We start from the raw sequence: 55,641 nt of genomic DNA on the forward strand, positions 1-55,641 counted from the left end.
GACGACCATGAAACGTGGCTGCGGCGTGAGCGTCTTGATTTCAGCCAGGATGCGCGCCAGCGTCGTCGTCGTGTCGGAATAGAGATGATCGTCTTCAACCTCTGGATTGCCGATATGAAGATCGGTGAGATGGATGAAGGTTACGGGCTCTGACATGGAGGGCTCCTGGATCGATTTTATCGACAGTGGTTTGCGGGTTCACAGTGAATTGTCACGCCACCAATTTTGGACTTGCGTGCGGTCGTCGACATCGATAGCGTCGGCTTATGACAAATGAATGAAGGTTCATTCAGTTTATGGATATGAGTCTCGACAAACGCAAACGGATCATTGCCGCCGCTTCACGGTTGATCGTCCGCGATGGCCTTCAATGCTCCATGGCGGCTATTGCTATTGAAGCTCGCGTCGCAACTGGGTCGCTTTACAACTACTTCGCCTCCAAGGACGAATTGGTTCGCGAGATTTACGCAGATATTGCCCAGGTTATGTATGAGAAGCTGGCGCCGGAGATGGCGGCGGACCTTCCACATGAAAAGCGCATCCGCCAATATCTGGAGCGCTATGTCGACTTTATTTGGGAAGATCCAGAGCGGGCGGCTTTGTTCGATTATTTGAACAACAACCCGGTCCTGACGCTGGAACAAACCGCTGATTTGTTCCGGGATTTCCTTGAATATACCGATGCGGTCATTCTCGCCGCGCAGGAAGCGGGTTCGGTTCGTTCAGGATCGCCAAAGCTCCTTGCAAGTTTTGCGCGCGGTGCGATCCGTCATACCCTAAAACGAAGACGTCCGAACCCGCTTCCCCTTGAGCCTGAGGAAAGGCAGTTGATTATCGATATGTGCTGGAGTGCCTTGGCGGGCGGAAGAAAGGCGTAGCCATTCGAAAGGTCAACTATCCATGTCGGGTTCAGCACGCCTCTATTTTCTGTCTGTTTCCGTTCCCTGTTCTTGATCTTCGGTTGAATGCCTTAATCGTAATCCACCAAAATCGTGTCCGAATTGGCCAAGAGATGATGAACGATTTTGACGGATTTCGCTTCATCTTCGATGCAAGTGGAATTATTTCTCTTGTTGGATAATCGATTCAATCCCGAACCAGATAGCATCTTTGTATGGGCGACATAAGCGATAAGCGTCGTCCTATGTTTGTTTAAACATCAGACAAACGAATATCACTGTCATGATTAAATGCCGCAATTTTTTGCTGTTCAAGTTAATTGACGACGTCAGCTCGCGGCCGTCTCGCGGTTGTATGATTGCCAGTCAGAACCCAGCAGCCTCTATCAGGACTGCTTCACGCGAAGTGCGAGAGTTTTTAAAGCACTTGAACGTTCTCTGCGTAAATATTGATCTTCTGAGTAATGTTTATTTCTCTCAACGCTTCCACCGAGGATCGGACATAAAGCCAGGTTTCTCCAGAAATCTGTCGCATTACTTGTGTGTACAAACTCTAAACTCAGGCGGCGCAATTGTATCTGGCGAATGCTCAAAACCGTCCTGATAAGGGCATCTCCCGACACCGACTGCTTCTCCTTGTGGACAGTCATCAAGGAATGTCCGCCAACTTTCTCGCCCGGATACCGGCAATTGCTTCGTCGGCCAGACAATGGAGCTCCTCTGCAGTGACGCCATCTCTCGCCTGAACGGAAAGGCCTATTAGCACGACCATGAGATGCCCGGCCAGTGCATCCGCTATTTCGGAATCGAGCCAGCGCACCAGTTGGGCTGCGATCGAATTTCGTATCGAACGGCGCCGTTGCGCAACGTCACTCGCCAGCTCGCTATGCTCGGGTGCACACTCAATCATCCCCGACGAAATCATGCAGCCTCGTTCCCGTGACGCATCCGTAATCGCCCGAACACCGGCATGCAGAACTGCGGCAACCGCATCGTCTAGGTTCGCCGCCGACTTTGCGGGCTGATCGAGCGCACCAGACGAAGCCGTATAACGATCGAGCGCCTCCCTATAAAGTCCAGCCTTGCTGCCGAAAGCGGCATACAGGCTCGGTGGGGCAATCCCGATCGCAGCTGTCAGATCGTTGATCGATGTGCCTTCATAGCCCTGACGCCAGAAAAGGCGCATTGCTTTTTCCACCGCCTGGTCTCTTTCAAACTTACGTGGACCGCCACGCCGCTTCTTTTTTTGCATAGCGTTCACTAAAGAATGCAGAGACGAAGATTGCAAGCAGATATAGTGGCGTGTGACATAATCCGAAAACCGATATCGACGTTATCTAATACCTATTGCGCCGAACGTCTGCATTCGGTTCAGGGGATGCTGGTGCCGGTAAGCACGATAGGCGGCAGCCGATCCTTCCATGACGTTCTGAAGTTTTCCACGAACCTCTGTGAAAGCGCCTATTTGACGTCGGCTACCGCATTGCAGTTTGTAGAGATCGTCCTTGGATCACGCCGATTGATTGTCAGCGGCCATCAGGGATCGAGTCTCTGAAAGCTATCAGGTCATGGTTGAAGCGACGCGCTTCTTCGATGAAGGGGGCATGGCCGGACTTCGCGTAGATTTTCGTCTGAATGTCTGATTTGAGTGCGCGAACTCGAGCAATGCTTGGATTGACCTGAACAAGATCGTCCTTGCCGCCATATAGCAAAAGGACGGGCAAGCGGGCCTTGGGCAACCCCTCGGCTGCAGACACAGTCATTGATGGAACAGCGCGTGTCATGACCCAGGAAGCCATCGCAGCATTCGACAGAAGCCGCTCAAAAGCGACCGTGTCAGGCTGCGTTTCAAAGCACAGTTGCAGAAATGCCCGGATTGAATCGAGATGAGATTTCAGATCGGCTGACGCCAGCCCCGCATAGACCGCAGGATGTGGCGTAATCAGTTTCTCGTTAAGTTCAACCACCCCATCAACATATACGATGCCGCCGATGCCGCTATCCCCGTAACTGGCGAGGTAGTTTGAGAGGACAACCCCGCCCAAGGACCATCCAACCAGAACAGGTTTTCTGGCGCCGCTGGCCTTCAACACTGCCGCCAAGTCATCCGCCCAACGACGTCCATCGTGATATGCTTCCACATCGTCCGGCTTTCCCGACAATCCATGTCCCCTCATATCATAGGTAATGAGGCGATATTGCTGCAGTGTTGTGCTGGTTACTTGCTTATCCCAATTAAGATGGCTACCTAAAAGTCCGTGAATGAAGACTATGGGCGGTCCATCAGGATCGCCGGTTTCTTGAACCGCAATAGATACCCCATCCGGGGCTTTGACCATGTAGTTCTTCTCGGCTGCTAGTGCTGTCGAAGGAAGGTATATAGCCAATAAGGCAACCACCCACACCCGTTGCAGAATTTTCAAAATTCGTTCGCTTATCATCTCGGCATACCTTTTTGTGGGATCGATGTCATATCAGCATCTTTTCCAATTGGCTTAAGCGGCCTTCGCCGCACCACGTCCTAATGTAGTGTTCACTACAAATAATAACGCAGCCCGATCTGTCAACTTGTTTTTAGCGTTCACTACATATAAGCGTTGCAAGACGCGCCAAGCCGTCCCTGCGATCGCCGCGCGCCATAACTATTTCTGTCACCAACCGCACGACGATTGAACTAGCCCCTCGCCGAGTCCAAGGGGAAAAGGCAGAATTGTCAGTCGGTGCCGCGCAGAAGAAAGGAGAAGCGGCGCTGAGCGCCTTATTGACGGCAGTTCTTTTAAACGGGCATCTCAAGAAAGAAGGAGGTTCGCTTGTCTTGAAGGTATTAAACCTTCGATTCCAACGCTGCATAGAACTCTTGACTAAACTCTATTGACACATCGAGGAGAATGGAACGACGAACATTGAAAATGGGGCAGGAAGGCACCTCTCGTCCCGCGTATTCTCCAATCCTTTCCACTCCAGCCATTAAGCGCATCACATGACCTCGCCAATCTAATGTCGGGTGAGAAGGACTGTCATTCTTAACCAACAACTGCGACAGTCTGCATCAAGTGCTTCAGCCGATCATTAACCGCTGGAACTTCACGCGCGATGGGGAGGCGCGCAGCGCGAAAAGTTTTAAATGCTATGGCTAAGCGCATAAAATCGAATATCACGCCTTTAGCTGACGGCAACGCCAACATGAAAGGAATTTTGCCATGACCAGTCGTTCAGAAATCTTCGAATATGCTGAGAAAAAATACAATACCAAGCCCGACTATCCGTTTGCTAAATTTCCCCACTACGCCGTATTGCGACATGGAAGCGATGATCGTTGGTATGGGCTTGTGATGGACGTCCCGAAGGAAAAGCTCGGCCTCGATGGCGAGGGAAGCATCGACGTGATCGACATCAAATGTCACCCAGAAAAAGTTCATGACTTCAAAGCGCGACCCGGATTTCTACCGGCCTATCATATGAATAAAGAACACTGGTTGACGGTGCTTCTGAACGGCACGGTTTCGAAGAAAGAAGTGCTGGAACTGATCGACGAAAGCTATGCCCTTACCGTGTAGTGCCACCACTTGGCGCGGCTACTGTCTCCAGTTCCCGTAAAACCATAACCTGTCGGGCCCGTCATCTAATTTGCCAGTCAGACCCGTGACCTAAGTCCTTGTTGAGCGGATGGGCAACAGCAGGTCGCGCGCGTTTGTGGCAGTTTTTGTCGTTATGCTGAGTTGCGGCGCATGCCTGAGAACCAACATTGTCGAGAATTGGCATTGGTTTACTTTCACGCTGACACAGTCAGCGCCAAGAGGTTAATCAGCAGAGGTGATAGGTATTGATGCAGCCTGAGTGAAATCAGGGATTATTCCGAGAATGAACGCCGTGCGCTTGATTATCTCTGCAGCCACGGGTGTTGCATTTGATGCCGCCGTTATAACCATCCCGGGCCGCTGAGCTTTTGGATCATCGACAATGACCAGTAAGACATATTTGGGTTTTTCCATTGGAAAAGCCGCGGCAAACGCGTTGAAATTATGATGTTTTGCATACTTTCCATTTATCACCTTTTCAGCGGTTCCCGTTTTCCCGCCGACCCTAAAACCAGCAATATTGGCTCTTCTGCCTGATCCCTTGATGGCATTAAGTCGATAAAGATATCTCATTTTTTCGCTCGTATTTCGAGAAACGATGCGCCGGCCTTCGGCTGCCACGCCTTGTTTTTTCAAAAAAGTGGGCCGGTGAAATATTCCGTTATTGAGTATTGCACCGATGCCAACTGCTGTTTGCAGCGGAGTTGTCGCAAATCCATGTCCAAATGATGCGGTAATGGAGGTTGGCTGCGTCCATCCGCGCGGAGCAATTGGCGTGGCCACTTCGGGTATTCGCGCAGGTTCGAGCGCTCGCCCCCACAGGATGCGGGACGAGCGGACGCAACCGCCCGCTGAGATGATCTGACGGAAATTGGCTGGCAGCTCTCTGATGAGGAGTACGGGGCGTGAACTGAATCAAGGCATGGTGATGAGGCCCCCATCCCAAGACAGCTTCATCGACCTGTTTTGCGCTGCTGAGGCCATCACGTCTCGCGCTGCTTTCCTCGCGGGCACAAGACCCTAGCGAAGGCGTGCGGTCGTTCAGCGGGCACCCCAACCCGAGGTCCCAACGTCACCACAGAGGGATCGTTGTGTCGCGGAAATAGCGTTCGGCGACCAAAGTCCGAAACGCGGATCATCCTTCTGCATCACACCCGCCTTATCCTCTCAGCGAAGAGCTACCTCGGACTTCCCGTCCCTGAGGGCGTTTTCAAAGGGAATTTTCCCACGCTCTTCGAGCCATTCCTCAAGCGAAGTCAGTTGACCAAATTCCCGCTCGATGGCTGGAATATCCGCGGCCCCTGCGAGCAAACCACTGTCAAGAAGCTCCGAAAGACGGTTGAGGAAAGGGTTTCTCGCAAGCAAGTCTTCAGAAAAGCGCTTATAGACGATCACTTTCCCGGCAGCTTTTGTGAATGCCTGTTCGACTTCCTTGCCGGTCACAGACGCACTGGCCAGCTCGATCGCCGTTCCCGCAAAACGATCCGGAGCAACCAGAATTTCGGCGTTAATCCGGCCGAGGTCGTCCACGGTGATCATCTGCATGGACTGCTCCGGCCGCATGAAGAAGGTGAATTCGCCCTGAGGCAGCCCCATGCCTGGCAAAAGCATCATCTCCATAAAGCTTGCGGGACGAGTAATCGTACTCGTTATCGGAAGGCTTCGCACATATGCTTCAATTTCGGACTTGCTGTCGAAATGCCCCACTCCCGTCGGGCCTTTCCCCGCTGCCCCGCCGGAAGAATAGACGAGATGTCGAACGCCCTGCCGGAGTGCGCTGTCCGCAATCGCCTTTCCTTGCGAGACTTCCTGCGCGTCAGTGACCTCACCTGCCGGTGAACTGGTCTGGACACTAAACACGCTGGCGATTCCAGCCATCGCCCTGTCAATCGAATCCGGATTGAACAGATCACCTATTGCCAGGGAAATACCTTCGGCCGCCAGAGCCTTGGCCTTGGCGCTTTCAGGATTGCGGACAAAAGCCCGCACCCTTCGCCCCTTCGCTTTCAGTGCGCGCGCAACCGCTCCGCCTTGTTGTCCGGTCGCGCCAAAGACGAGAAATTCCGAAGTGTGATCCATATTGGTTACCATCCGTAATTAATGACGGTTATCAAATGATACTGATTGCAAATCGGCTCAAGACGGCACATTCTTGATCGTCAGTTACATCATCATAACCATTGAAGGAGCCTATCTGTGCAGCGTGAAATCAATGGCCGCCCTGTTATCGAAACCGCACGTGGGCCCGTATTGACTCCCTGCGCACCTGGCAGCGTTCTGGCCCGTCTCGGCTGCAAATGGACTATTCTCCTCGTATCCATGCTCGCGCTTTCGCCTGATGCACCCATGCGGTTCGGTGCGATCCGACGCGGCATTCCAGACATTTCCCAAAGGATGCTGACCCTCACGCTTCGTAGTCTTGAGCGCGACGGTCTTGTTGCGCGTCACTATTATCCTGAAGTGCCGCCGCGGGTTGAGTATGAATTAACGGCCCGGGGCAGATCCGTGCTGGAGCCGTTGGCGGCCTTCACGGGCTGGATCAGGGATACCTGGCAAGACATTGAAGCCTCGCGTAAGGAATTCGATGATGTCAAACGAAGCGGAACAAGCGCTAATTAGCCTTCGAAGTGAAGGCGAGCGGCTGCGGACGGTTCCCATAGGCACCGCAAGACCACGCTGGTCGCGGGTCTGCGCATGTCCGGCCAAGCATATTCGCCACCCGGCGGTTCACTCCCTCGCTCTCGAGTATTCCTTTCTTTCCGTCGACGGTGGAACCGACGTGACGATGGCTGGCTTCAACCGGGCAATGCCGGAGGATGCAGAACGGGTCAAGTCACCGAGCAACACCCGGGCAGAAAAAGGGCTGGTGGATATAGATCGCAAATGCTCGGGCGCCTCGGCTTGGCTAAGCGCGTGCCGCGAGGGTGAAGAGGGTGCTGCCCGCTTTGCGGTTTCCACAAGAGCACGATCGTTCCGCCAAACGTCACCTGTTACCTTGCGGCAGATGTTCCATCTTGCGCGGAATAGCTTTTACCGTCTTTTTGTGAACTCCACGTCAGGAAGGTCTCTAGTTTCATGCTATCCGTCCGCGCCTTCTCAATCAGCGGCCTGAGGGTGTTTTTGACGAATTCTTCCATTGTTGTGGGCAGCGCCGGACGATCAGCGTGGAACTTTACACGCCCATCGTTAAGAGCGGCCGCGGTGTTCCTGTCATAGACCCACCGATCGAGTGTTCCGAACCTCTCCCGGAATACTGTTTCGACCTCCCGATTGCCCGGATCGACGAAGCGATAGTCCACCTTTCTACCGAGTGCCCGGCCGATCATCGCGGCGATCTCGGGCATCGTGTGATCGATCCCCAGTTGCTTCACCGATCGGTGCTGCTCGGTCGGCGTGTCGAACTCGTTCGCCGCGCAATTCGCGATGTCCTCGATGGCAACCCAGGGAGTTTTGACGTTGGGCCCAAGCGTCCAGCCAATCCTGTGGTACTGCGCGATCGGGTCGACCCATCTGGCCAGGTCCTGCATGAACCAGCCGCCCTGCAAGTGCACCAACTTGATGTCGCGCAGCCGGTTGAGGATCTGGTCAAGGATATGGAAGCCCTGGAAATGGCCGGTATTCCCATTGACGTCGGATCCCATCCCGGTCAGGTTCACAGCCAGTTTCACAGAGGAATCCCGAAGTGCATCGAAAAACCGAAGCGCTACCGTAGGATAGTGCCCATGGAAGTCCTCCGATCCCCAAAGGGTTTTGACCATCAGGAACGCAGCGTCAGCGTCATCGAAGAACGTATTAAGCTCACCAGTACCCGTGTCGAAGCTGCCAATGAATGGTTCTGCTCCTTTCGCGACAAGTGCATCGAGGCCGAGCCCTCCTCTCGAGAGAGCTTTGACTGAATGGCCTTTGGCCAAAAGGTTTTCGGTAAGTCTGGCGCCGATCCTGCCGGTCGCGCCAACCACGGCGATACGCATGGTTTATCTCCTGGAGTTGTTTGGTCAGGATCCTAGAGGATTGCGTTGCGAACAAAATTGGAGATAGTGCCATATGATCTCTAAATTAGGCCAATTTTCGAATGAGCGACCTCCCTGCAGTATTGCTATCGATCTAAGCCTCCCGCATGGGCCAGCGATGGCGATCAGCGTGGACTTCGCCGAATATGAGGCCGAGGGACACCAGCATCAGCACCGACAGGGTCAACTGGTCCTGGCGCTGCACGGTGCGGTTACCTGCAGAGCGGAAAAGGGCGTCTGGATTGTTCCGCCAAACTGCGGAGTCTGGATTCCAGGCGGCGTTCCTCACAGCAACCAGGTCACGTCCAACGCTCGTATAACATACCTGTTTGTAGAACCAGACGCGGCCATGCTTCCGACTGAATGCTGCACTCTTTCGGTATCGCCGATGCTTCGGGAGATGATACATCGGGTAGCGAGACTGTCAGAAACTGATGCGCGCGACGCTCATCGCGACCGCCTTGTGCGGGTCATGCTCGATGAACTCGCGCTGATGCCGCGCGAGAGGCTGGAACTACCTGTGTCTGATCATCCAAAGATCGCCTTGATCGCTACAGCACTTTTGGCAAACCCGAGCGACCGCCGTACCCTCACCCAATGGGCTGAGCATGTCGCCGTCAGTGAGCGAACGTTGAAGAGACTTATGGTCCTGGAGACAGGATTGAGCTTCGGCCGTTGGCGGCGCCAGCTACATCTCGTCATTGCGTTGCGGGAACTTGCCGGAGGGGCAACAGTCCAGCAGGTGGCAGGCGACCTGGGATACGAATCCACGACCGCCTTTATCATGATGTTCAGGAAGGCGCTTGGGACCACACCAACGCGCTACTTTTCCGATCGGCTTTTGAGCGCCTAGCGCGTGAGACCTTGCCCATCCGAAGGCTCTAGCAGTAAGTCTTCGTGATCTCGGCCTCGCGTACGGCAAGTATCCTGGATCCATGTTTATCCAGTTTTGAGGTGTCTCCAGCGGAGTTCGGCTGATCTATAGCCGGGCGGTAGCGGGAAGTTGTGCGGGCAGCCATTCCGGCTGCACAGCACCGCATCATGACGCGGGTTGATTGCCTGCCGAACCCTACAGGTGTCATCCGGCCACGGAAATCTACGCGACCGGGCGTGATCGCGCGTCGTCCGAGCGACGATAAGCGGCTGATGCCTGTTGCGACCGACAGTATCTCGCTCACGCTGGTTCCTTGCCCATGCTCGTGTTGGGCCAGAACAGCATCCTCAGAGCCGCGCTGCCACGGTCGCTTGGTCGCGACCGTGAACTCGTGCGGATCGACAGCCAAGCCAGCCTCATCCTTCAAATCACCACGGAGGTGGGTTCGGTGGTGATATTACCCCTTAAGCCGGGGAATGACATTCAATCCGCAATTCCGTCAATCAGCGTCGCAACCTGTAAACGAAGCCATTCTGCAGCTGGCTCGCGGTCTGAATGGGCCGACCAGACCATCGCGATTGGGTTGACCGTGACGTCCAGTGGTACGGGACTTTCAGTCAGTCCAAACGTGGACGCGAAGCGCCTGATAATACGGGTCGGTAAAGTAGCCAGCAGCGGCGCCATCCGTGCCGCAGCCAGCACGGTCAGGAACTCGGGTGCTGCCATAGCCACGTTGAGCTTCACGCCGAGCTTGTCGAGCGCGTCGTCAAGGCATCCTTCAATTGAATCTTTTTGGGACACCAGAACGTGCTCTGCATTGAGATACGTGTTCCGGTCGATTGGCCCATCCAGATCCAGCAGGTCTTTATTGTAACAACACATTATAGACTGTTCGAACAGCTGCCGGTGGCGATGGCGATTGTTGCCCGAGCCATAGCAGCCAACGCCGAGGTCGATCACGCCCTCGTCGAGCATACGGTGAACCTGCTCGGGACTTGCCGCCCGCGCCAGCAACTTAATTCCTGGTGCTATTTTCCTCAAGCTCGCGGTCAACTCTGGCATCAAGATGACTTCCAACTCACTCGAAAACCCGATGCGAAACGTGTGTCGCTCCTGCGACGGATCAAATGTCACTTCCGATATCAGCGCGTTATGGGCTTGCGTGAGTATCTGCTGGACCACGGGAGCAAGTGAGTGTGCTCTCAGCGTCGGCTGCATGATTTGGCCCGTTCTGACGAACAGTTCATCTTGGAACAGAAGGCGCAACGTCGCGAGATTGTGGCTCATCGCCGGCTGTTGAAGCTTCAGGCGCGCGGCGGCTTTCGTCACGCTTCTGTCCCGCATCAGGGCATCGAAGGCGACGAGCAAATTGAGGTCAAAAGACCACAAATTGAAATGATCGATAGAGGTTATTTCATTCATCGATTTGATTACTAACCTTTTCCGACATTAAAGTCCAGCTTCTGCGGCGACAAACACACCCGTTCAATTGGAGGTAATATGACACTCCTGCATAAGGTCCACCGTATCGGTGAAGTGACAATCCAGAAAGTCCTGGAGCAACCGCTTCAGAATGTTCCAAAAAGCTTCGTTTACCCAACCGCAAAACCAGAAGATTTCGAGGGTATCGCGGCACGCCTCGCCACGGAAGACCTCGAGGACAACCGAGATGATCTGGTACAAAGTGTCCATACTTGGGTGGTCCGCACTCCCCGCCACCTTGTGCTAATTGATACCGGCTCCGGCAATCACAAGCAACGCCCGCTCAATCCTCTTTTTCATGAGCAGGATATTCCGTTTTTGGAACGGCTCCGGGATGAGGCCGGCGTGAACCCGGCTGACGTTGACTACGTGTTCAACACCCATCTCCACGTAGACCATTCGGGTTGGAACACAGTGCTGGACAATGGACGCTGGGTACCTACGTTTCCGAACGCCCGCTATGTGTTTCCACGAAAAGAGGCCGAATACTACGGCAGCACCGCCAGTCATAACGACGTAAATATTCCGAGCCGTGGCGTGTTCGAAGACAGCGTTCTTCCTGTAATCGAGGCCGGCCTCGTGGACTTCATCGGACCGGATGGCGCAGATTATCTTGATAATTTCAAGTTTATCCCGACCCGGGGCCATAGCATCGGACATATGTCAATCCAACTGACATCGGGAAATGAAACGGCGATCTTTGGAGGCGATGTGCTCCACCACCCTATCCAGGTCCTCAAGCCACACCTCAACACGGTCTTCTGCGAGTTCCCCGAGGATGCAACCGCCTCACGAGAGAAGATCCTCCGTACACTCGCAGACAATCACGCGCTCTACTGTGCAACTCACTTTGCGGGTTCGTCCGCTGGTTACGTGACGCGTGCGGATCACGGCTACACTTGGTCCTACGCTTGAAAGGAAGCGATCATGTCACACAACACAATCGACCTCGAAGAAATCCTGTTCGAGGACTATCACATCGCCTGCGATACACCCGGCATCGCCCTATACTTGCGCAATAAGCGGCGCCGCGGGGTTGAACGGTTCGGTCCGGAAAGGACCATCGTCATGGTGCACGGTGCAACCTTTTCCTCAGGCAGTCTGTATGACGTTCGACTTGGGGGTATGTCCTACATGGACTTTCTCGCGGCTCGCGGTTTTGACGTCTTTGCCGTCGACGTGCGAGGCTATGGACACTCTACTCGACCGCCTGAGATGGAGCAGGATGGAGCCCTCTCGACACCTGTGGTTAAAACTGAAACCGGGGTTGTTGATCTCGGCCATGCGGTTGATTTCGTTTTGCGGCATCGCGGGCTGGACCGTGTGAACATTTTTGGTATGTCTTGGGGCGGGACCGTCGCTGGTGCGTTCTCTGCGAACAACCCCGAGAAAGTCGTCAAGCTCGCGCTGCTCGCGCCGCAATGGCTGAGCGACAAGCATATTCCAATCGACACGGGCGGAGAATTGGACGCCTACCGACTTGTTCCGGTCCGCGAAACGAAGGCGCGCTGGCTTTCGACTGCACCTGAACATGCGCGGGATAGCTTGGTACCTGAGGGATGGTTTGAGACTTGGGCTGAGGCGACACTCGCCGAAGATCCGTGGAGTAGCGGAAAGTCGCCAGATCGTCTTCGAGCCTCCAACGGCCCTATCCAAGACATCCGAGACTACTGGCGACAGGGCCGGCCTTTTTATGACCCGGCTCGAATTGCCGCCCCAACTCTTCTGGTGCATGGCGAATGGGATATCGACGTCACGATCGATCTTGCACTTTCCATCTTTCAGAAGCTGACGGGCGCGCCATACCGGCGTTGGGTCGAGATTGGCGAAGCCACACATCTGGTACTCATGGAGAAGAACAGAATGCAGGCCTTCGAGGCCAGCGCATCGTTCCTGTCAGAGAGTTACGCGCCAGAATGAAACTGGCAGGGCAGACGGGATCGGCTAGCGTTGCCCATCTGCGCCAAGGCTGCGTCACACCGCATATCGCACAGAAGGCGTGTTATTCAGCAATCGACCGCCACACCACCCGGCAAAGGGCTTGGTCCCTGAAACAAAACAAGCGGATCGAGGAAGCCTTCAGCTGGGCCAAGACAGTCGGCGGCATGACTCAGACCGTCTATCGCGGCCTAGAACGGGTCCGATCCCGCTTCATCGTAACGATGGCCACCAACAACTTCGCCAGTCCCTCTGTTTGCTCACTGCATGAGGCAGAAATAGGCCGCTGGCGCGCATCGCCCGCGCCAGCGGGCATGACATCGGGCAAGCTCACCCAGATAAAGGAAACAGTTCCCGATCAGGGATTATGTTCGCAGCCTGCTAGAGCTGATTCCTTCGGAATTCCTTGACAACATCGAGAAAAGCTCGCAGCGCCAATGGAACGGCTCGATGTCCGGGATAGTAGATCGCGACGTCTTCCGGAGTGTGCATCCACCGGGCCAACACCTTTCGCAACCGGCCGTCGAATAAGGCCGGCTCGGCGGCCCAATCCGCCACATAGCCGATGCCAAGACCTTTTATTGCAGCGTCGACCATCAGTTCCTCGTCATCGAGGACGACGGGACCGCTTGTGCTGATGACCAGTTCCTGGCCGCCCCGTTCGAACTCCCATCCGTACAGCTTGCCGCTCGGCATACGGTGACCAACGCAATGATGGCGTTGCAATTCGTCGGGCGTTTCCGGCTCGCCGAAGCGATCGAGGTAGGCCGGCGATGCGACACAGACGAAGGCCAGCGGGTGCCCCAACGGCACAGTGATCATGTCCTTTGGGATCGACTCAAAGAGACGCACGCCGGCATCGAACCCGCGGGACACAATATCGATGAGCCGCCCGTCGACGACGATATCCAGGGTTACGTCCGGATGGCGTTCCGCCATCTGTGGAAGAATTTCGCGGACGAGAAACCCGGCCACTAATCGCGGTGCGTTGATACGGACCGTTCCTGCTACATTGCCCCGGAACCCCGCTACGCTGTCTAGCGCATCATCAAGCGATGCGAGCGCTGGCTGAAGGCGGTCGAGCAGCAGGAAACCGGCTTCCGTCGGCGAGACGCTTCTTGTGGTGCGGTTCAGAAGGCGCACGCCCATTCGTTCCTCGAGTGCGCGCATCGCGTGGCTCAATGTGGAAGGCGCAGTGCCGATCTCATCTGCTGCGCGGCGGAAGCTGCGATGCGTAGCAACGGCCACAAAGGCGGTCAGATCATTGAGTGATGGCTGGGACATTAATGGGTATTTTGCATCAATTCATGCCGATTTCAATGACTAATATGCACAATGACAATGTTCTATTTCTGCCTCATATCCGCGCATTCAAAGACAGAAGGATTTATGAGATGCCAACACGTGACGCTATATTCCCGGCCAATCGTCATGCCTTGTATGATGTTCATCGATACTCCGCAGCCATTCGCTCCGGCGATCTGCTCTTCGTGTCAGGTCAGGTTGGAAGCCGGGAGAACGGTTCGCCCGAGCCGATATTCGAGGATCAGGTTCGACGGGCCTTCGCCAATCTGCGCGGGGTCCTGGCGGCCGCGGGATGTAGTTTCGACGACGTTGTTGATCTTACCACTTTCCACACGAACCCGGACGAACAGTTTGAAACGGTGCTGGCCGTTCGAGCGGAAGAGATTGGTGAACCTCCCTATCCAAACTGGACCGCTGTCGGTGTCAACTGGCTTGCCGGCTTCGATTTTGAGATCAAGGTTATTGCACGCATCCCTCAATCAAGTGGCAGACAGGCAGTGGACGTGCTTTGATCTTGTGCCTCTCGGATCGTTCAATCGATGGCATGTGCCGCTACGTGTGCGTGCGCTAGGCGGGGACCATATTATCAACGGTGTTGTTGCACGAATTTCTTCTGAGTTTATGGTCCGTAGCAATTTATGTTGTCAGGCTACGGTGATGCCCATAAATTCAATTCTGATCGGCGTAACGAGATTCGTCGACAGAAGTATCGTGTCACGAACTGGTCCTCCTATAATGAAGCCTGCGTCGCTGCGGCGATTTGACGGTCTAGGTGAGTTATGAGATTTCAAGCCTTTGGTCTGCATCCGGCGAACATCTCGGGGTGGTCAGCGTAAGTATTCAGATCTGGCAATTACGATGTGCCCGAGCTTATCTGCATATCCCCGGTGGCTTTGGGAAGAGCGCCGGGGATTTTAAATAACGCGGCGGATCAGAGCCACAGTTCCAAATCCGCATGCCAATGCAATAGCGACAAATTGGACAATTGGTATACCGTCAAGCCAAGATGCATGCTCCGGGGCGTGAGCTGACATCGCCACTGCGTCCTCCCCTTCAATCAAGAGCGAGTGCAACTGTTCGTACTTGTGAAAATCAAGATTATCCCTCACGGCCCCTCCCCTTTCTGCCGTTAATTTTTACCATCGGGGAAAACTGGTCACCCTTAACTTTCGTCCATCTGCAGCGAATAGTTCACGAATGTGAACCGACCAGGGCCGATTGATTCAGAACTGTCGTTAGAAAGCTTGAACGATTTCAGCGACCTTCGTTCAATGAGTACACAGCAATATCACCTCTACGTGGAACGGACAGATGCAGGCAGAAATATGGCGCGCTACTATGCCATGTATATCTCTTATTCTCTGTTCGGGGAGCCTTGTCTAACGCACCAGTGGGGTCGAATTGGAACCACTGGGCAGATCATGCTACAGCATTTCGAACATGAAACAGAGGCAGTCCAGATGTTTCTGATCCTGGCTCGAAAAAAGCAAATGCGGGGTTACAGATCCCGAAGATTCAGCCACCATAGCTCAGGCTAATTTGAGCCGATCTGCCAATCGAGCCATGAGATCCATTCGTTCGTGAAAAATTGCGACCACCAAGGCAGCTGCACTTTCGCGCGGCAAGCAAAAAACGTAATGATGTTCGCAATGCGCCATCCGCAACAACGGAAATAGTGCGCTCAAATCCTTAAAAGTACCTTGGCCAGCTGCAAGGTTGGCAATTCCACGTTCGAGCTTGCCGATATAGCGCCGAACCTGTGTATCACTCCATTGCTTGCGCGTGTAGCGGATGATATGGCGCATATCCGCTTCCGCCTCTACCGTAAGGACATAGGCCGTCAAGCGCGATTCCCGTCCAGTTCATCATCCAGAATTTGGCCGATGCTCTTGGTAGATACATTGCCCGCAAGACCATCGCTGATGCGTCTTCCCAGCACGGTTTTAAGTTCCTGCCATGCCCGATCGGCATTAGCATCACCTGGAAACAGACGTTCGAGGGCGTATTGTTTAATAGTCTTGCCCTGCAAGGCCGCCAATGCCTTAAGGCTTTGATGCTGCTGATCCGTTATGTCGATTGTCAGACGGCTCATGGGCTGCCTCCATATAAATACACAAACCCACATTAACACATTTGCGCGGAGGTTGCCACCTCCCATTCTTTACCAATCATTATAATGATCCCGTAGCTTCACCGAACCGGCTTTGCTACTACAACTGGAAGTATACCGTTGCAAAGATAGCGCCCGGTCCATCGACAGGGACGTCGTCCATCGTTGATTTTTCCGCCTTTGCATTTGCATATGGTATGCAAGTGCTATGAACGCACTTGCGCAGTGAGGTGCCACTGATCGGGAATAAATCATCTTATAGGCTAAAACGGATGACAAAGTGTAACGATTGATCTGCAATTTTCTGGTCCACTCTTGGCACTTTACGACACATGACCAGCAAACGCAGTTCCCAGGCGTGCTAATCAGCGCTAACAGTGAGCATAGCGGAAATCCCCGCCATAGACGCCGCTATGAAAGTGACTGACAACCAGTATTACAGGTCGGAGCGAAGACACGGCCAGTCACGTATATGATCTGAACAAGATCAATTTCTTCGCGGAGAGGCTTGCTAACAAGATCGGCCCCCTCCGGGCGCGTCATGAAGCCTTATTCCATGTCAGGTATATCGCCGCACTGAAACAGAACCGCAGGCGGTCCATATTCTCCAACGTCGGGATGTGCTTCGCGGCTCCACGCGACCACACCGACATGTTTGCCCTCCAGCGATTGTGCTGCACGTAGTGCACGGCCCTCTGTTTCAAATGCCATGGGTTCGAACGCCGGAACCAACTCGCCGTCTCCATTACGGTCGAATGCCGCAACCACGATAAGCCGCGCATTGGTCATTTAATTTTACTTTCCGTCGGTGTTCAGGTCCAACTCCGGATTATTGTCCGCATTGGTCTTGCTCTTCGTTTTTGAGAGCCTGCCAGTCTTAGGTTCTACTGGGCGGTCAGGAGTGCTCGTAAACTTAATGGCCATAATCGTTTCAAATCTCAATTAGGGATGTTGCTATTTTGTTCTCGTACCGCTTGTATGTCAGATATTTTTGCACATGTCCAACGTTTGCTAAAAACACCGCATTGGTCAGCACCAAAAAGAGCTCGCGGTCATGTATATATGCGCATGAACCTTATCATCCCAATAATCCGTCAAATATTACAAATCGCGGAGGGTTGGATGATGGTGCAGCCGACGCGCTGATGCTCGTCGTCGGCATTGTCGCACTACGAGAACGCGCTCAAGAAATAAGGTTGCATCATAGCGAACTTGTAAGCTCAACGCTACCTGCTTTTGCGCCCGGCCTTTTTCAAGGGTGGCGGCGTAATGCTCTCCATCTCATGGCGTTGTTTTCGCAAGCGGAGCGTCTTGGCAACCCGCTCGTCGGCTTCCGCATCTAGAATAGTACGCACGGCTTTATTGGTGCGTGAAGCAACCGAATCCCGAGAGGAAGATATGGGCTTGAAAAGAGTATCTTTCGTAAGGGGCCATCTTGGGGCAATTGTTGCAATCCTTTTTAAAGGTAAATAAAAAAGGCCAAGCAATGCTTGGCCTCAAAGCTCATTTCTTTCGACAGTGCCAGTACATCCGTGGTCAAAGGAAAGAAAATCAGCTGTTTAAGCGGCTTGCAGGTTGCAGGCCGACATCTTGCCGGACTTGCGGTCCTGTTCAAGATCATAAGTGAGCTTCTGGCCTTCATTGAGCGAATGCATACCTGCGCGCTCAACTGCAGAAATATGAACAAATGTGTCCAAGCCGCCCTTGTCAGGCTGAATAAATCCAAAGCCTTTTGCTGCATTAAACCATTTAACTGTACCGGTGTTCATAGGAACCCCTTTCAACGTAAAATTAATACCCGCGTTTAAATAAACGCAGTGATGAAACGATTTTTTAAAGGGAGTTTTCGTTCAGCGCACGGTGCTAATCGTACAGGGAGCAAATCTCATCAAGAAAATTTCGATATCACCATCTAGCAATTCTAGATATCTTTGTCAATTTGTATTATTTGATAGCCTTATAGAGGGGAAAATACCTAAGCTTCAAAATATTTTCGTTGTTTTTACAGAGAAAGAACAACTGAAGTTTTATTTTTTGAGAGGCCCGATGCGGGCTCCCTCAAATGATAATTGTTAAGCTGTACCGTAAGCGGACGAGCCATCAGATTGAGGGCCTGCATTCGTTTCCATGTCGCCCAGTACTCCAGCCATAAAATTCCGCAATACCACCACCGACTCATTATAATGAGGCCCCGGCAGTGGCTTCATTCTGGATGTCAGGTAGCCAGCTTTAGTAATCATCTGCTTTAGTATGCGATGGTTTGAGTGAAAATCGACATTACAGATATTGGAAGACATCGCGTCCTCCTTTCAAATTGCGGGCAAGGGTAATTCAACCCGCGCCAGCGGAGCCCGTATTCAGTCAAATCGCTGACAACTAAGGGTGGACGGATAGTGCTTGGATAGCAAGCGAACAATTAAGGTGACTTAGGGGCAGCAAACTCACTGTCCTGACGCAAACGGAGTGATTTCCTCCACGCAAGGCTGATTTCCCTTAAAAAAGAGCCACGCAGCATCGCGGTGCGCGGTTGGAAGTCATATGTCATCGCCGAGCAAATTTTATTTAGAGGGAAACGAAAATCAAGCCATGATTCACTTGCTATTTTTTTTCTCTGCGGCGTCCAGGCGAGCCAAAAGCTCCGAAAACGTGTCTTCATTATTGTTGGAGCATGTCACCCTCAACCCCTCTTTCAATGCCTCTGCTATAGCTTGCGATGGGAGATCACGGCGTCTCACGCCCGCCGCAAAACGTCTTGCCGAATGGTATAGTTTTGTCCGGTCTGTCATGCACCCAACGCCTTTATCATTTTCAGCACAACAAACTGGCGGCAGCTATGTTCCATTAACGGGCAAACCGAAATAAGTATTCTGCAAATGCCGTCGGTATCTGCTCGACTCGGAAAATTGTATAGCAGGCCGAAAATCCACTTCGGAGCCGCAAGACAACTTAAAATTAAGACATTCTAAGATTTCTCGCGAAAGTTGATCGCGTTGGTGCTATACTGAAAATCCAACGCATAATTATGTGCGTTCGATCGTTGAAGATCGGATACCTTCATGAACAAATTTGAATGGCTAAAGCCCGCACTCGGCGGAGCATTGGTTGGTGCTATTGCGGCAACAGCTATCGGCTTTTCCGTCGGCGGTTGGGTCACACAAGGCACTTCTGAGCGCCTGATTGCATCCAACATGACCGACGGGGTGGCGCTTGCCCTAACGCCTTACTGCCTTGAAAAATCGAAAAACGATCCGGCCGTTGTGAACATCCTGGCTGATTTTAAGGCCACCCCAGCTTACTCTCGCCGTACTTTTATCGAGAAGACAGGGTGGGCAACACCATTGGGAGCACAGCAACCCAATACCGCGCTCGCTACTGCGTGCGGCAACGAACTTGCCAAGGCGCTTTAATGTGGCCGGGAAACCGAACGAGGAGGCTATAATGAATAAACAACTTATCCGTAGCATTAATTTGGAATCTGTTTCTGTACGTCCATGGCACGATGAGGACACGACAGCCAGCAGAAGCGATCTCAGAAATGCTCGTGAACAGATGACTTCTCCATCTAAAGATTGGTCGCAGCTTGCGAACATTCTCCGTCGTTCTTGCGGCGGTTTTTCGCGTTCCCGGTCGCCGCGCCAATCGTTGCCAAGGAGTAAACGCAGTGGCGAATGACACCACAGCTCTGGAACGAAAAGTTCTGGCTCACGAGCAAATACTTCAGGTTCTAATCGGGCATCTAGCCGAAACTGAACCCAAATTTCTTGAACGACTTAAAGCAGTATTCACGCATCATCATATTCTTGGCTCCAATGAAAAGAATTGCGTTAATACAGCGCAGTATGCGGAAAAATTCATTCATGAAATTGAGAAGATGCAAAAGTATAAAGCAACGCGTTGATGTTCTTCGGCTTATGATTATCTAATACAAGTTTTGAGCAGATTATTTCTATATAAATAAATATCACAAGTCTGCTTGCGATTTAATTCGAAAAGGCGCACTGTTTATTATGCACAGCAAATGAAATTGGCGCTGTTGCTTAGAGAATACAACATCCTGTCCAAAAAAATGAAGGGCGCGCACGATGTCTTCTGCTTCACACTTGCATTACTTTGGCCCTGACGATTTTCCTTCGCTTCGTGCTTTTTTGCAACGTTCTGGCTATTCGCTCGAGGGGTTCGAAAAACCAGAGGCTCGCCTGGAAGCCGCCAAACACCTTTGTGAAATTTTCAGCGACGGAAGCCATGATCCTGTGCAGATGCTGGACATGCTTTTGGCAATCCGCGCCCAACGTCTATCTCAATCTAATCAAAGAGAACTGGAAGCCTGGGAGAATGAGGGTGGCTATACGGCCCCGCAAGTCACTGCAAAATCCTTGGTCTTGCGATGGCCTCCTCGAAAGCGGCTCCGATTGAGGTTGGCCCATGGCTGATAATCCTCGTTTCCTGACGTAGGGCTAAATACGGCGACTTCGAGTGGGGATCGAGAGGCCTGTTTCATGAGTGGCTTATCGGGCTGGTATCGTCTTAATGACACATGATCAATCTAGCGAGGATAAAATGTCAGCCCAAAAATCTTTGGATCGTAAATTGGGCGTGTATCTGATCGCGTTTCTCATCATATGCATCGACATCGGATTGGTCGCGTGGGTGCTCGGTTCCTACGTCTATTAAGTACTGGTATGCGAGGTCCTAAAACGTCTGCTTTCCAACTATAATGAAGTCAGCATTTCCATGTATTCCGACGTTCCTTACATCCACGTTCAGCAAACCGTTGCCTTTTTCAGATGATAACTGAACAAGATCTCCTAGATAAGCTTGCCGGAGAATATCCATGCTTGCCCACAAGACGCCCTTTGTAAACGTCTTCTCACCTTCCGTGAGTATGGAAATACTGTAGCCAACAGAACCCAGGTTCTTTCCTTCGCAATACAAATTGCCTACTGAACTAAATGTAGACGTTGGCATGATTGTACCCCGATACGGGCTGGCCTCCTCACCAAGCACAGTGGGAGACACAGCTATAATTAATGCCGCTTGGTTTTGATCAAGTCATTCGCAGGAGTAGGAAAGCGACCTGCAACAACATCTGTAGACGCAGTTTTCTCCTTGGTCTTATCTTTCTTTGGCTTTCTTATTTCTCGGTTACTTCTTTTCTGACCACGGGGCATTTTGAAAACTTCCTGTTTTTGAGGAATTAACTAATTCTGTCATACCGGACCAATCCAGTGATGGTTCAAATCACCGCTGGAGATACTTCCACATTCTCACGTGCATATTGCCGAGAAAGCTGCGACATCGCTCGCGATGGTGAGCGTCCACATTGAAATTCGTGAATGAGTAGCCTTGCTGCTGATATGTGAGCGGCACGGTTTTCTGCTGTATCGTAAAGCCGATAGCCGGCGCGGCGCAGTATTTCACGCATCATTCGAAAGTCGGTAGGTCCAAAGTAGGGCTTGATAATTTTGGAAGACATTTCGTCCTCCTTGTATTGGGGCTGGAGTATGCACTCGCAACCGACAGCGCCCGTTTCAAAAGCTGTCGAGACATGCACCATGCGCTTTAAATTTGAGCAAAGCAACTGAGGCTAAATTGCGACAGCAGATCGGCTCAATCATTGCATAAGAAGCTACTTCATGTCCTCCACGGTGATGCGATAGGAAGTTTGCCGAACCCGTGAATAAACCTCGTGAGCAGCATTGTATATCAGTTTCCGTGAGGCGTCGAAGGCAGCAAGAAGCGATGATTCCGTCGCTGCAATGGTGCCACTTTTCTCCAGGGCGGTTTTATCGATTAGAAATGGAACGGAGGTCATTCCATCATAGCCGACAAATCGCACGCCCACCTCAAACTCATCGAAACTTCTGCTCGCGTTTGGAAATGAAAGGGCCATTACTTTTCGTTTTTTACCGCCTCGCCTTCGTCATCCCAACGATCAACGGCTTTTGCTATTCTGCGATGTTTCTTGATGAATTGTCTCAGGGCGATCTCTAGCCGACCCTCGTCACGTGTTCCCTCCTGAAATCGACGTGCCAGATAACGTGCAGCATCAGTGCGCAAATCTTGTGTGTCACCGGGTTTGCGAGCCTCCCTTAGAAGTCGCGAAATCATAGTAATGTTTCTGGAATTCAACGCGATGGAAGACATTTCGTCCTCCTTTGTTGCGGGCCAGGCGTTCGAAACCTGAATGACAGCGCCCGTTTCAATTGCTGTCATGATAATCATCATGCTCTTTGTGTAGGGAGAAAGCAATTAAGGCGGCAATGCACCCGTTGTTAGCTCAGAGTGGCGTAGCTTGCCGCTTAAAATGGCGCTGCTGGTCAAATGGTTGGCTCCCATTTACATCTGAAACGTCTAAAGCCTACAATACGTTGCACGACCCAGAATGCGGAGACCGACCTGATCAGGCAGGCGAGCAGTGACTTAAGTCGACAAATGTCTTTCAATACTGCCATCACGCCAGCCATTAACAAAAGAGCGACCGTTACGAAGGCGATTTGCCCCCTTCCACGCCAAGTTTAAATGTAAGGAGCGCCAAAGACATGTCCTTCCGCGGAAGAACTATCTAGCGCAATGCTCCGCTCAAACCGAACCGACCGACGCAGCAAAAAATGGAATGCAAAGCTGATTGTCCAAGGATACCACATTGAAAAACGAGCGGCACCCCGCCCGAATCCGATGATTTCTGACGCGACGAACCTGATGCTGAGAGCGATGAGGGCTCCCCGGGGAACCTGGACAATGCCGAGCGTCGCACAGGCAGGTGATCGGATGCGCGGCAGTAAAGGTGGTTATCATCAGCAGAAGCCTGCGCGGACTGTCAATCTGCAACGACAAAGAGAACATGGTCAACACCAAGCAGTATGTATTCAATGCCTGGGAAGAAGTAGGGGCGCGCGATCGTCCAGGCGTTCGGTGTTTAACCCCACCAACGCCTAGGAAACACTCGGGGTCAGGCGATTGCCGCGACTTTCCAACTCCGTCGAGTTAAAGCGAGTGGCAAAGAAACCGAACAGGATCAGCGTGATGTAGGTCAGTTTTACTCGCTGATTGGCCGATGCTGCGCAGGACATTCAACTCGGGAATATTTCTGAAGAAAACCGCCATAAAGAGCGGCGCGCCGAACACGAAACTCGGGCGGCCGATGAAAATGCACAGACGGGAGATGGGTGTACTTTTGATGGGGTGCGTTGACTGCAACAGTGAAGAATAAATGCGACAACCGTAATCGATCAGCGACGAAAATCATCCGTCTTCCCCAATATGAGCCAAAACGCCGCGAAAGATCGGGCATACCTTGGCAAGCAGTGGGAAGGCTGCATTGGTCTGCCCGCCAGCAAGAGCGCGTAATGTAAGCCACTGAATGGCTGAACCGGTTCTGACATGTGCGGGCTTTGCTGCACATGGTTGTTACAGATGCAATCCTTTCCCGCAAAACGGAACAACCGATACATTTTCGAGAGCCTCTGCGATTTCCGCTCGCAGGCTATCGACTAGTTCTACCATCTCTGCATGCCGTTGCGCGTTACCAGGTTCAAAGCCGCCCTGACATGCTTGACGCAACTGGTCTGCGGTCGCGAAGTCGCTGCAAAGCTCACGAAAGCTCTCGTTATGGCGTGCGAGGACGTCAATCACATCTGCTTGTAATGGAAACCGGCTTTTAGCGAAGCTCACGTCAAAGCACATTTGAATCTCTCTGATGCGCAGTTTCAATGACAGCGCCACCTTCATCCTGCGCCTTTAAGTAAGCAGTGCAAGTATATAACTGTAAGTTACGCCTCGGAGCACTATCCATCGATCGCGCCATTGAGTTAGCTCTATGGACGGCGCACATAACATACGGTAGATTGGTCCGGAGGATTGGACAAGAGTAGTCTTGGCAGTCGCGTTACTCGACGGGGGTGGGGAAAAGACTATGCAGGCGTCCGTACCACCCGACGATCAGTCGACGCCTCACCCTCCTCTCGATTCCGGCCTGATCAGAGCCCAGCTCGAACGCATCCTTGCGAGCCCGGAATTTCCCAGTGTTGGCCGCAGCGCAGCGTTCCTCACATATGTCGTGCAGGAAAGTCTTGAAGGCCGCGGTGATCGGATCAAGGGATATACGATCGCCGTCGAGGTGTTCAAACGGTTCGAGGGATACACCCAGGACGACCCTGTCGTCCGGATAGAAGCAGGGAAGCTGCGACGCGCGCTGGAACGATACTACCTGACCGCCGGTCGCGATGACCAGATACGCATCGATATACCCAAAGGTGGTTATGTGCCGACCTTCACGGTCGTCAGGTCACCGCCTGACATTGACCAGTCGCGAACCGTCGTTGCTCCCGCAATATTAGTCTCTCGCCCCCGCATCGACTGGCGTATCAAAAGTGCGGTCCTTGGACTTGCGCTTGCCACAAGCGTCGGGGTTGGCCTGTTCGCTGCCATCCAGGGGTTTACGCGCCTATCCCCGGCCGACCATGACGAGCCGACGCTCGTCGTAGCCCCTTTCGCGAATCTGGGCGGCGGGCCCCAAGCCGGTCTCTATACGGCCGGACTGACAGAAGAGCTTCTGACGGCTCTTCCCCGCTTTAAGGAAATCAGGGTTTTCGGGCGGGAGACGTCGAAAAACCTGGCGGCCGACGTCGCGATCTCGCAGATCAGGAATGAACTTGGAGCGCGGTTTCTATTAGCAGGCGGCGTGCGCATGTCGGGCAGCCGTATACGGGTCACGGCGCGTGTCCTCGACACGGAGAATGGTACGATACTCTGGTCGCAGGACTACGACGACGACACACAGTCGGGGGATTTGTTCGATATCCAGTCTGACGTCGCCAACAAGGTGGCAACAGCCATTGCACAGCCTTATGGCATCATGGCGAAAGCCGATGCCGCGAACCCACCGCCGAACGATCTTGGAACCCGTCAATGCGCGCTAAATTTTTACGAGTATCGAGGAGAATTAAGTGCAGAGCGGCATGCGCGTGTGCGCAGTTGTCTGGAAACGTCAGTCTCACGTTTCCCGTCCTTCGCCACCGGTTGGGCCATGCTGTCGATTATCTATCTCGACGAAGATCGGTTCCGTTTCAACACTAGGGTGGGCGGTCCGCCTCCTATCGTCCGCAGTCTTCAGGCAGCGCGGAACGCCGTTCAGCTCGAACCAGACAATGTGCGGGGCCAGCAGGCGCTGATGACGTCCCTTTTCTTCAACCAGCAGGTAGCGGAAGCGCTGCGCATCGGAGAAAAGGCCCTGTCCATCAACCCCAACGACACTGAACTCCTCGGCGAATTCGGCACACGCCTAGCGATGAGCGGTCAATGGAAACGCGGCTCTGAGATGCTTGACCGTGCGCTTGCCCTCAATCCTGGCGGCAGTGGATACTATCAAGGCACCCGAGCCCTGGCCGCCTACATGCTGCGCGACAAGGCGCGCGCAGTTATGAACATCAAGCAGGCCGACCTTCAGAAGTTCCCATTGTTTCACGCTGTGGCTGCTGTAATCTACGTCGACGCCGGCTTGATTGATGACGCCCGTCGGGAAGCAACAGTTTTCAATCAAATGCGTCCAGATTTCGCACCGAACATCGTCGCCGAACTTAAGGCACGGAACTTTACCCGGGAGGACAGTGCTCGATTGATCGCTGATGCCCGGAAGGCTGGGCTTCCAGTACCTGCGGAGCCAGACATTGCCGCGCTAGCGTCGACCGCTTCCTCCTCAGCCCCCTGAGAGAGAAAAAACCGACAGAATATACGAGAGGTTACGTTTAAATCTTTCATTCCTTCTGTAGCGTCGACCTAAATCAGGTTTCCACAGGCGGTTTGGCATGAGAAAGATTGAAGCAATACGAGTCGGACCGTTGGTCGCGTGCGCGTTCTACATTGGCTCGCTGTGTGGCTGCGCAAGCCATGTCAAAGACGTAATTATTCCCGTTGCTGAAAGCGCTCCGACTGCCAGCAAGGTCAATATGCTTATCACCACCACCCGCGCCCGGTCTTCTGTGCCCGGCGAGATGTTCAACGGAGCACGCGCCGCCGCACCATCCTTTGCGGATCTGACAGTCTCGATACCACCTGAGGATATCCGCAAGGTCGGAGAGGTAGCGTGGCCCAAACGGCTGCCGTCGAACCCGGCCAAGGATTTCGCCACGTTGAAGGCCGATGAGATCTCGCGTGAGCAGGCGCAGCACTGGCTGAGCGCATCAGTCCGCAAGAATGGGGACGGGAGCGTCCTCGTCTTCATCCACGGGTTCAACAACCGCTTTGAGGATTCTGTCTACCGCTTCGCCCAGATCGTCCACGATTCAGGCGTAAAAAGCGCGCCCGTGCTGGTGACTTGGCCATCCAGGGGTGAATTGCTCGCATATGGTTACGACCGGGAAAGCACCAACTACACTCGCAACGCATTGGAACAGCTTTTCCAATATCTGGCCAAGGACCCAGAAGTGAAGGATGTCTCGATCCTCGCCCATTCGATGGGTAATTGGCTGGCGCTGGAATCATTACGGCAAATGGCGATCCGCAATAAACACTTGCCCGAGAAATTCAGCAACGTGATGCTCGCCGCGCCGGACGTCGACGTCGATGTCTTTCGCCAGCAGATTGCCGACATGGGCAAACAGCATCCACAATTCACTCTCTTCGTCTCCCGCGACGACAAGGCACTCGCCTTTTCCCGGCGGGTCTGGGGCGGCGTCTCCCGGCTGGGATCTATCGATCCGGAACAGGCTCCCTACAAGCAAGAGCTCGCAGACAGCAAGATCAGGGTTATCGACCTCACGAAGATCAAGGTCGCAGACGGTCTCAACCATGGCAAGTTCGCCGAATCCCCCGAGATCGTCCGCCTAATCGGAGCGCGTATTTCACAAGGCCAGACCTTGACTGATAGCCGTCTTGGCGTCGGGGATGCGATCGCGGTTGCTACAAGCGGGGCGGCTGAAATTGCGGGCGACGTTGTGACCACTCCGCTCGTCGCGGGCAGGCGTAAGTAACAGTAACCTACTTATTAATCACTCGGCTTTCGGACAGTCTCGTATCGTCCCCATCAACATGGGGACCCGGCTGAAGGATTCTCGCATGAATAACTTGTTGTCGTCTGCAGCTTTGATTTCGCTGACGCTCCTGCTCTCGGACTTTGGATACACAGCCGACCTGACGTCGCTGTCCCCAGACGCGAAGGTTGAAAGTACACCCGATGGGTGGCGGTTCACCATCACCCCGTACTTCTGGCTGGCAGGAATTTCTGGTAATGCCGCCTCAATGGGACTTCCCGAGGTTCATTTAGACCCGTCGTTCGGCGATGTGTTTCAAAATATCGATTTTGCCTTCATGGCGGCAGGAGAAGCGCGATACGGCCGATATAGCATCGTCGGAGACGTTATCTACACGCAACTTGGGGCCGTCGCCACAACGCGCCACGGCATCTTTGCCGATAGCGTGGACGTCACTTCGAAGACTTTTGCAGGACTGCTCGGCGCCGGCTACGCAGTCCTCGATGACCCCACGGGGCATCTTGATGTCGTCCTCGGTACGCGAATCTGGTCAGTCAACAACACGGTCAGTTTCAATGGTGGCCTTCTTGGTGGACGTGAAGCGAAGGACGGCGCGACTTGGGTCGACGCCATAGCGGGCATTCGCGGCAACTACTTCTTTACACCGAACATCTACCTGACCGGCTGGAGTCTCGTCGGTACGGGTGGTGCCAACCTCGACTGGGATGTACAGGCGGGGTTTGGCTACAAGTTTAACGACACTGTTTCTGCGGTCGCGGGTTACCGGGCTCTCGGCGTCAACTACAGCAACGACGGTTTCATCTTCGACGTCATTCAGCAAGGACCCATCCTGGGCCTTACCGTACATTTCTAGAGAGGCGGCATGAAAGTTGTAAAACGAAGCCTCTGGATGAAGACCGCATTAACGCGCCTTCCGGGTGAAGGAGCAATTAAGCGAGCTCCTATCTATTCGTCGCTTACCAACACCCGCCGGTGCGCCAACTGGGGCAACATCGCACAAGCAGGATTCGAAGGATGGAAACGCCTCGCCCGTTGGCGTTCTTCTTTCGCGAGTGACACGAGGCAAGACCTATTTGAACAGCCGCGCGACCAAAACCACCAATTCGAACAAAGGGAGTAAACCGATGAGAATCTTCAAAGCGTTCGGCGACGCCATTGCCGCGATCGCAGTCCTTATTATTACAGCTGCACCGTTGGTTGGAGCGATGCCGGCCGAAGCCCGGCGGGCAGTCGCCGCGTGCGGCCCCAGGGGCTGTGGTGCCGCAGCCTGCGGGCCACGGGGATGTGCAGCTACTGGCACTCATCGGCCCGCTCATGGTGCGGCGCGACGAGGTGTCGTTGTGGTCCAACCACATCGTTATTGGCGTCCAGGTGGTGCGATCGCCGCTGGCGCCGCAATCGGTTTCGTTGCAGGCGCATCCGCAACAGCAATCGCAGGCAACCCACCGCAGCCAGGTCAGTGCTGGTACTACACGTCGCCTGCGAAAACGACAGGCTTCTGGGACGTCTGTCCTAAGTGACGCGCATAATGAGCATCTAGGGTGAGTTTCAATGCCTCGCCGTAATCACCTGGATCTCACCGCCGGACGAAACGCCCCAATACGTCCGGCGGAGCTCCACGACCAAACATCTTCTGCATGCCGATACCCGCAATTGATCTGAAGGAATGAACCCGTTGCGCTTCGCTTTGACAGCCTTATTCGCATGGATCACCCTCGCCGCTCTTGGATGCACCGGTTGGGCGCAACAGGCCGCACCCGATCTGCCGCCCGCCAAGGCGCAGCAGTTCCTCGAACTGCTAAACGACCCGGAGCTGAAGGTTTGGCTCGAAGGGAGAGCTGTACCTCCACCTCTGCAAGGCGGCCCGTCGGTTAGCGACGCTGTTACTCAATGGGAGGGCGCACTTCACAGCCGGATCAATGCACTGGTTACCGCCTTCCCCCGTATCCCGAGCGAGGTCGCCAACGCTGCGGGTATCGTCTCCCGCGACGTCAACGCCGGTCAACCAGGTTTGGTCATCGGCCTATTGATAGTACTGGTCGCCGTGGGTTTCGGTGCTGAATGGATCGCGCGACGGATGCTTGATCGTGCGCGTAACCCAGTTGACGATATAGCGGTAGGCGGCGTACTACCGGATTTGATCTGCCTGCTTACCTTCGCGATAACGAGTGTTGGCACGTTTCTGGCATTCGATTGGGCGCCTCTGCTACGCAGGGTCGTCTTGCTGTTGCTCATTGCTTTCATAGTGTTTCGAGCAGTCCGCATCCTCGCGCGCGGGATAGTTCTCCTCGCAGCTGGCAACGCCGCGCCAAAACAAGTTGCACCGATTGCGACGAGCGGTTCGGCGCAATCGTTCTGGCTTTCCCGAACGTGCTGGATCGCCGGTGTCTTCCTTTTTGGCTGGGCCATTGTCAGTCTGATGCCGGCACTTGGTTTCTCGAACGAAGTAAAGGCGCTCACGGCATTCGTGTTAGGCTTGGGTATCCTGGCTATTGCAATCGAGGTGGTTTGGCGCCGACCAGACGAATCTGGGTCCCTGGTCAGACGCATGATTTTGACGCTCTGTCTTGTCGTTCTGTGGATTGCCTGGGTAGCAGGTCTGCTTGGTCTGGTAAGCCTTGGTATTCTTGTGCTGTTTCTGCCGGCCACTGTGCGCGGAGCAGGCATTATCGCGCAGGAGCTTGCTAGAAAGACCAGACGTGGTGGCGCCGTCGGCGTGGTGCTCGATGTTGTTATAGAGAGAGGAGCAAGGGCAGCAGTCATTGCTGGAGCCGTGGCATGGCTCGCTTACGTCTGGAACATTATGGCGGCCAGACTTGCTGGCAGCGCCACCGCAGGCACAGTTGTGTCAGGTGTGCTGAACGCTGTTGTGATCCTGCTTCTCGCCGATTTCCTTTGGCAATTATCCAAGCGACTGATCGACTACAAGCTCCATCTTACCGGACAGCTGGGCGGCACCGCGGAGGACGTCGCCCGGGACGGAAGGCTCAAAACGTTGTTGCCGATCTTCCGGAATGTGTTGGCGGCATTCATCGCTGTGGCTACTGCGCTTACGATCCTCTCGGGCCTGGGTGTGCAAATTGGACCATTGATTGCCGGTGCGGGTGTGTTCGGTGTGGCTATCGGCTTCGGGTCGCAGACCCTAGTAAAGGACGTGCTCAGTGGCGTCTTTTATATGCTCGATGACGCGTTCCGGGTTGGCGAATATATTCAGAGCGGGTCCTATAAAGGCACGGTCGAATCCTTCAGTCTGCGGTCGGTGAGACTTCGCCACCATCGCGGACCGGTATTCACGGTTCCGTTTGGAGAACTTGGTGCAGTCCAGAACATGAGCCGTGACTGGGTGATCGACAAGATGACCATTCGCCTTACGTACGATTCCGATGTCGATCTGGCGCGCAAGCTTATTAAGAAGATCGGTCAGGAGCTCGCCACGGATTCAGAGTTCGCGGCCGACACGATCCAGCCGCTCAAAATGCAGGGTATCGAGAATTTCGGAGATTTCGCAATCGAACTCAGGTTGAAACTGACGACAAGGCCCGGTGCCCAGTTCCCAATCAAGCGGCGGGCACTGATGATGATCAAAAAGGCCTTTGCCGACAATGGGATCAAGATTGCTGTGCCAACCGTGCATGTCGAGGGGAGTGCCACGGATGCCGCCGCCGCTGCACAACAGATGATCCAGAGCAAGGAGGCTGCGGAGCGCGCAGCAAACCAATAATAACTCAATGACTTAACCAATTCTCGTAATCATAACAACTGGATTGGACGTGGATAATGGTGAGACGGTTCCTTGAAAAATCTCTGTGCGGCAAGGATGTCCTAAGAGGAAGGTGCTCAAAGCAAACAACCTTGTCCTACTTGATAATTGGTCAGCGAAGCGAAGAAAGGGCTTTTGAGGTGAAAAAAGCGACGAGTATAACATCGAGGTGGGTCGGCCGAGTTTGGCGCCACGCGCTGATATTGATGATCACTGGTAGTGCGGCCGCCTGGTCCGCCCAGGCCGCCGAAAAAACGCCCGGCTACAATTACAAGATTCCCGAAGCCATCATGACCCCAGATCAGGTGGAAACTCCGCTCGGGACACTGAATTTCTTCGACGGGATGCCGGACAAGGACACGGTTGACAAGCTCTATGACAATCTCGATCGCATGCGCGGAGTCGAAACCTTCCTGAACGGCGTGCCCGCCGCCTCCATCGAGAGCATTCGGCTCGGCTCACTGGAACTGGGCGCCGACACGTCCAACAAAGTCATCCTTATGGAACAGTTGCTGGACTCCGCGCCGCTGTTCCTGACCGGCAACACCGATACGGTCTATGGCATGGCTATGCTCGATCTGCAGAAGGAGGGACCGACGGTCATTGAGGTTCCGGTAGGCTCCGGACCCGGCACGGTCAACGATGCCTTTTTCCGCTTCGTCGCCGACATGGGCGCTCCGGGGCTCGATCGCGGCAAGGGTGGTAAGTACCTGATCCTGCCGCCCGACTACAAAGGCGATCTCAATCCGCCCGTTGGCGGTGCGCAGGCCGAGGTCGAGGGTCAGAAGTACTTCGTCTCGAAGTCGACCAGCTACGTGAACTGGCTGATCCTGCGCGGCTTCCTGGTGGATGGAAAGCCCGACGCCGCAGTGGCGTCGTTCAAGAATGGGCTGAAGGTCTATCCGCTCGCCAAGCGCGATACCCCGCCAGCGATGGAGTTCATCGACGGATCGCGGAAGTCCTGGAACACGATCCACGCAAACAACTTCAATTTCTTCGAGGAGCTCCACACCGTCATCGAACGTGAGCCGACCTCGATGCTCGACCGTGAAATGCTAGGCCTGTTTGCTTCTGTCGGCATCGAGAAGGGCAAGCCGTTTGCTCCAGACGAGCGGATGAAGAAACTGCTCACCGAAGCGGTGGCAGTCGGTAACGCAACCGCCCGCGCGCTGTTGTTCCGGCCACGTCTCGACGGGGTCCAGCTCTATCCGAACAGCGCTTGGAGCACGGCCTTCGTGGGCGGCAACTATCAGTGGCTCCGGGACGAAGGCAACGGCGGTCGCGATCTCGACGCCAGGACTCTTTTCTTCTATCAGGCGACGGTGAACACCCCGGCCATGGTGCAGAAAATGGTCGGCGCCGGTTCGCAATACGCATATGCTGTAACCGACGCCAACGGCGATTATCTGGATGGCGCGAAGACCTACAGGCTTCGCATTCCCGCCAATGCGCCCGCCAAGGACTTCTGGTCCGTGGTGATTTACGATCCGCAGACGCGCTCCGAGCTGCAGACGGGCCAGACCTTCCCGAGCAAGAACAATAGACGCGACAAGCTCATCGAGAACATCGACGGTTCGGTCGAGCTCTATTTCGGCCCGAAGGCTCCCGATGGCCAGGAAGCGAACTGGATTCAGACCATTCCCGGCAAGGGATGGTACACGCTGCTTCGGCTTTATGGGCCGCTCGAACCTTGGTTCGACAAGACCTGGCGACCCGGGGAGTTCGAGGAGGTCAAGCCGTAGGGTTCCATTTGATCCAGAACAACATGGCAAGGGTGCCGGTAGTCGGGACGCACCCTCGCCTCCAACAGTCTTCCAACGCATGTTCCAAGAACAGCGCCTACATCTGAGGGATAATCATGAGAAATTTTTCGACACTCATCGCCGCAACAGCACTGGCGTTTTCATGGGCGACGGCAATCTGCGCCCAGGAAAATCCGCTTCCGAAAGCCAGCGATACCCTGGTCAAATATGGAGAGGACGTCAAGGGCTGGACCATCTACGCAAATAAAACACGCGGCGATTGTCTGATCGTGAGCACATTCGGTCCAGGTGCGGTGCAAATGGGAGTCGCCGCCGACAAATCGGTCGGGTACCTGGGCGTGTTCACAAAATTGGATATAGGCGTTCAGAACGGAAACAAGCGAATCTTCGTTGCCCTAGATAACCATCTCTACGAAGGCGTGGTCACCACCACGGCCGGCCAACTCAAAGGCGGATATTCCGGCGGCTACATTTTAACGGACGATCCGACGTTCAAACGTGACGTGGCAAAGAAATACACGATGACCGTGTTTCCGGAAACTCAGGGTGCCTTTGTCGTCGATCTGGAGGGAACCTTCAAGGCAATGGCAGCGGGTCGCAAATGTCTTTCCGAACAAAAGGCCGGCTGACGATGTAGCAGATTTCCGACGCGGTCGATCCGTGCGGGGCCGCGTTGCGCCGGCCCCGTTGACGAAGTCGATCGATCATCGCGGTGCGGACGATCGCCTCGTTTGCTAACCCGTCCAGCCTCGTTTCGTAGGTCTGCGCTGACCGATGATCGGCGGCTCGGATGCGCCGAAAGCGCGCCGCGTGTCCGCTGACACGTTTCTCCATCCACACTGTACCGGCGCTTCTGGCGAAGACGGTTGCCTGGCAGGACTATCGGGCCGGACAACGCTCGCTAGAACAGGCCGTCAAACGGCTGGCGCACAACAAGAAAACTGGGCAAAGGAATAGCCAGCTGGTAGCGCTTGGCGCAGCATGTGTCAGCTTTTCTAGAATGCAACCGGAGCCAGATCAAAAACCTGCCTTCGGCGCGATCATCCGCTCTCAAGTTCCATGCTCTTGAAGGAATAGGAACCACCGGCCCCCGCAACAGGCGGTGTGTTGATTGCCATTCAAAATTCTCGGGTGCTAACGACCGGAATGGGGCCGTTATTGGAGACCGGAATCCTTCAAACTTGCGCGAATTCTATCCAACTGACTAATGATCACTGATATGCCGAAACAAATAGATCCAAGCCCAAATGATAATGTACCAAGCACCAGTCGTTGTAATGACGGCGCATCAACAATGAATAGCAAACCAATTAGGATCTGAACCAATCCAAGAATGAAAACCACGAACTTCATTATTTTTCATCCGCCTGTGCTGGTTGGATATTGAACAACACAAGTATCGAGGCCGTCGGCCGCCAAAATAGCGAATTGCATCACTTAACAGCAGCGCAATCGAATTTGATGGCATCAATCTCCCCTGAAGCGACGTTATATTCACTTACCTGGAGAAATGAACATATATAGATATTTTCTTCATTCTGGAGAAAAACGTAGTTACCTGTTGACGACTTGATTTCATATCCTTTCTCGACGAGATCCAGAATAGTTGGCTTTCGTTCAGCATTGGCTAAGGAAGTTAGCGCAAGGGTAACGATAACGGCATTGAACAAGATTTTCATTTTATTCCCATGATAATACACAAGGATCAAACGGACGTTAAATAGACCGATAGAGTACCTAAAACCTGTTTTGATCTCGCACAACAAAAAAGACGTGAAAGTCGAGCTCTGAACAGGACATCTGTACGCGTGATATGTGGGCCCTCTGATCAGCATTCCTATCGCTGTTTGTCGGACAAAGGCGTCAGATTCTAACGACCGGAATGGGGCCGCTTTCTGCCTGTCAGGTTTCAGGCTTGTTAAACGGGTTAGCCGACGTTCGCGCCACGCGTTAACGATATTAGGAAGCGCATCTGTTCCAGTCATTTGATCTAAGTAACCGAGCTAGTCAAAAAACATGACATTTATTAAAATGACCTTTGCATTGTGATTCAAGTAAGCTCGAAGAGCCGAGAGCGAAGGAGACGACTTTTGTCATTCATGTATGCAGTTGACGAAGGCCGATGTAGGAGCGCCTATGGCTGACCCTTCGATCTATTCTTTGAACACAAAGAGCTAGATGTCATGGCCGGCCTAGTGAGCGACCCGGCGCGACAGGCGCACGACACGTTTCGGGGCTATATCTACCAGATTCTGCGCAGCATCCAGGTCTGCTGGAGCTTGGTGACGATGAGCAACTGTTTCTCGAAGGCGCCGAAGACCTCGACCGGCTCGACCCTGCGGGCGCCTTAACCGAGCAAGTCAAAGATACGGCCGGCTCTGGCAACATCACCTTGCGCACGCCCTCGGTTGTCGAGGCGGTCAACAATTTCTGGTCTCATCGCACCCGCAATCCCGGAGTGACGATCCGATTTCGCTATGTCACCACATCCGGCATTGGTGTGGAGCAAGGCGCGCCCTTTGGCACCGGACGTGGAGGGCTCGACCTCTGGAATGCCCTACGCACCTCGGACTCCGGAGACGAGAGCGATGGCCAGATAAGGTTGATCGCCGACTTTCTCCTCGGCGAAGGCAATTTGTCGAACCCGTTAAAACAGCGCTTTGCCGACGCAAGCCCCGCCGCGCTGCTCAAGGAGATTATCAGCCCGATCGAGTGGCTGGTGGGACAGCGGGATGGCGATGCGCTGGTGCGCCAGATCAAGGATCGCCTCGTCATTCACGGCGCTGCGTCGTCAATACCGCCAGCAGATGCGGAGCTAGCCTTTGACGCGCTCTACGCTGCTGCGTTCGATGCTGCGAAACAGAAGGACGGTGTTCCTCTCACCCGCGCACAGTTTCTGCGCATATTCGCGAGCGCGACCGGGATCCATGTGCCCAAGCAGGATTTGCTTGCCTTGATGCGCGCCGCGATGTCACCGGGCGGCGCCGACATCGCGGTGCAAGCGCAGCCGCTTATCCTCGAGGGCCCGCCGCCACTCCCCCATCCTTATTTCCGCCGAACGGCCGTTGAGCAGTCGCTTGAGGCCGGCCTATCAGCGGGAACGGTCTTGCTCCACGGATCGACCGGCTCGGGCAAGACACTCAACGCCGCAAGCACCTTCGCAGGGCGCGACCCCCTCTGGCTCACCTTGCGCGACCTCACCCCTGCCGAGGTGAAGACACGCCTTTTCGCTGCAACCGAGCTGCTGCGTGCCGAAGGCGTGGCTAGGATATTGGTGGTCGACGATCTCGACACGCTTTCGGACCCGAGGTCGATCGAGAGCGCGCTCAGAACCCTTCGGCACTGTCAAAGCGCCCTCGGAGGACAGCTCATCATCACAGCGGATCGTCCGCTACCTGAGCGGTTGGCGCAAGCGGTCCAGTTGGAGCCGGCGCGCGAATTCCAAATGCTGCCCTTCGACGCGGATGAAATCGAGGCTTTCCTGCGCGAGGCCGGCTGTCACGACGAGCGCGCTGCACTCTGGTCGAAGCTGCTCGAGCTATCGACATTGGGTCACCCGCAACTCGTAAGCGCGCGCGTGCGCACACTGCGAGCAAAGGCGTTTCCGGAACCAGAAGCGTCCGACCTGCTCGGCACCGCAGACGATGTCGATCGCATCAAATTCGAGGCCCGGCGGCTGATCTCGGAACTTCCCGACGGTGCGCGGGAACTGCTGTTGCGGGTGAGCTTGATGACTGGCCGCGTAACACGTCAGCGCCTCATGGCCATCGGCCGTCTGCAGGAGGCGATTCCGGAGCCCGGCGCCGCGGTCGACATTATCGCCGGACCTTGGCTCGAAATGACCGATGACCGAGAGTTTCGCGTGTCGCCTCTGGTGCGAGGCGCGGCCGAACAACTCCGCGGTCACGATTGGACCCGGGCGATGCACGGGCAGCTCGCCTGGACCTATCTTCTCGACCGCACAGTGAGTCCTTGGGATATCTCCGCTATTCTGATGCACTGCTATATCGCGGGTACGGCAGGTCCGCTCATCTACGTCTCGCAAGGAATGTTCTCGGCGAGCGACGAGACCTGGGCCGCAGTGGGCGAGGCGTGCGACTTCTACACGACGCTCGGTCTCGACGCGAAAAATCCGCTTCCCTTTAAGAAGCCAATCGATGCCTTTGTGTTTCGCATCCTCCAGTATCGCGTCGCTGCCGAAACCAACGCAGATACCGCGATGCGTATTGCCGTGAAGATCGAGGAGGAATTCGCTGCCGCGCCGGACGACGATCCTCGCCTCTTCTTCCGGTTCCTCTATCTCAACCAATTCCTATCAGTCGTGAAAGTTCGCTATCCGATCGCACTGGTCGTTGCCCGCGCGCTAGAGTTTTTCGATGTGGCGAGAGTGCTTGTGACGAGCCTGCCCGTTCGCATGGCCAAAGCAGGCCTGCAGGCGGACGAGGATCTTCCAGCGGTCGGCTATTCGCAGTTAGCGTCGCTGCGCCTTTTCAGTCACATTCAGGATATCGGCGAGTTCGGCGCGCTCTTCGAAGCCTTGAACGCGCGCGCACCAGAAGACGCGCGCGCTTTGCTCGAGCCCATTGGCCTTCCGGACGAGATGTCGTCGGCCCTCATTGAACGGTTGTGGCTCGCCCAGCACAATATGAAGGACGGTCGGTGGGGATCGTTCAGGGACAAGCTGCGCGTCGCTTTCGATTTCAGCGTGCAGGTTGGCGCGAACAGCATGGCGCGTGCGATCGCACCGGTCCTTCTGCGCACCATCAACGAAGATTTGGGCGATGCAGCTGGCGCCGTGGCGGAAGCGGGACAGATCGGGCCCGCAGTGGGGGATGACCCGATCTATCTCTGCGCGCTGGCGAAGGTCACGAGCGATGCCGGAAACTATTCCAAAGCCAAAGAGATTTGGCGAGACGCTCTGCCGCGCTGGCTAAAGGCCGACGATGATATCGGATGCGCCTTTGCTCATCGTACGGCGGCGATCGCATCGGGACGCCATAACAATTGGCTGGACGCGGCAAACTACTTCGACATCGCAAAGCGTCTGGTTGAGAACGGGAGTCGGCCAACCTTCACGATTGGCCTCGCCATCGATGCGGCTTTGGCGCGGTTCATGGCCGGGCAGCGCGGCGAGGCGGTAGCAGAATTCGGGACTGTTGTGGCTTTGCTCGAACCCCTGCAGGCCGACTATAACCGAGAGCCCTTGCTGTCACTGCAACGCCGAACGGGCGGCGTCCTTTCTGCGACAGTTGCCTGGAGCGCCGGCGAACGGACGGATGAGGAGATGTCCAAGCTTGTCGGGCTCTGCAGCAATCTCGACCCGTTCGCAACGGACGCATCCGTTGCACCGCCGCTCGACACGCTCCGACTCGACCTCATTCGGTTGGAGTTGGCCTGCGGTGCATCCCTCGATGGCTCGCTGAGGCAGGTGCCGAAACTGCGCGCGAGCCCGATCATGTCATTCCACGCGGTGGGCGGGCCCGTGCTCTTCACGCTCGCGCAGCGCACGCTCGACTTCAGTAATGTCGTTGCCGATGGCCTGAGGCAGCTTGACGCCCTGGCAATGATCGCAGAGCAGAATGCGGCAAACGATCGCGACGTCATGCGCGAGGTTGATGGCAAGCTGAGGACTTGGCCGCCGGGTGCTGATGAACTGCTCATCGGCAATATGACCGTGGCGGTGTTCGGCCTGGCCGCAGCCAACGAACTGGATCGCCTGCCGCTGGCGCGATGGCGGGTGGATGGCGTCGCGCATCCGCAAGGTGGCCTAGCCATGCGATTGGTCGACCATCTCGAAGGCCTGTTCGTCACCGGGGCGATCGAGCCATGGGAGACCGTGCTTAAATGCCCGTCGAACGACTGGTCACATCACGCGGCATCGGCCCTTGCAGCGACCTTGCTGGAAAGGCTCGCGCCGGACGCATTGCTCATCGCGCAGGCGCTCTGGGTCCACTATCTCAAGCAGCAGCATCTCGCGCCGCTCGTCGTCCACTATCTGGAATATCTGGTTACACGGCAGTGGCGGGTGGTCGTGGCGATGCCCGCCTTGTTCGGATCAGCGGCGCCATCGCTTTCGCCGTTGGTCGCGGCCCTCGCCGGATCCGGTGAGGGTTGGCTCAAGGTTCGGATGGTGCTCCAAGCCGCGCTCTTAGCTGTCCCGTTGGCTGTCGATGACAATGCGAGGATGACGATCGAGGGGATGGAGCTCTGACGGGCGTCCACCTTAGCCATACTCGGTCCCCGGCCGCGAACGAGCGGCAACTTGGGGGTTGCAGCGCTCTAGTTTGGATTACTGAGATAAAGCCATTGCGGATCGGCGGTTGTCGACCCCATTTCGAACCTCCACTCAGCTGCCGCTCGACCCCAAATACAGCCGTTCATGGCACCGTTGCCAACAGATTTGAGGCGGCGTTTCTAAGAACAATTCCCCAGCGCTAAATTGTTGAAGACAAGCAAAATTAAGGTGCGATTTCGAAAACCTCTTCTGTATTACTTCTGTCGGATGGGATTTTGGGCATATGATTCTGTCGTACTGAATTTCTGTAGTTTGCGCTCGCCAAAACAATCTTGGGAGAGATTTATGGCTATGAATGAAATTGGCTTAGGCGGCGTGGCAGCGCCGGAAATGGCAGTCGAGGAGCTGCCCCAAACCACGATCTGGAGCGAATTGAATGCATGGGGCAAATCGATTGCCGACTGGCAGCATTACATCGTCTCTCATGCGGTGCGAGACGGCACGCTGACCGATACCCGCATCCAGGAAGCCTATCGACTGTTTCTGCGAGACAAGCAACTCGATAACGGTGACGAAGAGCTGCCGGATGTTCCGGACTCCGCTACGGGCCGCGTGGCTGTGGAAGGAACGCGCCTGGTACTGCAGGCGCTAAAGTCTCTGACGAATGTCAACGCAATCCCAGAGGCCTCGCGGCTAAACTTTGGTCCTCAGCTGACCATCATCTATGGGCACAATGGCGCCGGAAAGAGCAGCTTTGCACGTGTTCTGTCCAAAGCTTGCTTCAGTCGCTCCAGCCCTCAGATCATTCGCAATATCTACGATGATGGCGCTACCGATGCACCGGCGACTGCCCAGTTCGAGGTTGACCGTGGTAACGGTTTTTTCGAGGATATCGTCTTCACCGATGGTGATGAGCACAATGATCTAAAACGGGTCAGCATTTTCGACTCCTCTGTCTCACGCATACATCTCGCCAAAGAGAACGAGTTGGGCTTCCAGCCTGCTGGATTCGATGTTTTCGAAGAGGCAATCCGGGCAGTTGGCCTGCTCATTCAAAAGCTCGAAGCTGACATCCTATCGAAAACGCGGCCGAATAAATTCGACCAGCTTTTCACCGATGAAGGACGGGTCGCCACCAAGATTGCTTCTTTGAGTGCGGATTCAAGCATGGCTGAAATTCGCGCGCTCGCATCGTTTGGAGATGCCGAGAAAGAGCGATTGGACGAGATAGTTCGGCAGGAGCAGGAGCTCCTCGGCAAATCTCCTATCGAAACGCTCAAATCCCTGGCGACCGCTAAGGCCGACGTTGAGGCTCTCCAGAAAAAAGTCGGTGAGCTCGCGCTTGCCTTGGGCAGCGCTGGGGGCGATAAAGCCCGCAGACTACTCGATAGCCATAAGGCCGCGCTGTTAGAAGCTGTGAAGGCCGGCAGCGAGACGGTTTCGCATCCCGAATTAAAGCAAACGGGCTCAACCGAATGGAACGATTTCGTTCTCGCGAGCCGAAACCTGGGACAAGCCGAGGCAGCAACCTATCCAGCTCACGGCACTCCCTGTTTGCTGTGCCATCGTCCTCTCGACCCTCCCTCAGCCTCTCTTATCAGCCGTATGTGGGGCTATCTGGACCATGACGCCCGAAAGGCTGCCATCTTCGCTGACGAGGAACTCAATCAATATTGCACCCAGCTCAAGGTGCTCGATTGTGCACTACTTCCTGGCGAGAGCCGCATTCGCGCAGACCTTTCCAAGGTCAATCCATCGTTGGTTGACGACGTCGATGCCGTCTCGAAGACATTTGACGAGCGACGCAAGCTGCTGATTTCGGCCCTCGAGCAAGGCGCAAGCAACGCAGTTCCTGACGGCGGTGTAACGATTACTCACGATGCTATTGGAAAAGCGCTAGAGGATATCGTCGCGCAGGATGCAGCTCTTCGTGAGGGTAAATTTGACGACCTTCTCGCCAAGCTGAAAGCGGAACACATCGACCTGCGGCAACGGCAGGTGCTGAGCAAAAACATTGACGATGTGGTTGCCTTCATTGACGACCTGGCCTGGATAAAGAAGGCCGGCGGCTCTCGCCCAAACACCCGTTTCATCACAGATCGCCAGAGGGTCGTTTTCGAGAAATTGATCGAAGGCAACTACAAGGACAAACTGAAGGACGAGTGCGCGAAGCTCGATTGCTCGCTACCATTCGAGTTCAAGGCGCGAGGGAGCGCCGGCAAAACACTTCGCGGCCTCAAGGCCAAAGGAGGTCACAAACCCGATGGCATTTTCAGTGAAGGGGAGCAGCGGGCGCTGTCGCTTGCTGATTTCCTCACCGAAGTGAATCTCAATCCCACCAGCGCCGCCATTGTTCTCGATGATCCGGTCACATCGCTCGATCATCAGAGAAAGCGGGCAATCGCCAAGCGGCTCGCCGAGGAATCATCCGTGCGGCAGGTGATCGTGTTTACGCATGATCTCGTATTTCTCACTTTACTTTCTGACAGAGCAGAGGCCGACGGCTGCCAGGTCTTGAGCCATTGGGTCCAGAGTTTGGAAGGTGTCCCCGGATGCGTGGCCATCGACGACACACCGGCCAATAGCAGGATTTATCGCAAGACGACCAAAGCTAAGGAATTTCTGCAACGGGCCAAGCAGGCATCTGGCCGCGAACGAGTAGATTTGATTCGCAGCGGTGCAGGGGCGTTGCGCCGTACAGTTGAAGAAACAGTCATGCTTCACCTGTTCAAAGACACGGTACGCCGATGGGATGAACAGGTCAGGCTAGGAGCGTTGATAAAAATTAGCTGGTCAGACGCACTAGCTGACGAAATCGTCGCTTTGCAGGATGACACGTCCCGCCTTCTGGAGGGCCATTCCAATTCGGATGAGTTCGCGGGTGAGATGCCAGATGTAGACGATCTGGAGAAGCTGATTGCTCGCGTGGACGACGTAATCGAGAAAGCCAAACGACAACGTGGCTGAAGGCAATGTTGCGGCGGCGCGGAGCGTGTCCGGAGACGAACCGCAAAGCGCATGCTGATCGCCTTTCAGACCAAGCATTTCGTAACCTCGATTTGCCGAATAGCAAGCTGCTCTGGGGAGCCCCCCCCAAGGTCGCTCGATTTGGTAGCGGTCGGACAAGCGTGGTCAGGCGCTGCTAACTGCTTCGACTAGCACTTGACCCAAAGCCGTCTGTCGGCGAACACCCAAATCTGGTCGCTGGCCAAGCGGTTCGGCGATGTCCGCTTTTGGGAAAGCATGAAGGCTCATCGGAAGGCTGGAATTACGCGCATTACTGACCGGCCGCTTTCAACCTAACAGCGGCTAATTTTCGCTAAGCCGGCGGATAATTCGGCGACGGCGGCGTCGCGAAGGTGATCAGATTGCCATCGGGATCACGCACTTGCGCCAGCGTTGAATAATCGCCCGGGATATCCTCACCCAGCATGATCCCAACGCCACGCAACCTCTCCCGTTCGACCGGAACGTCGTTGACAATAAGAAAAATCGCCCCTCGCCCGGCGATTTCATCGTCTGTCGAAATCCCCACTCCGGCCTGATTGAACAGCTCCCACTGAACGAGCGTGCCCATTGGTCTGTTATCCGGTCCGCGCCCGAACAATTTCGTATACCAGGCTTCGGCAGCACCAAGGTCAGCGGTGAGCAAGAACGTGTAAATCTTGTGCTGTGACATTCGTCTTCTCCGCAAATGGAAGTGTCATTTGAGCGAGCCAGCCCAACATAAAGCGCTGCCGTGACCGAACGCCCCCGCTTGATCGGCCACGGTTGGCAGCAGGCAATGCGGCCTGGCCGCCGAGGATCGGCGCAGTAGATCACGTCATAAAAGGCATGATATCGACGCCGTCGCCTGGAAACACCGTTATATGCGGGTGGTCTTGAAACAGCTTTGCCGCAGCCTCCGCGGTTTCGGCGTCCACCACCAGATAACCGCAGAACGGATTTTTGGCTTCTGCTATACCGTGTTTTGTCACACGTGTTGTCTTCCCCACCATGCCGCCGCGATCAAGGATGATGGCGGCATGGCGTTCTTCCCATGCCATCCATTGGGCTATTCCCTTCGCATCGACCGCGTCCTGCTCTGCTTTTGACAGGCGTCGAAAGGATGCCAGGTCTTCAGAATTGATCGTATAAACAGCCAGAAATCTCGGCATCGGTATTCCTCCCTCAGCTTTTAAACACTGTCAGTTTAGCGTCACTGCGTCGGAAATCACACCTTATCGCTCGTCGAGATCATGCGCAGGCGCGAGCGGCCGATGAAGCGACGTCTGCCGTACTTGTAGCGGATGCGCCCTGCTTGCCGGAGGCTTCGTGCTTCCCTAGTTAGGCAAAAGACCATTATCGAGGTTCATCGAAGAGAGCCCAAAAGCCGTGCTTTCGTCCGTGAAGCTTTCGAAGGCTTGCTATGTAGACATCGTGCGGAGCCATTGCGCCGTAATCGGTTATATGACGAGCCAATGCCCCACATTCCAGCAAATGACGCGCCGCGTGCTTGTACCGATTGGACCGGCCACCATCGAGCGTAAGGTCGATCATCGCCCGAAGAAGAATGCTTGCAGACAAAGGGAACTTTTGCGCAAGTTTCTCTGCGGCGGCAGACAAGAGCTCATACAGGTCACCGTCCATTTCTGATGCGCGGCACAGAACGAGCTTTGATGCTTCGGGGAATGATTGATACCGAATGAAGAAAGAAAGTGCCTGGTTTGCATCCGGAAAGTGCTGAACATAATCGAACGCCTTCTGTTCGGCTTCCATGTCATCAAAATCAGGAAGCCGCTGTAAATATGCGCGCAAGAGTTCAGCATTGAGTGACTGCTCAAAGCTATTCCAGCGAAACTGTTGCGCCTCATCTGTGCGCCCGAGGGCTTCCAGGGTTTCCGCCCGCTTTGCTTGCCACTGTGGCGAGATTTCACGCCGATTGTCGAATTCAGCTTTATCGAGCGCATTGAGCGCTTCTTCCGCCCGTCCTGCTGACAACAGCCGCTTGGCTATTTCAGTCGCAACCGTTGCAAACGCCTTCGATGCCTCCGATTGTTGTGCAATGTAAAGATCCACATCACCAAGCGCATCCGCTATTTGTTCAAGCGCGACTTTTACCGTGATCGACTGACCTCTGGCATGAAGCTCTTCGCGGTAAATAGGGCCGTTCATGCTCCAGCCGACAAGCTGCATGTCTGCCTCGGCATGCCTAGACTTTGGTTCTTTTGCCCAGCGTTCAAACGCATTTTGAAGTTTTCTGAGACCCGTCTCCCCGAGCACGGGAGCCATTGCATCAATCAATCCGTCATATTGACCGTAGCCATTATCCTGAAGAGCAGCGACGATTTTGTCGACCAGACGCTGCATCGAAATCTTTGCCAGCGCCGCGATGCGTCCGGCATCGTCACATGCTGCATGAAAACTTTCAATCAGTGTACCGCCGCCATCATGGGATCGTTCGAATATCGGATCGGCAAGCAACAGAAACTGCCAGATCAGCTCAAAGGCTTCGTCCGGATCAGAAAATGCGATTTTCTCGGCAATCGTTTTCCGCTGCGCTTCCAGATCCGCTTTGACCGATTTTACCTTTTGCCAGTCAATCCAGCTTTTTGCGCGCGCAATACTACCCAGGCGCTTACGGACTTCTCGTGCCAGTTCCACCCCGCTTGCATTGCCAACGAGTTCCATTCGAAGACGGCGCTTGTGATTGGCGTTGCCGGTGCTGATTTCGATCAACAACTCAGCCAGACGTTCCACGCCGAGCGCTTCAAGGTTTTTTGCATTCAACGTCGTCTTCGATGCCATCGATGACCTCTTCTATAGATGGATCACATCGCCCATTCGGCACGCAGTGATTATGATTTATCGCGATGCTGTTCTGAAAGCTCAAAGCACGCCCCACGCCCGAAACCTCCCCCTGCCCGTCATTTCGCGCAGGTTGAGTTCTTCAACGAGGCGAAGGGCCGCGCGGGACGTGATGTCGAGTTCTTTGGCAATCATGCCAGCCGAAACCAGAGGTCTGGCCAGCACGAGCTCGATCAGACCGGGCAGTTTGGAGGAGGCGCGTCGGCCAGTTAGCCGTCGTTCCATCATCTGTCGCGCCAGCAGCAGCCGGTCATGCTCCTTGAAGCCGAGCTCGATCCCGGCCATCAGGCCCTCGACATTGGCGAGAAGTCGGGTTTCAAAATTGCGATGACGGCGCCGTTCGACGCGGATGGTTTTCAGGCCGATATTAATGGCCAACAGATGCGCCTGCGAGGTCAGACCTTCGCGCCGAAGCAGGGAAGTGGCCAGCAATCGCCCCAGCCACGGCGCGCGTTGCAAGACCGCGAGTTCATTCCAGGCATCAAGCGCCAGCATGGCCTGCAACACCGGCGGCAGATCGCGGATCGAACGCAACACGGTTCGCCATTCGTCGAGCCGTTCCTCTTCATCCCAGTCGGGGTCGCGGATCAACGGGTCAGTCTCGGGCTTCGGCAACCGCTGTGGCTGTTTCGCTTGGGCGAGAACCTCTTCGGACCGTGCCAATACCGCGTCAATGGCGTCGAGATCAACGCCGAGCAGGTCGAGCCCGCCGTTCAAACGAAGTTTTCTCCCCTCCCCGCCTTGCCGATCGACCGCCGTATCTTGCAACGCGGCGCCTTCGCTTTCGGCAGCGATGCCGCCACCACCAAATGAGGCAGGAGGCCCTGCCTGTCGCAGACTGCGCAAACCGTTCTGGCTCAGCGCCCAATCAGGCTGCTGCGCCACAATGCGCCGGCGGGTCTGCAACACGTCGCGGGCGATGGTGAGCTGGTGGCTTGGCGAGCGGATATCGCGCGCCGCCTCGTGCAGGACCAGATCTTCCATCTCGACCAGTTCGCCATCGAGCCACAACGAGGCGCAGGCATCGGCAAAATGCAACCGTTCAATCAGTCCTGTGCCGACCGGCGTGTGGGCAAGGCGCTCGTCGAGGCGTGCCAGATCCGCACTGGCGCACGCCAATGGCTGCAGCAAGGTCTTCAGAGGCAAATGATCGAGATCGTAACGCATTGAAAATATGGTAAACAATTTCTCAAACGGACGCCAGGGAATATTTAATGTCCGGCACTGGTGATGCTGTTGGGTTGGCCTTCTAACATCCGATAAGTATAGCTTATCGAAGCTTATTGATTTCGGACCTCAAATCAGCGAAACTCGTTACAAGGCAGCGCCTGAATAAAGCGCTCTCGGCCCTTTAGAGGACAGATTTTTGAGCGCAACATCCAACTCAGGCGTCGAACGCCGCGCCGAAACACTCGACACCATTGCGGCCGTTTTGCCGATGAACCGGCGCGACATGCTGGCCGGCATTTTGACAGACGACGATGTCGAAACGCTGCGTCATCTGGTCAATGAAGGCATGGGCGAAAACACGCTGCGCGCGCTCGCCTCGGATCTGGCCTATCTCGAAGCCTGGTCGCTGGCCGCAACCGGTAGCCCCCTGCCCTTCCCGGCGCCGGAAGCCCTGCTCTTGAAATTCGTCGCGCATCATTTGTGGCGGCCGCAGCAACGCGAGATCGAACCCGATCACGGCATGCCGGCTGACGTGGAAGAGGAATTGCGCCGACAAGGCTTTCTGCGTGTATCCGGGCTGCATGCACCGGCAACCGTGCGCCGGCGTCTCGCCAACTGGTCGACACTGACCCGCTGGCGGGGTCTGGAAGGATCGTTTTCATCGCCGTCCGTCAAATCGGCCATCCGGCTTGCGGTGCGCGCTCTGAACAGGCCGCGCAGCCGCAAGAGTGCAAATGCGATTACCGGCGATATTCTGGGCAAGCTGCTGGCAACCTGTTCCGGCGAGGATCTCACCGCCTTGCGGGATCGAGCTATCCTGATGGTAGCCTTTGCTTCGGGCGGGCGCAGGCGCAGCGAAGTCGCTGGCCTGCGTGTAGAACAGCTTGTCAAACAGCCCCCTGTCACCGATGAGGACGGTTCCCCCCTCGCCTCTCTCGGCATCCATCTTGGTCGCACCAAAACCAGCGGTGCCGGTCACGATGAAACCGTCTATCTGACCGGCCGACCCGTCGAAGCCCTGACCCGGTGGCTGGAAGCAGCCAGGATCGACAAGGGCAGCGTGTTTCGAAAAGTCGATCGCTGGGGCAATGTGTCCGCGCGAGCGCTCGAACCGAGCGCCGTCAACCGGATCGTCAAACAGCGCGCGCAAATGGCCGGGCTTGATGCCACAGAATTCTCCGCGCACGGCCTGCGCTCCGGCTATCTCACCGAAGCGGCCAATCGCGGCATTCCGCTCCCGGAAGCCATGGAACAATCGCGTCATCGTTCCGTGCAGCAGGCGTCCGACTATTATAACGACGCCAAGCGACGCAGCGGGCGGGCGTCAAGGCTATTGAGTTGATCACCCTCGCCTCGCTTCATGTTTCCTGCTGAAAGCTGACAAGAGACTGATCAGCGGGTACCGAGATTCTTAACTATTGTCAGTCAATCACTGGCTGAAGATGAAATCGCTTCCGCTCGCGCCCTTCCAACCCAGTCGAGGCGCGCTGCATTTTTCTTTGAATGTCTGAGTGTGCTTTGTAACGACACAGTCTGCCGCAGAAATTTGAGGTCTTTGTCCCGAACTGGCACAACCAGCCACAACTACCATTACCGAAAAAAGTATCACAATGTTGATAGACTTCATTACCATTATATAACTCTTACTTTTGTTTTCTGAATTCGAATAATGCGGCGCCATCTCGGCGTTTGAACGCGTTGAATAGGCTCATATTCTTTATTGTTGACGATCTATACAAAATATGTGAGCTTTTACTCACATTGTCTACTCGCATTCGGAATTTGAGAATATGGCCAAGCTCAACGCTACAAATCCCAGAAAAGCCGCCTCGCAAGAGAGGTCGAAAATGACCGTCGAGGCGATACTGGATGCCACTGCTCGCGTTTTGGTGCGCGATGGATATGCGCGGGCCAGCACAAATCGCGTCGCTGCCGTAGCGGGTGTGAGCATTGGATCGCTCTACCAATACTTTCCCAATAAGGAGTCGCTTGTGGCTGCGCTCGTCGCAAGGCACAATCGTGAAATTCTGGCTCTGCTGGAAAACGCCATGCAAGAATGCGCGTCAGACGACCTGAACAGCGCCATGCGGGAGCTCATTCGCGCGATGATTGCTGCACACCGGGTCGATCCTGAGCTCCACCGGATCTTGAAAGAAGAAGTCCCCCGCATTGGAAAACTTGCCGAGGTGGAAGCCATCCGAAAGGACACACTCCATCTGGTTCGGCATTATCTGGAGCAATGTAAGGAAGACGTTCAGCTCAAGGACCTCGATACGGCTGCGTTCATTTGCGTAACGACAGTGGAGACATTGACCCATGCCATCGTCCTCAATGATTGCGGTCACTCCCTCTCGGACGAGGCCGATATTGTCGAGCACATCACCCGGATGATTGCGGGATATCTGGGCACTGCACCAATACCTATCCGTGCTATTCTGAAAGAAGCGGCCTGATCTCAATGGTTCAAGATGCGCTCCAACCAACCGCATCAAGCAACGCGCCGCGATTACGGGATTGGGCCCGTCTGGGTTTTCCGCCTATGGTCTCTGCACCCAGCAATCTCATAGAAGCGGCCAATCGCGGCATTCCCCTTCCCCGAAGCGATGGAGCAATCACGCCATCGCTCGATGCAGCAGGCGTCCGACTATTACAACAACGCCAAGCGGCGTAGCGGACGTGCGTCGCGGCTGCTGACTTGATCCCACGAACCCTTCGTATCCTCCCCAAAAAATACGGCATCTGTCGTATTGAAGTTCGCCGATTGCGGAGTTAATCGCGAAGGGGTTATATTCGCCCCATCGCTGTGGGGTCAGCGAATGGGGGCGATTATGGGGCAGCAGAAATCAAAAACCAAACATTCGCGCGCGCAGATATCGCAGCGTCAGCGGCGTATGATTTGGCTTTCATCGGTTGTCTTTGCCTCGGCGCTCAGTTTACCACTTCCAGGCAAAGCCGAAACCTGGGTCGGCCGCGGCGGAGATTGGGATTTTGGGTCTTCGTGGCAGGAAGGGACCGTTCCGGATGGTGTTGGACAGGTTGCAACGTTCAATGCCATCGCGAATTGGAGTTATAAAGTCAACGTGAATGGCCACCGGACCCTGGGGGTATTGAACCTTCTTGGAAACCCCGGTTTCGAAGGGTATGCTTTCGAAAACGGCGCAATCACCTTCTCTGCCAGCAGCGGTAATGCCGTGATTAATGTTGCGACAAGCAGTGGCTTTATGGATTTTCAATCAACCGCATTCATTGAGCTGGCTTCCGATACAGTCGTCAACACATCCGGAACAGGTGCAAGATTGGGGAGTGACGCTTCGATTTCAGGACCGGGAGCGCTGATCAAGGAAGGGCCTGGCGCAGTTCATTTGCTCGCCCCGAATAATTATACTGGTGGTACCCGTATCGAGGACGGGACTCTTTGGGCCCGCGTCGTCGGGGCATTCGTCAACAACACCGCCTATACGGTCAATGGCGGCACGCTTGATTTGGGTGGATTCGGCCTGACTATGTCGTCGCTCAGTGGCAATGGCGGCACCATCGCTTTGGGGAGTGCCTATCTGACGGTCCATCAGTCCTCAGATACCGCCTTTTCCGGAACGATCTCGGGATCGGGCGGACTTATCAAAAGCGGCATTGGAACGCTGTCTTTGACTGGTAACAGTTCTTATGCCGGTCTGACTCAGGTTACTGCCGGCACCCTGATGATTGGGAACGGTGCTGCCGACACTGCCGCCAGCCTCGAGAGTGATGTTTTGGTTGCAAATAGTGGGGTGTTGGGCGGTTTTGGTTCGATCAACGGTAATGTAAACGTACAGAGCGGAGGCAAGCTGGCACCGGGAAAACCGGAAGGCACTCTCACAATCAATGGCAATCTGTCGCTGGATCAGGGAAGCCAGCTTCTTTTTTCGTTCGGCGCTCCAGATGGTTATGGTAATCCCGGTCAGGGCCACGATGTGCAAGTGAATGGCGACCTTGCTATCAATGGCGCAACCATCAACACAATCGACGCCGGGAATTTCGGCCCCGGCTTATACCGGCTTTTCAGCTATACCGGTGCTCTCAGCCAGGTCAATGGCGGGATTATCCTACCTGCAAGCGGATATACTGTCCAGATTTTGACAGTTGCCAAGCAGATCAATCTCATTACGACAGACGGCATGTTTGTCAATTTCTGGAACAGCAATGGCCAGGCGAGTGCAACACAATTGGGCGGCGGGATCGGTACATGGGCACAGCCCAACGCGAACTGGGCCGATGCTCAAGGAGTTCAAACAACAACCCGCCAGCCCATCAATGCTTTTGCGGTTTTTGGTGGTGAGGCCGGGATCGTGACAGTTTCAAATGTCGGGAGTTCTCCGGTCTCGGCGATTGGCATACAGTTTGCCAGCGATGGCTATCGTCTAGTCGGTGATGCACTGGTACTTGATACAACATTACAAAATTCGTTGAGCGAAGTCCGTGTCGGTGACGGCAGCGGAGCCAGTGCAAACTGGACAGCAACGATCTCCAATGTCCTTGAGGGAAATGGCATTCAAAAGACAGGTGCCGGAACGCTTGTTCTGGAAGCTGCCAACACCTACTCCGGCGGCACAACGATTTCGGCGGGGACGCTTGTCGCCAATCATGATGATGGCAGCGTCATCGACGCATTGGGCACAGGTCTGATTACGCTGAACGGAGGACGGCTTCACTCTACTCTTGGGCGTTCCACACTCAACAGTTATCTCGTTTCAGCCGGAACAACGGGCACGATCAGCACGGCAACCGGCACCGAACTGTGGCTCAACGGCGGGGCGGGACAAAGCTTCTCCCTTCAGGGCAATCTGATCATCGGTACGAATGATGCAACAGGTGACGTCGTTATGGACGTCATCGGTACGAATGCAGCTCCGGCTTCGACAATAACGGTTGCATATGGACGCCTTGTCGATGGTAACGGTTCGCTCGGAAGTCTTACTGCGTTTGCAGGTGCAACACGCATCGCTTCTGGCGCGGCGCTCGATTTGTCTGCACAGGGCGGCATAATTCGCAACTTGCAGGATGCAACGCCGGGAAATGGCGGCACGGTGTCGTGGGTGAACAATCCTCTCTACCTGTATGGTGGAAGTTTTTCGGGCCAGTTCGTGAATTCACTAGGCGGTGAACTCGTCAAGGGGAGTACCGATACACTCCTCCTCAATGGCGATAATTCAGGCTTTTCCGGCACAACGACGGTCGCCGACGGCAAACTAGTCGTTGGGGATATCAACAACAGCAGCGCGACGCTGGGTGGTACCATCGACGTTTTATCCGGCGCCATTCTCGGCGGTTATGGCTCGCTCGGAGAAACGACAGTTCAGTCTGGCGGTATATTGTCTCCCGGCAATTCCATTGGCACGCTTGCAGTCGACGGCGATCTGACGCTGAAACCTGGCTCAGTTCTTGAAATCGAAATAGCCAGCAATGGCGCCTCCGATCGCGTCGATGTAACCGGAACAGCAACGGTTTCCCGCAGCAATGTCTCGGTCACGACCATCGATCCAGAAACCAGCTACCAGAATGGCCAACTCTACAATATCCTGACGGCCGACGGCGGTATCAGTGGTGAATTCGCAGGCGTTGTGTCGAACTCAGCCTTTCTCGATATGAGCCTCGCCTATGGCAACACAGCGGCAGACCTGAAAATATGCTTGAAGACCGGCTGTCCCAGTCCGGTCGATCCAGAAACCCCAGGTCCCGGCACGCCTGAACCTGAAAAGCCCTCCCCAGCCCTCTTTACGACTGTGGCTCAGACCCGCAATCAGCTGGCAACCGCCGGCGGGCTGGATACGCTGGCGCAGACAGGTTCTTCGCTTGCGCTCTATAACAGCCTGTTGATGCTATCAGCCGATGAAGCGCGTGCGGCCTTCGATAGCCTTTCGGGTGAGGCTTACGCTTCGGCCAAGGGCGTGCTGATCAACGACAGCCAGTTTATCCGCAATGCGGCACTCGGTCGTCTGCAACAAGCCTTTGGCGGCGCTCCAGCAACGCCGATCAATGCGCTTTCCTATGCCGGAACGCAAAGGCATGGTTCGGCTTCAGCCTCTGCTATTGATACCGTGGCTCCATCCAGGATTGCTCCTGCTCAAAATCTCTATGCCGCCTGGGGCTATGCCTTTGGCGCATGGACGAGACAGGATAGCAATAGCAATGCAGGATCGGTAAAATCCTCTGTTGGCGGCTTTGTCACCGGTATCGACGGTGCTGTCCTTGACACATGGCGTCTCGGCCTTCTGGCAGGCTACAGCCATTCCAACTTCGATGTGGATGATCGCGCCTCGTCAGGCAGCAGCGATAATTATACACTCGGTGCTTATGCGGGAACGGAGTGGACGCTCAATAATGCGAATGCCTTGGCATTCCGGTCCGGTCTTGCCTATACATGGCACGATGTCGACATGAACCGTTCTGTCGCCTTCCCCGACTTTGCCGATAATCTGACCGGCGATTACGATGCGGGAAGTTTCCAACTCTTTGGTGAACTTGGCTATAAGGTCCACTATGGCAAAGCCCTGTTCGAGCCTTATGCGGGTCTCGCCTATTTGCGCCTGAGGAGCGACGGATTTGACGAAAAGGGCCAGACCGCAGCAGCTCTATCCGTTCATTCCGGCACGACGGATACCAGCTTCTCGACGCTCGGCCTCCGCGCATCGACAGAGTTTGTTCTGGGAAGTATCACGGTAACGGCAGGAACAGACCTTGGCTGGCGACACGCCTATGGCGACATCACGCCGGTTTCCACCGCAAGCTTCATCGGCTCGGACGCCTTTACGGTCTCAGGCCTGCCAATCGCCGAAGATGCAGCCCTTATTGAAGCAGGGCTTGATTTCAAGCTGACCGAAGATGCCACACTCGGTCTGTCCTATAACGGCCAGTTCGCATCCGGTGCAAAGCAAAATGGCTTCAATGCAAAGCTCAGTGTCAGTTTTTGATTTGGCTTCTTACTGTGCTATCACTCAATGACCAAAAATGGCCATTCCCAGCGAATAATCCCCGAAGAGATGGATCAATTCCGCCAACTCTTCGGGCAGCACGCCTCTGGCTATTATAGTAAGGCCTAGAGGCCCAGTCGGGCATCGCGACCATTGCACTCGGTCTCTTCCCTCGCCCATTTTGCCTATTCAGGCATATCAAATTATTTCGATGTGTCCCTTCATGTTGGGATGGAACCGGCAATAGTATTCAATGTTGGTTCCATCCGTGATGATCCTGTTTGCTCGTTCGCCGGGCGGGATCACGACTTCCCACCCACCTTTCACCGTAGCCGTGTGAGCCATCGGATCCTGGTTTGTCCATTCAACGGTCTCGCCTCTCCGGACTGTGACGGTGTCGGGTATGAAAGCAAGGTTCTTGATCGTGATGTGTACGATACCGTTGTGACTTTCAGCGTTACGTCCCGTCGTCAGCAGAGCAGCAACGGTAAAGAGAAACGTGCGACGATCCAGCCGAGTAAGTGTCATTTTAGCATCGCGGCAACATGTTCGGCATGTTGCTCGTGTCCCTGAAAGAGCTTTAGTCCAGTTTCCAATAGTCCTTTAAGCTCCTGGTTTTTTGCGCTAGGGATGAGCTTTTGCTCCAACGCCTCGTTTACCTGCTTATGGTAGGCGATTTCATGCAGGATATAGGCTTTATCAAATTCAGCGCCGTTCAGTTTTGCGAGTTTGGCTTCAGCAGATTGTGAAGCCTTGGTCAACGATTTGCTGACGTCATTGTCTTCCGGCGTGACGTTCAGTTTCTTGACCAGCTTTAGCGCCTCAACGTTGACTGCTTCGTGGTCCTTTTGCATCAAGGTTGCAAATTCCAAGACGTCCTTGTTCTTCGACTTGGCAAGAGCCTGCTTTGCCGCATCAACGTCAATCGCCCCAGCAGTGTAGGCAATATGGGCGATCTGGGGATCCGTGAGCTTTTCCTGCGCAGTGGCAGTTGCAGCTGGCAGAATAAGCAATGCTGAAGCGAAAATGGGTATCAGAGCGGATTGCATTGAGGCCTCCAGCCGGTTCGACACCGGTTCATCTTGAGTGAATGGCCTTTTGATGCTGTCTCCTGAGATAGGTTCCCGTTATTCTTGCGTCCGCAGTCTTTCGATGACGACATCGGTCATGCGTGCGCATCTCTTTCCGGCGAATGGGAAAGCATCGAGGAGCACGGGACCAATTTGCGCTTCCAACTGATCCTTGATGAGTTTGCGCGCGCGAAACAGACGGGTTTTTACTGTGGCTGTCTCCAGATCGAGCAGAGTGGCCGTTTCTTCCATACTTAAGCCTTCAATTACCCTGGCGACGAAGACCAGTCGATAAATTTCGGGGAGTGCGTCAGTTGCCTGCTCCACAATATGGAGAATTTGCCTTTGTGCCATTGTACGCTCTGGATCCTCGTCGGATCGACCAATAGGAAAGTTGATGATCTGCGCTTCACGGGTCGACAAGTTGGTCGGCTGGGATCGTTTCTGACGATGTTTCGATCTATGACGCATCAAAGCTTCGTTGATCGTAATCCTGGAAAGCCAGGTTGAAAGGGATGCATCACGACGGAAGCTGTGTAATCGGCTGAATGCATGAATATAGGCGTCCTGCACTACATCTTCCGCGTCAGCGTCGTTGCCCATAACGGCCCTGGCAAGACGGTAAAGCCGTCGATTATACGTTTGAACGATCTGCCGAATTGCAGCTTCGTCTCGCAGCGCTGCCAGACGGATCAATTCGGCTTCATTTGGCATTTCTGTCGTTTGTAGAACTGGCATCGATTTTCTCCTTCTCGGATGCCGTTCGATGACTTTTTATCGAATTGGTTCCCAATGACGCCTGCAATTGGTTTTGGGCTCTGTATCTTTGAGTGATGGCCACATTTCCTTCGGAAATGCTCTTAGCATTACCTGCCAGTACGCGGTGCTATTGCCCAATTGCACGCTCTTGCATTTCTTCACCTATAAAGCAGTTATAGTTTTGGCGACCGTCAACGCGCTTTAGGGCAGGCGCAGAGCGTTGCAAATCACTCACATTTGCCCCCTGAACTTCGATGAGGAGCTTTTGCAAGATGGTCACGGCAAATTCGGAAACATTGGTGATTTTTAGAAGAAACGCGCCATCCCCACCAATCACACAATTCTCATAGTAAGCATCAAGGTCCGGAATCGATGCATTATCGTGTCGATCCAACATTATGGGAAGGCCATCGATTACGATGCCGTGCGCGACAACAGAGTTGCGTGCAAACGGCGCTGGTACACCCGCGTTATTCGGGCCGTCTCCTGAAACATCAATCACCTGGTCTGCCCCCTGAAAAGTGATCCTGTTGATTGCCACTGAGAACTGACCCAGCGGGGTTGCGGACAAAAACTTGGACTGATTTTACGTCACAAAGCCAAGACTGTTTCGATATTCGATTGGGCTTCGTGCGCCAAGTGACATTTTGATCCGCTTCTCGTTGTACCATCGAATGTAGCCATCGACTTCCTTGATAAACTGCTCAATTGTGGTGGTCTTCCAATCACGGGGGGGGTAGAAGAGTTCTGTTTTCAGTCTTCCGAAGAAGCCTTCGCATGCAGCGTTATCTGGGGAACACGCCTTGCGGGACATTGAGCGCACCAGCTTCGCATCACTAATCCTCGATAGCCAACCCGGCCAGCGATAGTGTGCACCCCGATCAGAATGCACTATTGGCCGTTTAT

General features: G+C 54.7%; 51 protein-coding genes and 3 pseudogenes (1 of these 54 only partly in view). 27 read left to right on the forward strand and 27 right to left on the reverse strand.

The window, feature by feature from the left end:
* Positions 1-156 carry the 5' end (the start) of a metallophosphoesterase gene (locus FHW03_RS20685; protein ID WP_182522341.1) on the reverse strand. 714 nt of this gene lie to the left of the window's left edge, so the window shows 156 of its 870 coding nt (coding positions 1-156); it begins with the start codon at positions 154-156; its stop codon lies off the left edge, out of view.
* 140 nt (positions 157-296) lie between these two features.
* Between FHW03_RS20685 and FHW03_RS20690 the strand changes: the two genes are divergently transcribed.
* Positions 297-878 (forward strand): TetR/AcrR family transcriptional regulator, encoded by a 582-nt coding sequence (locus tag FHW03_RS20690; protein WP_182522342.1) that lies wholly within the window; start codon positions 297-299, stop codon positions 876-878.
* A gap of 670 nt (positions 879-1,548) precedes the next feature.
* Here FHW03_RS20690 and FHW03_RS20695 read toward each other — a convergent pair.
* Together FHW03_RS20695 and FHW03_RS20700 are read right to left on the reverse strand one after the other, a co-directional pair.
* Entirely contained in the window at positions 1,549-2,085 is a 537-nt protein-coding gene (locus FHW03_RS20695; RefSeq protein ID WP_182522343.1) for a TetR/AcrR family transcriptional regulator, read from the reverse strand.
* A gap of 340 nt (positions 2,086-2,425) precedes the next feature.
* A complete protein-coding gene (locus FHW03_RS20700) occupies positions 2,426-3,340 on the reverse strand; it encodes an alpha/beta fold hydrolase (RefSeq protein ID WP_182522344.1) in 915 nt (304 codons plus the stop codon).
* Positions 3,341-4,099: 759 nt separating this feature from the next.
* On the opposite strand from FHW03_RS20700, the gene FHW03_RS20705 reads away from it, so the two are divergent.
* The gene (locus FHW03_RS20705; protein ID WP_182522345.1) at positions 4,100-4,456 is read left to right on the forward strand and encodes an MmcQ/YjbR family DNA-binding protein; all 357 of its coding nucleotides are present in this window, start codon (positions 4,100-4,102) and stop codon (positions 4,454-4,456) included.
* A gap of 243 nt (positions 4,457-4,699) precedes the next feature.
* Here the strand turns inward: FHW03_RS20705 and FHW03_RS20710 are convergent, their stop codons facing one another.
* Both FHW03_RS20710 and FHW03_RS20715 read right to left on the reverse strand, forming a co-directional pair.
* Positions 4,700-5,260: a penicillin-binding transpeptidase domain-containing protein gene (locus FHW03_RS20710; RefSeq protein ID WP_182522346.1), complete on the reverse strand. Its 561-nt coding sequence runs from the start codon at positions 5,258-5,260 to the stop codon at positions 4,700-4,702.
* Between the two features lie 384 nt (positions 5,261-5,644).
* Entirely contained in the window at positions 5,645-6,556 is a 912-nt protein-coding gene (locus FHW03_RS20715) for an NmrA/HSCARG family protein (RefSeq protein WP_182522347.1), read from the reverse strand.
* A 117-nt stretch (positions 6,557-6,673) separates the two neighbouring features.
* Between FHW03_RS20715 and FHW03_RS20720 the strand changes: the two genes are divergently transcribed.
* Positions 6,674-7,096 carry a helix-turn-helix domain-containing protein gene (locus FHW03_RS20720; RefSeq protein WP_182522348.1) on the forward strand — a complete coding sequence of 141 codons (423 nt, stop codon included), beginning with the start codon at positions 6,674-6,676 and terminating at the stop codon, positions 7,094-7,096.
* A gap of 371 nt (positions 7,097-7,467) precedes the next feature.
* On the opposite strand, the gene FHW03_RS20725 is transcribed toward FHW03_RS20720, so the two are convergent.
* Positions 7,468-8,448, reverse strand: a complete 981-nt coding sequence (locus tag FHW03_RS20725; protein ID WP_182522349.1) for an NmrA family NAD(P)-binding protein — start codon at positions 8,446-8,448, stop codon at positions 7,468-7,470.
* A 73-nt stretch (positions 8,449-8,521) separates the two neighbouring features.
* Between FHW03_RS20725 and FHW03_RS20730 the strand changes: the two genes are divergently transcribed.
* On the forward strand, positions 8,522-9,340 hold the full coding sequence (locus tag FHW03_RS20730; protein ID WP_182522350.1) for a helix-turn-helix domain-containing protein: 819 nt from the start codon (positions 8,522-8,524) through the stop codon (positions 9,338-9,340).
* A 504-nt stretch (positions 9,341-9,844) separates the two neighbouring features.
* Here the strand turns inward: FHW03_RS20730 and FHW03_RS20735 are convergent.
* On the reverse strand, positions 9,845-10,783 hold the full coding sequence (locus FHW03_RS20735) for a LysR family transcriptional regulator (RefSeq protein ID WP_182522351.1): 939 nt from the start codon (positions 10,781-10,783) through the stop codon (positions 9,845-9,847).
* 78 nt (positions 10,784-10,861) lie between these two features.
* On the opposite strand from FHW03_RS20735, the gene FHW03_RS20740 reads away from it, so the two are divergent.
* The 3 genes and pseudogenes from FHW03_RS20740 to FHW03_RS26095 form a co-directional block, all read left to right on the forward strand.
* A complete protein-coding gene (locus FHW03_RS20740; protein ID WP_182522352.1) occupies positions 10,862-11,758 on the forward strand; it encodes an MBL fold metallo-hydrolase in 897 nt (298 codons plus the stop codon).
* A 12-nt stretch (positions 11,759-11,770) separates the two neighbouring features.
* Positions 11,771-12,763 (forward strand): alpha/beta fold hydrolase, encoded by a 993-nt coding sequence (locus FHW03_RS20745; protein ID WP_182522353.1) that lies wholly within the window; start codon positions 11,771-11,773, stop codon positions 12,761-12,763.
* Positions 12,764-12,792: 29 nt separating this feature from the next.
* Positions 12,793-13,026: pseudogene (locus tag FHW03_RS26095) on the forward strand (transposase); the annotation flags it as partial.
* A gap of 136 nt (positions 13,027-13,162) precedes the next feature.
* On the opposite strand, the gene FHW03_RS20755 reads toward FHW03_RS26095, so the two are convergent.
* Positions 13,163-14,065: a LysR family transcriptional regulator gene (locus FHW03_RS20755; RefSeq protein WP_182522355.1), complete on the reverse strand. Its 903-nt coding sequence runs from the start codon at positions 14,063-14,065 to the stop codon at positions 13,163-13,165.
* A 110-nt stretch (positions 14,066-14,175) separates the two neighbouring features.
* On the opposite strand from FHW03_RS20755, the gene FHW03_RS20760 reads away from it, so the two are divergent.
* On the forward strand, positions 14,176-14,598 hold the full coding sequence (locus FHW03_RS20760) for a RidA family protein (protein ID WP_182522356.1): 423 nt from the start codon (positions 14,176-14,178) through the stop codon (positions 14,596-14,598).
* A gap of 759 nt (positions 14,599-15,357) precedes the next feature.
* The gene (locus tag FHW03_RS20765; protein WP_182522390.1) at positions 15,358-15,624 is read left to right on the forward strand and encodes a WGR domain-containing protein; all 267 of its coding nucleotides are present in this window, start codon (positions 15,358-15,360) and stop codon (positions 15,622-15,624) included.
* Here the strand turns inward: FHW03_RS20765 and FHW03_RS20770 are convergent.
* The 5 genes from FHW03_RS20770 to FHW03_RS20790 form a co-directional block, all read right to left on the reverse strand.
* A complete protein-coding gene (locus FHW03_RS20770; protein ID WP_182522357.1) occupies positions 15,616-15,930 on the reverse strand; it encodes a type II toxin-antitoxin system RelE/ParE family toxin in 315 nt (104 codons plus the stop codon). The genes FHW03_RS20765 and FHW03_RS20770 overlap by 9 nt on opposite strands.
* A complete protein-coding gene (locus FHW03_RS20775) occupies positions 15,927-16,178 on the reverse strand; it encodes an antitoxin (protein WP_182522358.1) in 252 nt (83 codons plus the stop codon). The genes FHW03_RS20770 and FHW03_RS20775 overlap by 4 nt, the downstream gene beginning before the upstream one ends.
* 567 nt (positions 16,179-16,745) lie before the next feature.
* Positions 16,746-16,985, reverse strand: a complete 240-nt coding sequence (locus FHW03_RS20780; RefSeq protein WP_182522359.1) for a hypothetical protein — start codon at positions 16,983-16,985, stop codon at positions 16,746-16,748.
* A 770-nt stretch (positions 16,986-17,755) separates the two neighbouring features.
* Positions 17,756-17,965: a cold-shock protein gene (locus tag FHW03_RS20785; RefSeq protein ID WP_182522360.1), complete on the reverse strand. Its 210-nt coding sequence runs from the start codon at positions 17,963-17,965 to the stop codon at positions 17,756-17,758.
* Between the two features lie 303 nt (positions 17,966-18,268).
* Positions 18,269-18,493 carry a hypothetical protein gene (locus FHW03_RS20790; protein WP_182522361.1) on the reverse strand — a complete coding sequence of 75 codons (225 nt, stop codon included), beginning with the start codon at positions 18,491-18,493 and terminating at the stop codon, positions 18,269-18,271.
* A gap of 759 nt (positions 18,494-19,252) precedes the next feature.
* On the opposite strand from FHW03_RS20790, the gene FHW03_RS20795 reads away from it, so the two are divergent.
* The 3 genes from FHW03_RS20795 to FHW03_RS20805 all read left to right on the forward strand — a co-directional run bounded on the left by FHW03_RS20795 (position 19,253) and on the right by FHW03_RS20805 (position 20,626).
* Positions 19,253-19,603, forward strand: a complete 351-nt coding sequence (locus tag FHW03_RS20795; RefSeq protein WP_182522362.1) for a hypothetical protein — start codon at positions 19,253-19,255, stop codon at positions 19,601-19,603.
* A 254-nt stretch (positions 19,604-19,857) separates the two neighbouring features.
* The gene (locus FHW03_RS20800) at positions 19,858-20,094 is read left to right on the forward strand and encodes a hypothetical protein (protein ID WP_182522363.1); all 237 of its coding nucleotides are present in this window, start codon (positions 19,858-19,860) and stop codon (positions 20,092-20,094) included.
* A 184-nt stretch (positions 20,095-20,278) separates the two neighbouring features.
* Positions 20,279-20,626 (forward strand): hypothetical protein, encoded by a 348-nt coding sequence (locus FHW03_RS20805; protein ID WP_182522364.1) that lies wholly within the window; start codon positions 20,279-20,281, stop codon positions 20,624-20,626.
* 803 nt (positions 20,627-21,429) lie between these two features.
* Here the strand turns inward: FHW03_RS20805 and FHW03_RS20810 are convergent.
* The 4 genes from FHW03_RS20810 to FHW03_RS20825 form a co-directional block, all read right to left on the reverse strand.
* Positions 21,430-21,669 (reverse strand): hypothetical protein, encoded by a 240-nt coding sequence (locus tag FHW03_RS20810; protein WP_182522365.1) that lies wholly within the window; start codon positions 21,667-21,669, stop codon positions 21,430-21,432.
* Positions 21,670-21,822: 153 nt separating this feature from the next.
* Entirely contained in the window at positions 21,823-22,086 is a 264-nt protein-coding gene (locus tag FHW03_RS20815) for a DUF1488 domain-containing protein (protein ID WP_182522366.1), read from the reverse strand.
* Positions 22,086-22,409, reverse strand: a complete 324-nt coding sequence (locus FHW03_RS20820) for a hypothetical protein (RefSeq protein WP_182522367.1) — start codon at positions 22,407-22,409, stop codon at positions 22,086-22,088. The genes FHW03_RS20815 and FHW03_RS20820 overlap by 1 nt, the downstream gene beginning before the upstream one ends.
* A 1,194-nt stretch (positions 22,410-23,603) precedes the next feature.
* On the reverse strand, positions 23,604-23,924 hold the full coding sequence (locus FHW03_RS20825) for a hypothetical protein (protein ID WP_377515346.1): 321 nt from the start codon (positions 23,922-23,924) through the stop codon (positions 23,604-23,606).
* 184 nt (positions 23,925-24,108) lie between these two features.
* Here FHW03_RS20825 and FHW03_RS20830 point away from each other — a divergent pair, with 184 nt between their 5' ends.
* From FHW03_RS20830 to FHW03_RS26105, 8 genes and pseudogenes are all read left to right on the forward strand, one after another.
* On the forward strand, positions 24,109-25,902 hold the full coding sequence (locus tag FHW03_RS20830) for an adenylate cyclase (protein ID WP_377515348.1): 1,794 nt from the start codon (positions 24,109-24,111) through the stop codon (positions 25,900-25,902).
* A 97-nt stretch (positions 25,903-25,999) separates the two neighbouring features.
* On the forward strand, positions 26,000-27,163 hold the full coding sequence (locus FHW03_RS20835) for an alpha/beta hydrolase (RefSeq protein ID WP_182522368.1): 1,164 nt from the start codon (positions 26,000-26,002) through the stop codon (positions 27,161-27,163).
* An 85-nt stretch (positions 27,164-27,248) separates the two neighbouring features.
* Positions 27,249-28,037, forward strand: coding sequence for a hypothetical protein (locus FHW03_RS20840; RefSeq protein ID WP_182522369.1), 789 nt, complete (start codon positions 27,249-27,251; stop codon positions 28,035-28,037).
* Between the two features lie 271 nt (positions 28,038-28,308).
* A complete protein-coding gene (locus FHW03_RS26100) occupies positions 28,309-28,704 on the forward strand; it encodes a hypothetical protein (protein WP_377515350.1) in 396 nt (131 codons plus the stop codon).
* A gap of 146 nt (positions 28,705-28,850) precedes the next feature.
* Positions 28,851-30,905 carry a mechanosensitive ion channel family protein gene (locus FHW03_RS20845; protein ID WP_182522370.1) on the forward strand — a complete coding sequence of 685 codons (2,055 nt, stop codon included), beginning with the start codon at positions 28,851-28,853 and terminating at the stop codon, positions 30,903-30,905.
* A gap of 245 nt (positions 30,906-31,150) precedes the next feature.
* On the forward strand, positions 31,151-32,686 hold the full coding sequence (locus FHW03_RS20850; protein WP_377515352.1) for a DUF1254 domain-containing protein: 1,536 nt from the start codon (positions 31,151-31,153) through the stop codon (positions 32,684-32,686).
* Between the two features lie 116 nt (positions 32,687-32,802).
* Positions 32,803-33,336, forward strand: coding sequence for a hypothetical protein (locus FHW03_RS20855; protein WP_182522372.1), 534 nt, complete (start codon positions 32,803-32,805; stop codon positions 33,334-33,336).
* A gap of 194 nt (positions 33,337-33,530) precedes the next feature.
* Positions 33,531-33,647 (forward strand): annotated as a pseudogene (locus FHW03_RS26105) (ATP-dependent DNA ligase); the annotation flags it as partial.
* A gap of 493 nt (positions 33,648-34,140) precedes the next feature.
* On the opposite strand, the gene FHW03_RS20860 reads toward FHW03_RS26105, so the two are convergent.
* Positions 34,141-34,386 carry a hypothetical protein gene (locus FHW03_RS20860; RefSeq protein WP_182522373.1) on the reverse strand — a complete coding sequence of 82 codons (246 nt, stop codon included), beginning with the start codon at positions 34,384-34,386 and terminating at the stop codon, positions 34,141-34,143.
* 504 nt (positions 34,387-34,890) lie between these two features.
* Between FHW03_RS20860 and FHW03_RS20865 the strand changes: the two genes are divergently transcribed.
* The 3 genes from FHW03_RS20865 to FHW03_RS20875 all read left to right on the forward strand — a co-directional run bounded on the left by FHW03_RS20865 (position 34,891) and on the right by FHW03_RS20875 (position 41,909).
* Complete coding sequence (locus FHW03_RS20865; RefSeq protein WP_182522374.1) at positions 34,891-35,058, forward strand: hypothetical protein; 168 nt, start codon at positions 34,891-34,893, stop codon at positions 35,056-35,058.
* 41 nt (positions 35,059-35,099) lie between these two features.
* Positions 35,100-38,918: a hypothetical protein gene (locus FHW03_RS20870; RefSeq protein ID WP_182522375.1), complete on the forward strand. Its 3,819-nt coding sequence runs from the start codon at positions 35,100-35,102 to the stop codon at positions 38,916-38,918.
* A gap of 369 nt (positions 38,919-39,287) precedes the next feature.
* Complete coding sequence (locus FHW03_RS20875; protein WP_182522376.1) at positions 39,288-41,909, forward strand: AAA family ATPase; 2,622 nt, start codon at positions 39,288-39,290, stop codon at positions 41,907-41,909.
* A 352-nt stretch (positions 41,910-42,261) separates the two neighbouring features.
* Here the strand turns inward: FHW03_RS20875 and FHW03_RS20880 are convergent, their stop codons facing one another.
* From FHW03_RS20880 to FHW03_RS20895, 4 genes are all read right to left on the reverse strand, one after another.
* Entirely contained in the window at positions 42,262-42,621 is a 360-nt protein-coding gene (locus FHW03_RS20880; RefSeq protein WP_182522377.1) for a VOC family protein, read from the reverse strand.
* A 139-nt stretch (positions 42,622-42,760) separates the two neighbouring features.
* Positions 42,761-43,099 (reverse strand): hypothetical protein, encoded by a 339-nt coding sequence (locus tag FHW03_RS20885; RefSeq protein ID WP_182522378.1) that lies wholly within the window; start codon positions 43,097-43,099, stop codon positions 42,761-42,763.
* A 184-nt stretch (positions 43,100-43,283) separates the two neighbouring features.
* Positions 43,284-44,729 (reverse strand): DUF6880 family protein, encoded by a 1,446-nt coding sequence (locus FHW03_RS20890; protein ID WP_182522379.1) that lies wholly within the window; start codon positions 44,727-44,729, stop codon positions 43,284-43,286.
* An 81-nt stretch (positions 44,730-44,810) separates the two neighbouring features.
* The gene (locus FHW03_RS20895) at positions 44,811-45,965 is read right to left on the reverse strand and encodes an RHE_PE00001 family protein (RefSeq protein WP_182522393.1); all 1,155 of its coding nucleotides are present in this window, start codon (positions 45,963-45,965) and stop codon (positions 44,811-44,813) included.
* Positions 45,966-46,227: 262 nt separating this feature from the next.
* Between FHW03_RS20895 and FHW03_RS20900 the strand changes: the two genes are divergently transcribed.
* The 4 genes and pseudogenes from FHW03_RS20900 to FHW03_RS20910 all read left to right on the forward strand — a co-directional run bounded on the left by FHW03_RS20900 (position 46,228) and on the right by FHW03_RS20910 (position 52,906).
* A complete protein-coding gene (locus tag FHW03_RS20900; RefSeq protein WP_377515364.1) occupies positions 46,228-47,301 on the forward strand; it encodes a site-specific integrase in 1,074 nt (357 codons plus the stop codon).
* Positions 47,302-47,749: 448 nt separating this feature from the next.
* Entirely contained in the window at positions 47,750-48,412 is a 663-nt protein-coding gene (locus tag FHW03_RS20905; RefSeq protein ID WP_377515356.1) for a TetR/AcrR family transcriptional regulator, read from the forward strand.
* A 34-nt stretch (positions 48,413-48,446) separates the two neighbouring features.
* Positions 48,447-48,658, forward strand: a pseudogene (locus tag FHW03_RS26110) (integrase); the annotation flags it as partial.
* A gap of 522 nt (positions 48,659-49,180) precedes the next feature.
* Complete coding sequence (locus FHW03_RS20910) at positions 49,181-52,906, forward strand: autotransporter domain-containing protein (RefSeq protein ID WP_182522381.1); 3,726 nt, start codon at positions 49,181-49,183, stop codon at positions 52,904-52,906.
* A 198-nt stretch (positions 52,907-53,104) separates the two neighbouring features.
* Here FHW03_RS20910 and FHW03_RS20915 read toward each other — a convergent pair whose 3' ends face one another.
* The 5 genes from FHW03_RS20915 to FHW03_RS20935 form a co-directional block, all read right to left on the reverse strand.
* On the reverse strand, positions 53,105-53,434 hold the full coding sequence (locus FHW03_RS20915) for a cupredoxin domain-containing protein (protein WP_182522382.1): 330 nt from the start codon (positions 53,432-53,434) through the stop codon (positions 53,105-53,107).
* Entirely contained in the window at positions 53,431-53,955 is a 525-nt protein-coding gene (locus FHW03_RS20920) for a DUF4142 domain-containing protein (protein ID WP_182522383.1), read from the reverse strand. The genes FHW03_RS20915 and FHW03_RS20920 overlap by 4 nt, the downstream gene beginning before the upstream one ends.
* A gap of 78 nt (positions 53,956-54,033) precedes the next feature.
* Positions 54,034-54,714 carry an RNA polymerase sigma factor gene (locus tag FHW03_RS20925; RefSeq protein ID WP_182522384.1) on the reverse strand — a complete coding sequence of 227 codons (681 nt, stop codon included), beginning with the start codon at positions 54,712-54,714 and terminating at the stop codon, positions 54,034-54,036.
* A gap of 148 nt (positions 54,715-54,862) precedes the next feature.
* Positions 54,863-55,276, reverse strand: a complete 414-nt coding sequence (locus tag FHW03_RS20930) for a DUF1194 domain-containing protein (RefSeq protein ID WP_377515359.1) — start codon at positions 55,274-55,276, stop codon at positions 54,863-54,865.
* A 45-nt stretch (positions 55,277-55,321) separates the two neighbouring features.
* Positions 55,322-55,641 (reverse strand): IS3 family transposase (locus FHW03_RS20935; RefSeq protein ID WP_182522386.1); only part of this gene is annotated, 320 nt, incomplete at its 5' end.

Origin of the sequence: Ochrobactrum sp. RH2CCR150 (assembly GCA_014138095.1) — a bacterium.
In the GTDB taxonomy this organism is placed as follows: Bacteria; Pseudomonadota; Alphaproteobacteria; order Rhizobiales; family Rhizobiaceae; genus Brucella; species Brucella gambitense.

Bases quoted from the DNA above. Each gene is read 5' to 3' on its own strand.
- FHW03_RS20890 (WP_182522379.1), bottom strand. From the start codon at position 44,729: ATGGCATCGAAGACGACGTTGAATGCAAAAAACCTTGAAGCGCTCGGC.
- FHW03_RS20700 (WP_182522344.1), bottom strand. From the start codon at position 3,340: ATGATAAGCGAACGAATTTTGAAAATTCTGCAACGGGTGTGGGTGGTT.
- FHW03_RS20735 (WP_182522351.1), bottom strand. From the start codon at position 10,783: ATGAATGAAATAACCTCTATCGATCATTTCAATTTGTGGTCTTTTGAC.
- FHW03_RS20725 (WP_182522349.1), bottom strand. From the start codon at position 8,448: ATGCGTATCGCCGTGGTTGGCGCGACCGGCAGGATCGGCGCCAGACTT.
- FHW03_RS20695 (WP_182522343.1), bottom strand. From the start codon at position 2,085: ATGCGCCTTTTCTGGCGTCAGGGCTATGAAGGCACATCGATCAACGAT.
- FHW03_RS20920 (WP_182522383.1), bottom strand. From the start codon at position 53,955: ATGCAATCCGCTCTGATACCCATTTTCGCTTCAGCATTGCTTATTCTG.
- FHW03_RS20820 (WP_182522367.1), bottom strand. From the start codon at position 22,409: ATGACAGCAATTGAAACGGGCGCTGTCATTCAGGTTTCGAACGCCTGG.
- FHW03_RS20875 (WP_182522376.1), top strand. From the start codon at position 39,288: ATGGCTATGAATGAAATTGGCTTAGGCGGCGTGGCAGCGCCGGAAATG.
- FHW03_RS26100 (WP_377515350.1), top strand. From the start codon at position 28,309: ATGAGAATCTTCAAAGCGTTCGGCGACGCCATTGCCGCGATCGCAGTC.
- FHW03_RS20795 (WP_182522362.1), top strand. From the start codon at position 19,253: ATGAACAAATTTGAATGGCTAAAGCCCGCACTCGGCGGAGCATTGGTT.
- FHW03_RS20815 (WP_182522366.1), bottom strand. From the start codon at position 22,086: ATGGCCCTTTCATTTCCAAACGCGAGCAGAAGTTTCGATGAGTTTGAG.
- FHW03_RS20865 (WP_182522374.1), top strand. From the start codon at position 34,891: ATGGCCGGCCTAGTGAGCGACCCGGCGCGACAGGCGCACGACACGTTT.
- FHW03_RS20840 (WP_182522369.1), top strand. From the start codon at position 27,249: ATGAATAACTTGTTGTCGTCTGCAGCTTTGATTTCGCTGACGCTCCTG.
- FHW03_RS20730 (WP_182522350.1), top strand. From the start codon at position 8,522: ATGATCTCTAAATTAGGCCAATTTTCGAATGAGCGACCTCCCTGCAGT.
- FHW03_RS20780 (WP_182522359.1), bottom strand. From the start codon at position 16,985: ATGACCAATGCGCGGCTTATCGTGGTTGCGGCATTCGACCGTAATGGA.
- FHW03_RS20785 (WP_182522360.1), bottom strand. From the start codon at position 17,965: ATGAACACCGGTACAGTTAAATGGTTTAATGCAGCAAAAGGCTTTGGA.
- FHW03_RS20760 (WP_182522356.1), top strand. From the start codon at position 14,176: ATGCCAACACGTGACGCTATATTCCCGGCCAATCGTCATGCCTTGTAT.
- FHW03_RS20835 (WP_182522368.1), top strand. From the start codon at position 26,000: ATGAGAAAGATTGAAGCAATACGAGTCGGACCGTTGGTCGCGTGCGCG.
- FHW03_RS20810 (WP_182522365.1), bottom strand. From the start codon at position 21,669: ATGTCTTCCAAAATTATCAAGCCCTACTTTGGACCTACCGACTTTCGA.
- FHW03_RS20690 (WP_182522342.1), top strand. From the start codon at position 297: ATGGATATGAGTCTCGACAAACGCAAACGGATCATTGCCGCCGCTTCA.
- FHW03_RS20825 (WP_377515346.1), bottom strand. From the start codon at position 23,924: ATGAAGGTGGCGCTGTCATTGAAACTGCGCATCAGAGAGATTCAAATG.
- FHW03_RS20845 (WP_182522370.1), top strand. From the start codon at position 28,851: ATGAACCCGTTGCGCTTCGCTTTGACAGCCTTATTCGCATGGATCACC.
- FHW03_RS20855 (WP_182522372.1), top strand. From the start codon at position 32,803: ATGAGAAATTTTTCGACACTCATCGCCGCAACAGCACTGGCGTTTTCA.
- FHW03_RS20880 (WP_182522377.1), bottom strand. From the start codon at position 42,621: ATGTCACAGCACAAGATTTACACGTTCTTGCTCACCGCTGACCTTGGT.
- FHW03_RS20910 (WP_182522381.1), top strand. From the start codon at position 49,181: ATGGATTTTCAATCAACCGCATTCATTGAGCTGGCTTCCGATACAGTC.
- FHW03_RS20790 (WP_182522361.1), bottom strand. From the start codon at position 18,493: ATGTCTTCCAATATCTGTAATGTCGATTTTCACTCAAACCATCGCATA.
- FHW03_RS20830 (WP_377515348.1), top strand. From the start codon at position 24,109: ATGCAGGCGTCCGTACCACCCGACGATCAGTCGACGCCTCACCCTCCT.
- FHW03_RS20805 (WP_182522364.1), top strand. From the start codon at position 20,279: ATGTCTTCTGCTTCACACTTGCATTACTTTGGCCCTGACGATTTTCCT.
- FHW03_RS20900 (WP_377515364.1), top strand. From the start codon at position 46,228: ATGAACCGGCGCGACATGCTGGCCGGCATTTTGACAGACGACGATGTC.
- FHW03_RS20755 (WP_182522355.1), bottom strand. From the start codon at position 14,065: ATGTCCCAGCCATCACTCAATGATCTGACCGCCTTTGTGGCCGTTGCT.
- FHW03_RS20905 (WP_377515356.1), top strand. From the start codon at position 47,750: ATGGCCAAGCTCAACGCTACAAATCCCAGAAAAGCCGCCTCGCAAGAG.
- FHW03_RS20705 (WP_182522345.1), top strand. From the start codon at position 4,100: ATGACCAGTCGTTCAGAAATCTTCGAATATGCTGAGAAAAAATACAAT.
- FHW03_RS20745 (WP_182522353.1), top strand. From the start codon at position 11,771: ATGTCACACAACACAATCGACCTCGAAGAAATCCTGTTCGAGGACTAT.
- FHW03_RS20715 (WP_182522347.1), bottom strand. From the start codon at position 6,556: ATGGATCACACTTCGGAATTTCTCGTCTTTGGCGCGACCGGACAACAA.
- FHW03_RS20915 (WP_182522382.1), bottom strand. From the start codon at position 53,434: ATGACACTTACTCGGCTGGATCGTCGCACGTTTCTCTTTACCGTTGCT.
- FHW03_RS20885 (WP_182522378.1), bottom strand. From the start codon at position 43,099: ATGCCGAGATTTCTGGCTGTTTATACGATCAATTCTGAAGACCTGGCA.
- FHW03_RS20765 (WP_182522390.1), top strand. From the start codon at position 15,358: ATGAGTACACAGCAATATCACCTCTACGTGGAACGGACAGATGCAGGC.
- FHW03_RS20740 (WP_182522352.1), top strand. From the start codon at position 10,862: ATGACACTCCTGCATAAGGTCCACCGTATCGGTGAAGTGACAATCCAG.
- FHW03_RS20925 (WP_182522384.1), bottom strand. From the start codon at position 54,714: ATGCCAGTTCTACAAACGACAGAAATGCCAAATGAAGCCGAATTGATC.
- FHW03_RS20775 (WP_182522358.1), bottom strand. From the start codon at position 16,178: ATGAGCCGTCTGACAATCGACATAACGGATCAGCAGCATCAAAGCCTT.
- FHW03_RS20860 (WP_182522373.1), bottom strand. From the start codon at position 34,386: ATGAAAATCTTGTTCAATGCCGTTATCGTTACCCTTGCGCTAACTTCC.
- FHW03_RS20850 (WP_377515352.1), top strand. From the start codon at position 31,151: ATGATCACTGGTAGTGCGGCCGCCTGGTCCGCCCAGGCCGCCGAAAAA.